Consider the following 56,795-nt stretch of genomic DNA (forward strand, 5'->3'; position numbering starts at 1 on the left):
GCAGGGCGTGTGGTGCCTGCGCAAGGACCTGAACACCGCGATCAGCGCCGGCACCGCCATCGACATCAGGGCCAACAACGTCACGATCGACTGCAACGACTTCAAGGTCGGTGGGCTCGCCGGAGGAGCGGGAACGTCGGCATATGGCGTGCGTGCCCTCTCCGCGCTCAACGCCACGGTTCGAAACTGCACGATGCGCGGCTTCTATGTCGGCGCAGGCCTGAGCGGAAGTGGCCATGTCATCGAGGACAACCGATTCGACGCCAACACCTACATCGGGATCGAGATCGCGGGGGATGCGAGCGTGGCCCGCCATAACCTCGTGGTGGACACAGGAGGCTCGACGACGGTTGGCGGCTACGCGGTCGGCATCAAGGCCGGTGGCGCGGTCGATCTCATCGACAACACCGTCAGCGGCGTGGTCGGCCACCCGAATTCCAGCGGCATTGCGCTGGCCTACGGGATCAGCACGCATCATCTCTCGGGAAGCATCGCCGGCAACCGCGTAGGTGGCCTGGTGCCGAGCGGAACCGGCACCGTCCATGGCATCAACAACCAGGAGAACGGGCGGATCTCCATCCGCGCAAATGACGTCACCGGAAATGGCGGCGCCGGCACGGGCATTTTCTGTACGTTTCCCAGGGGCAGCGCACTGGGCAACGTCATCAGCGGCTTCAGCACCGGACTGTCGGGCTGCACGACGCAGGACAACCTGATCGTTCCCTGAGCCATCCCATGGACGCGACAGCCGCGCTCTGAAGGCCCGCGGTCCAGCCGGAACTCGTCACCCGTCTCAGGGTGAGAAATGCCTCGGCACAGCTGGAGCGGCGGAAGTTTCGCAGTGCTCCCGAATCGTCGGCCCCACCTCGGACCAATGGGGCACGTCCGGACCGACCAGATCAACCCAGCTGGCTGACAGTGTCGGCTCGAGCTCTTCCCAGGACTCAACCGCAAGGTGCTGGCAGGCGAAGCGGACAAAGGCTTCGATGTAGTGATCCGGCCATGTCGAGCGTTCACTTCCCATGGGGAATCCTCCGCGTGACGCTTCCAAAGCGTGCAACTTTGCCCCACCGGGTTCTGTGCGCAAGCGCACTGAGGCGTCTGCTGGAGGCAGAGCGCCGATGCCAGCAGTCCGAGCGCCGGCCGCTCCACCTCAACGAATGACCGGCTTGGCCGGAACTAGACGCGCGCGCCTCGCGATCCCCGCAGATGACTCGGCAAGTACCGGTTCACTGATGTGGCGGAAGCGGTGAGATTCGAACTCACGGATGGGTCTCCCCATCGCCGGTTTTCAAGACCGGTGCCTTAAACCGCTCGGCCACGCTTCCGTTTTTCCTTGACGCCGGTGTGGTCCCGGCGCGGGCATCGAAGTGATCGCCGCCGCGGGATGCCGCGGCGGCGGGCATTCTCTCATGCCGGCTCGGCGGTGCGCTCGGGTTTGGCGCCCTTGGCGGCCGGCTTCTTGCCGACGGTGCCGTCGGGGCACGGCTTGCCTTCGATCTCGCCGCACTGCAGGCGGGCCGATTCGACCAGGCCGGGGACGCGCTCGGCGAGGAAGTCGATGAAGACCCGCACGGCCGGCAGCATGCCGCGGCGCGAGGCGAAGACCGCGTGGAAGATGCCCTGCGGCAGGCGCCACTGCGGCATCACCACTTCCAGTTCGCCGTTGCGCACCGCATCGGCACAGACGGTTTCGGGCAGCATCGTGATGCCGACGCCCTGCTTTGCCAGCGCCATGAGCATGGGGAAGTCGAAGCCCGCCACGCGCGGCTTGAGTTCGACGCGACGTACCTCGCCGTTGGGGCCGTGCAGCTCCCAGCGCTGGTGCGCGTCGTCCTCGTTCATGCTCAGGGTGACGTGCTGGTTGAGCTCGTCGGGATTGCTCGGCCGGCCCATGCGACGCAGGTAGTCCGGGCTGGCCACCAGCAGCTCCTGGATCTGGCCGAAGTTGCGCATCACCAGGCTGCCGTCGTCGTCCAGGCGCGAGCGCACGCGCAGGGCGACGTCCACGCCTTCGTTGATGATGTCCACCCGCCGGTTGCTGACGTGCAGCTGCACGCGCACCTGCGGATAGCGGGCGAGGAATTCCGGCAGGAGCCGTGGCATCTGCTGCTGGGCCATGCCCACCGGCACGCTGACGCGGATGACGCCGCGCGGTTCGGCGCTCAGGCGATCGACGACTTCGCGCGCGGCCTGCGCCTCGGCCAGCATCGACTGCGCGTGGCGATAGACGCTGTGCCCCACCTCGGTCACCGCGAAGCGGCGGGTCGAACGCTGCAGCAGGCGGACACCGAGGTCTTCTTCCAGCTGGCTGATGCGTCGGCTCAGGCGCGACTTGGGGATGCCCAGGGCGCGTTCGGCGGCGGCGAAGCCCTGGTGGTCGACGACGGCGGCGAAGTAATAGAGATCGTTCAGATCCTGCATGGCGATAGTCCTGTGTTCGAGATAAGTAACATATTCGGAACAGTCAGTGATATTAGACCAGCTTTATCCTATTTCCGCAACAGTCGATAGTGGCCCCCTTCGCGGCATCAGCCGCCGCCACGGGACCGACTGACATGAAACTCCTGCACCTGGATTCCGCTGCCACTGGCAGCCAATCCGTCACCCGCGAACTGAGCGCCTCGATCGTCGCACGCTGGCGCGAGGCAGTGCCCGGCCTGAACGTCACGTACCGGGACCTCGACGCGCAGCCCCTGCCCCACCTCAACAGTGTGGTGCTGGCCAAGGCCGACCCGGCCGTCGCGGCTGAAAGCGAAGCCACGCTCCAGCAGTTCCTCGACAGCGACGTGATCGTCGTCGGGGCGCCGATGTACAACTTCAGCGTGCCGTCGACGCTGAAGGCCTGGATCGACCGGGTGGCGGTCGCCGGGCGCACGTTCCGCTACACCGAGAAGGGTCCGGAAGGACTGGCCAAGGGCAAGACGCTGGTGATCGCCAGTGGTCGTGGCGGGCTCTACGGCGACAACAGTCCGGCCGATTTCCAGGAGGCCTACCTGAGGCAGGTGTTCGGCTTCCTGGGCGTGGACGACGTGCGCCTGGTGCGGGCCGAAGGCGTGGCGTACTCGCCGCAGCATCGCAGTGATGCGCTGGCGCAGGCGCATGCGGCGATCGCGGAGCCGCTGCGCGAGGCGGCGTGAGATGGGATGTGGGCTCCCGCGCATGGATCCGGATGCGGGGCGATCGTCGGCCCCCATCCCAACCTTCCCCCGCTGTGCGGGGGAAGGAGCTCAAGCGCTGAGCGGGAAACCACACGCCTGAAACAGAACAGGCCCGCGAGATGCGGGCCCGTTTTCCTGCCGCGATGGCGGCCGATCACTTCAGCGTCGGCGAATCCAGGTTCATGCCTTCGGCCTGGATCACCTCGACGTCCGGATGCGCCTTCTTCAGCGCGTCCAGGAACTCGCGGCTGTCGCCGGCGACGACCAGGTTGGCGGTGTCGGGCGAGAACAGCGTGCGGCCGGCTTCCTGCACCTGCGCCGCCGTCACCGCCTGCACGTTGTCCACATAGGACTTCAGTGCGATCAGCGGCATGCCCACGGTGGCCAGGTCGGCCAGTTCGCCCGCCAGGCCTTCGTTGGTTTCGATGTCGCGACCGAAGCCGCCGATCAGCACGGCCTTGCGCGCGGTGAGTTCGGCATCGCCCGGGGGCTGGTCGCCCAGGCGCTTGAGTTCGCCCTCGATCAGGCCGGCGACTTCCGGCGCGGAGACGTTCTTGGTCTGGGTCGAGGCCACGATCGGACCGGCGCCGACGCGCGCGCCGACCGAGCTGGACGCGCCGTATGACAGGCCCCGCTTGATCCGGATCTCCTGGTTCAGGCGTGAGGAATAGCCACCGCCGAGGATGCTGTTGGCCACGATCGCCGGGAAGTACTGGCCATCGATGCGGGAGATGCCACGCTGCGCGGCGGTGACCGCGGCCTGGCCGGAGTCCGGACGGTTGACGACCAGCACGCGCGGCTTGCCGCCGCCGACGGCGGTGTCAGCCTGCACCCTGGCCGGCAGCGGCTGCTTCGGCTTGGCCCAGTCGCCGAACTGCTGCTCGGCCAGCGCGAAACCCTGTTCGGGCGTGATGTCGCCGGCGAGCACCAGCACGGCGTTGTCCGGGCGCCACCAGGTGCGGTGGTAGGCCTGCAGCTGTTCGGCATTGAGCTTGGCCAGCGAGGCCGGCGTGCCGCCGGCCATGCGACCGTAGGGCGCGTCGCCGTAGATCGTCCGGTTGGCGGCGATGCTGGCCAGCGCGCCGGGATTGCGCAGCGTCACGGTCAGTTCGTCCAGGGCCTGCTGGCGCTGGCGGGCGACTTCCTCGGCGGCGAAGGTCGGTACGCGCACGACGTCGGCGAAGATCGGCAGCGCGTCCTTCAGGCGGTCGCTGCGCACGTTGAGGTGCACCGCGGAGCTGTCCCAACCCGCCTGCGCGGACAGGTCGGCGCCCAGGGCCTCCATGTCCTGCGCGATCCGCGTCGCCGAGCGCTTGCCCGCGCCCTGCGTGACGAGCGCGGCGGTCATGCGCGCGCTGCCGTCGGCCTGGGCGGGGTCGCTGGTCGAGCCGGACAGGATCTGGATGCCGCCCCCGACCAGGGGCAGGCCGTGGTCCGGCGCGATGATCACGCGCAGGCCGTTGGCCAGCGTCTTCTCGCTGAAGGACGGCAGCGTGGCGGCGACCGGCGCGGCCGGCGCCGGGGCCTGCACGCGCTCGCCTTCCGGCGCGAGCGTGACGATGTGGATCTGCGAGGCCGGGACGCTGAGGCCGCGCGTCTGCACGGTGTCGGCGATGCGGATCGGCGTCGCAGCCGCGCCGGACGCCTTGGCCGATTCGTCGAGGTAGCGGATCGCCACGCTCTGGTTCTCGGCCAGGTACTGGCGCGCCACGCGCTGCACGTCGGCGGCGGTGACGTTCTGGATGTCGCCCAGCAGCGTGTTGGCGCGGTCGGGCGTGCCGTACACGATGGCGGCGAAGGCCAGGGCGAAGCCCTTGCCGTCGGCGGTCTCGCGCTCGCGCAGGGCGTCGCTCACCAGTTCGTTCTTGGCTTCGTCGAGTTCGGCCGCGGTAACCGGCGCCTCGCGCAGGCGGGCGACCTGCGCGCGCAATGCGGCCAGGCCGGCGTCGGCGCTCTTGCCCTCGGCCATGATCGCGGCGAGCGAGAACGCGCCGGGATCCTTGCTCGGGGTGAAGTTGGTCATGACCTGCGAGGCCAGCTGCTGCTGGTAGACGAGCGACTGGTACAGGCGCGAGCTGTCGCCCTTGGCCATGATCGCGTCGAGCACCAGCATCGCCGGCTGGTCGGCGCTGCCCGCGGCGGGGCCCTGGAAAGTCAGTGCCACTGCCGGCAGCGGGGTGTTGGGTTCATAGACCAGGTAGTCACGCGGCGCGCTGCGCGCCGGTTCGACCGCGGTCACGCGCGGAATGGCGCCGGCGGGACGCTTGACCGGGGCGAAGTACTGGTCGACCCAAGTGTCGAGCTGGTCCGGGTCGAAATTGCCCGCGACGACCAGGATCGCGTTGTCGGGCCGGTAATAGGTGGCGTGGAAGGCGCGCACGTCGTCGACCGTGGCCGCGTCGAGTTCCTCGATCGAACCGATGCCCGGACGCGCGTAGGGATGCACGTCGAACGCCGTCTCCGACAGGTAGAGGCCGAACAGCTTGCCGTACGGGCGGGCGAGGATGCGCTGGCGCAGCTCTTCCTTGACCACGTCGCGTTCGGACTTGAACACCTTCTCGTCGACGACCAGCGAGCCCATGCGCTCGGATTCGGCCCACAGCAGGCGCTGCAGGTGGTTGGCCGGCACGACTTCGTAGTAATTGGTGAAGTCGTCCCAGGTCGAGGCATTGTTGAAGCCGCCCACGTCCTCGGTCATGCGGTCGAACTGCTCGGAGACCATGTTGCGGGTGGCCTTGAACAGCAGGTGCTCGAACAGGTGGGCGAAGCCGGAGCGATCCTTCGGGTCGTCCTTGGAACCGACGTCGTACCAGACCTGCACCGAAACGTTGGCGGTCGTGGTGTCGCGGATGGCGTAGACCTTCAGGCCATTGGCGAGCGTGCGGGTGGTGTAGGCCAGCGACGCGATCTGCGCGGAGGACGCGGTGCCGGTAGCGTCGCCGCCGGCGGCCGGCGCGGGGTGGGCCGACGCCAGGAGCGGAAGGCACAGCAGGATCGAAAGCGTCAGTGTCGCCACACGCGTCATGGTCGGTTTCCTTGTGGTCGTCGGCCGCCCGAAGCCGGGTCGGCTGGTATGTCCGGCCGGGTCTGTCCGGTCCGGTCCGGTCTGTCTGCCTGGGGCCCGGCCTGGATCTCCGGACGCTCTACGCTAAACCGGCCGGGCGTGGCCCGACCGTGGCAATGGTCATGCGATGCGGTCGACGCCGCCCATGTAGGGCCGCAGCACCTCGGGCACCGTGATCGAGCCGTCCGCGTTCTGGTAGTTCTCCATCACGGCGATCAGCGCCCGGCCCACGGCCACGCCGGACCCGTTGAGCGTATGCACCAGTTCGGGCTTGCCGGTGGCGGGATTGCGCCAGCGCGCCTGCATGCGGCGGGCCTGGAAGGCCTCGCAGTTGGAGCACGAGGAGATCTCGCGGTAGGTGTCCTGGGAGGGCAGCCACACTTCCAGGTCGAAGGTCTTGGTCGCGCCGAAGCCCATGTCGCCGGTGCACAGCAGCACGCGGCGGTAAGGCAGTCCCAGCCGCTCCAGCACGACCTCGGCGCAGCGCGTCATGCGCTCGTGCTCGGCGTAGCTCTCCTCGGGGCGCGCGATGGTCACCAGTTCCACCTTCTCGAACTGGTGCTGGCGGATCATGCCGCGCGTGTCGCGGCCGTGGCTGCCGGCTTCGGCGCGGAAGCACATCGAATGGGCGGTCATGCGCAGCGGCATCACCTCGCCTTCGACGATCGCGTCGCGGACGATGTTGGTGAGCGGCACTTCCGAGGTGGGGATCAGGTAACGGCGATGGGCGTCGTCGCCCTCGCCCACCGCGGTGGCGAACAGGTCGTCCTCGAACTTGGGCAGCTGGCCGGTGCCGCGCATCGAGTCGGCGTTGACCAGCAGCGGGACGTTGGTCTCTTCATACCCATGCTCGCCCGTGTGCAGGTCCAGCATGAACTGCGCCAGGGCGCGGTGCAGGCGGGCCAGCGAGCCGCGCAGCACGGTGAAACGCGCCCCACTGAGCTTGGCGGCGGTGTCGCCATCGAGCCAGCCATTTCGCGCGCCCAGCTCGACGTGATCCTTGACCGGGAAATCGAAGTCGCGCGGCGTGCCCCAGCGGTGCTGTTCCTGGTTGTGGCTTTCATCCTGGCCCAGCGGGACCGACTCGTGCGGCAGGTTGGGAATGAGCAGCGCGAGGCCTTCGATCTGCGCGCGGATGGCTTCGAGCCGCTGCTCGGAGGCCTTGAGCTCCTCGCCGAACCCGGCCACCTCGGCCATCAGCGCGGCGACGTCCTCACCCTTGGCCTTGGCCTGGCCGATCGCCTTGCTGCGCGTGTTGCGCAGGTTCTGCAGCTCCTGCGTGCGGATCTGGATCTGCTTGCGCTCGGCCTCCAGCGCCTCCAGCGCACTGGCGTCCAGATCGAATCCGCGCGTCTGGCGCAGGCGGACGGCCAGTTCGGCGGCATTGGAGCGCAGCAGGTTCGGATCAAGCATGTGGGGGCGCGACGCAGTGACGGAGTTGGCGATTATTGCAGCCTTGCCGCCCGGATTGCCTATTCGTTAACCCCGGGGGCGGCACCATCGGGTGGCCGTCGCGGCGCTCGGCACCGGGGCCGGGATCCATAGGGACCCGATCAACACCACCAGAACCGTCGACCACCGGCACAATCAAGGTCATCCGCTCCGCCCGGGCGCCATGGGCCGCGCCCGCCACCCTCACCGACAGCGAAACCCGATGACCTCATCCCCCGCAATGCCGCCGCCTCGCCGCTCTGCCCAGCTCAAGTCCTGGCTGCCGTCCCGACATGCGTTGTGGTGGATCCTGGGCGCCTTCGTGCTCGGCCTGCTCGTCTTCGCACTGGTGCTGCGCGACAGCAGCAAGGAGGCGTTCTATCGCGCCGGCCCCAATGCACCCACCGCAGCCACCCCCGATTACGCGCCGCTGCCGGCCCCCATGGCCGGCGATCGCGGCGAGGGCATCCCGGACGCGCCCGTGCCGCGGGAGACGGCGCCCGGCGAGGAGCGTCCACGCCTGGTCGAGACCCCGCGACCGCCGCCGGCCGCGCCGGCTCCCGCGCCCCGCACCGGGGCCCCTACGGTCAGCTCGCAGCCCCAGCCCATTTCCTCGCCCGCGCCCCGCTACCCCGCCGGCGCACTGCGACGGGGCGAACGCGGCACCGTGCTGGTCCGCGTCCAGGTGGGCGTGGACGGCGTGCCCACGGACGTGAGCGTGGGCCACTCCAGCGGCTCGCGGGAACTGGACCGCGCGGCCGTCAGCGCCGTCCGCCGCTGGCGCTTCCGCCCGGCCATGTCGGGCGAGTTGCCGGTCTCCTCCAGCGTCCAGGTGCCGATCAACTTCCAGCCCTGAGTTCCATACCGACCGCGCCCGACGGCGGCGGAGCCGCCCTCAGGCGTCCGCCAGCCCCATCCCAGCGCCTTGTGCCAGCGCCACGAAGCCCGGGAAGGACGTGGCCACGTTCGCCGTGTCGGCGATGCGCACCGGGCCCTGCGCGCACTGCCCGGCGATGGCGAAACTCATCGCGATGCGGTGGTCGCCGACACTGTCGATGACGCCGGCCTGCAGTGGCCCGCCGTGGACGGTGGCGCCATCGGGGGTCTCGTCGACGCGCACGCCCAGCGCGCGCAGTCCGGCCGCCATGGATTTGATCCGGTCCGATTCCTTCACCCGCAACTCCGCCGCGCCACGCACCACGGTGCGGCCGCTCGCGCAGGCGGCGGCGACGAACAGGGCCGGGAACTCGTCGATCATGTCGGGCACATGCGCCACCGGCACTTCAATGCCATGCAACGGGGCGTGGCGCACGTGGAGGTCGGCGACCGGTTCGCCGCCCTGCTCGCCCGCGGGCCGGACCTCGATGTCGGCGCCCATGGCCTGCAGCACGTGCAGCAGGCCGGTGCGGCGAGGATTCACGCCGACCCGTTCCAGGGTCAGCTCGGATCCCGGCACCAGGCTGGCGGCGACCAGGAAAAACGCCGCCGAGGAAAAGTCCGCCGGCACGTCCACGTCGATGGCGCGCAGCGCATGGCCGCCGCTCAGCCGCGCGCGGCCGGGTGAGAACTCAATCGGCCAGCCGAAGGCGGAAAGCATGCGTTCGGTGTAGTCGCGGGTCGGGTGCGGTTCGAGCACCGCGGTTTCGCCCTGCGCGTACAGCCCGGCGAGCAGGATGGCCGACTTCACCTGCGCGCTGGCGACATCCGGGGTGGCCTCCAGTCCGTGCAGCACCGCGCCCCCGTGCACCTGCAGCGGCGGCAGGCCGTCCTGGCTGTCGATGCGGGCGCCCATCGCGACCAGCGGGTCGATCACGCGGCGCATCGGCCGGCGCGTCAGCGACGCATCGCCCACCAGCACGCTGTCGAAGCGCTGGCCCGCGAGCACGCCCGCCAGCAGGCGCATGCCCGTGCCGGCGTTGCCGCAGTCCAGCGCCTGCACCGGCGCGCGCAGGCCGTGCAGGCCGACGCCATGGACCAGGCGCTCGCCGTCGCTGGGCGCCTCGATCCGCACGCCCATCTGCGCGAACACGCGCGCGGTCGCGCGGGTGTCCTCGCCTTCCAGGAACCCGCGGATGCGGGTCACGCCTTCAGCCAGCGCGCCGAGCATCACCGCGCGGTGGGAAATGGATTTGTCGCCCGGCACGCGCAGGGTGCCGCGCAGCGGCCCGCCGGGAGTCGCGGTCCAGTAGCGGATGTCGGCGCCGCTCATGCGTCGGACAGGTCCAGCAGCGCGTCCAGGGCTGCGAGCAGGCGCTGGTTCTCATCCGCGGTACCGACCGTGATGCGCAGGCAGTCCGGCAGGCCGTAGCCGCCCATCGGGCGCAGCACTACACCCTGCGCGACCAGCGCCGACTCGATCAGGGCGGTCTGGGGGCCGAATTCGACGAGCAGGAAATTGGTCTGAGACGGAAACACGCGCAGCCCCCGGCGCTGCAGCGCCTGCGCCAGCGCGTCGCGTTCGACGGCATTGCGCCGGACGCAGCTGTCCAGGTGCGCGGCGTCGTCGAGCGCCGCCTCGCAGGCGGCCAGCGCGGGACCGTTGACGTTGAAGCTCTCGCGCACCCGCTCCATCACCGCCACCAGTCCCGGCGCGGCCAGCAGGTAGCCCACGCGCAGTCCCGCCAGCCCATAGGCCTTGCTGAAGGTGCGGGTCACCACGAGGTTGCCGTGCCGGCCCAGCCGACCCAGCGCACTGGCGTAGTCGGGTGCCACCGCCATCTCGGCATAGGCCTCGTCGAAGACGACGATCACCTCCGGCGGCACCTTGGCCAGGAAGGCGTCGAGCGCATCGACGCCGAACCAGGTGCCGGTGGGATTGTTGGGGTTGGCCACGTACACCAGGCGCGTGGCCGGCGTGATCGCCGCGGCGATCGCATCCAGGTCGTGACCCAGGGGCATGTCGGCGCGATCGCGGGTCCGGGCGGGCACGACGCGCGCGCTGGCTCCGGCGCACTGGGTCGCCAGCGCGAAGACCGCGAAGCCGTACTGCGAATACACGACCTCATCGCCGGGGCCGGCGAACACCTGCGCCAGCTGCATCAGCAGCTCGTGGGACCCGTTGCCGAGCAGGATCGCGCCGGTGTCCACGCCGTGCAGCGTCGCCAGAGCGCGCTTGAGGTCGAGGCCGAGCGGATCGGGATAACGGTGCAGCGACTGCATCTGGTCGAGGATCGCCATCCGGGCGGCGGTCGACGGGCCGTACGGATTCTCGTTGGAGCCCAGCTCCAGCAAGCGCTCCTCGCCGAACTTCCGGCGCAGCGCGACCAGGTCGTGGCCGGGGTCGTAGGCCTTCAGCCCCTGCACGCCACGCGAGGCGCGCGCGGCGAACCAGGCTTCGTCGAATGCGGGACACCCCGCGGCGGCCGGCGCCGCACTCATGCGATCGCCACCGGGTAGGAGCCCAGCACCTTCACTTCCTGGGCGAACTCGGCCACCTCGTCGAGCGCCAGGCGCATCGCCGGCTCCTGCGCGTGCCCGGTGATGTCGATGAAAAAGGCGTACTGCCAGCGACCGGTGTGGCCGGGCCGGGACTCGATGCGGTTCATGCTGAGCCCGTGCTTGGCGAACGGCGCCAACACGTGGAACAGCGCGCCGGGCTGGTCCTTGATGAACACCAGCAGCGAGGTGCGGTCGTTGCCCGACGGCGGGAACAGTTCGCGCCCCAGCACGAGGAAGCGCGTGGTGTTGTCCGGCCGGTCCTCGATCGGTCCGGCGATGGACTTCAGGCCGTAGACCGTGGCCGCGCTGATGCCGGCGATCGCGGCCGCGTCATCGGCGTTGCGCGCGCGGCGCGCCGCATCGGCGTTGCTGATGACGGCGATCTTCTCGGCCGCGGGCAGGTACTGGCGCAGCCAGGCCTTGCACTGGGCGAAGGACTGCGGGTGCGAGTAGACACGCTCGATGTCCTCGACCCGGCCGCTGCGCGACAGCAGGTGCTGGTGCACGCGCAGCTCCACCTCGCCGCAGATGCGCAGGTTCGAGGTCAGGAACATGTCCAGGGTCGACTGGATCGTGCCCTGGGTGGAGTTCTCCACCGGCACCACGCCGAAATCCGCGTGGCCGGCCTCCACTTCCTGGAACACTTCCTCGATGCTCGACAGCGGCAGGCCATGGATCGAATGGCCGAAATGCTTGTAGACCGCCTGCTGGGAATGCGTGCCTTCCGGGCCAAGGAAGCCGATCTTCAGCGGCTCCTGCTGGGCCAGGCAGGCCGACATGATCTCGCGGAACAGGCGCACCAGGACGTCGTCGGCGAGCGGCCCATCGTTGCGGTCCACGACCTTGCGCAGCACCTGCGCCTCGCGCTCGGGCCGGTAGTAGTCGACGGCCGCGGCGAGCTTGCCCTTGGCCTTGCCGACCTGGTGCGCCCAGTGCGCGCGCTGCTTGATCAGCGACTGGATCTGCTGGTCGATGCCGTCGATCTGCGCGCGGACCTGGCCCAGGTCCGGCTTGGCGGCATCGTCGGCTGCCTTCGCCTTCGCCGCGGCACGACCGCGTGGGCTGGCGGCTTCGGCGACATCCTTGCGGGCCTTTCCGGACGCGGGGGCCTTGGCGGCCCCCGCCTTTTTGCGGGTCGTTCCGGCCATCACCCGTGCCTTGTCTGGAAATCGCGCATGAAGTCGGCCAGCGCCTGCACGCCGGCCTCGGACATCGCGTTGTAGATCGAGGCGCGCATCCCGCCCAGGGCGCGGTGGCCCTTGAGCGAGATCAGGCGCGCGGCGTCGGCTTCCTTCAGGAAGGGCTTGTCGAGCGCCTCGTCATGCAGGAAGAACGGCACGTTCATGCGCGAGCGCACCGCCGTGGCGACTTCGTTGCGGTAATAGCCGCCCGAGCTGTCGATCACGTCGTACAGCAGCGCGGCCTTGCGCGCGTTGCGGCGCGCGAACTCCTCGACGCCGCCTTCGTCCAGCATCCACTTGACGGTCAGGCCCAGCAGGTACCAGTTCCAGCTCGGCGGCGTGTTGAGCATGGATTCGCCCTTCACGTGCGAGCGGTAATCCAGGATGTCGGCGCGCGGCTGGCCCGCGCGCTCGAGCAGGTCGCGGCGGATGATCACCACGGTGATGCCCACCGGGCCCAGGTTTTTCTGCGCGCCGGCGTAGATCACGCCGAACTTCGACACGTCCAGCGGTTCGGACGCGATCGAGGAACTGAAGTCGGCGACCAGCGGGACGTTGCCGGTGTCGGGAATGTCGCGGAACTCGACCCCGTGGATGGTTTCGTTCGCCGTGATGTGCACGTAGGCCGCGTCGGCCGTGGGCTGCCAGGACGCGCGTGCCGGGATGTCGCGGAAGCCGCCGGCCTCGCTGGAGGCGATCACCTTCGCGTCGACGTAGGGCTTGGCCTGCTTGATCGCCGTCTTGCCCCAGTGACCGGTGAGCACGTAGTCCGCGGCCTGTCCGGGCGCGGCGAAATTCAGCGGCAACAGGGCCTGGACCGTGGTCGCGCCGCCGCCGAGGAACAGCACGGCATAGTCGTCCGGGATGGCCATGAGCGCGCGCAGGTCCGCTTCGGCCTGCGTGGCCACCTGGATGAATTCGGGTCCGCGGTGGCTGAGTTCGACGATCGACGCACCCACGCCGTGCCAGTCGAGCATTTCGGCCTGCGCCTGCTCCAGGACGGACTGCGGCAGCGTGGCGGGACCGGCACTGAAATTGAAGGCGCGCGACATCGGAACTCCAAGGCATGAAATGGACGGTAGGCCGAGCATGCTCCCGGACTGCTAGAGCATTCCCTCTGCGCCGGCTCGCCGGCGCTTCCCTGAACCGTGGAGTATGCCGCAGCGCAACACGCGATGGCGCAAGGGTTGCACGCGCAACTTTTCGCGGCCTTATCGCCTCTTCTCATATAGTCCTTCCATCCCTGCGGAGTCCGTCATGTCCCTTCGCGATGCCCTGCGAGTTCCCGCCTCCCGGATCACGGATGAAGCGGTCTACCTCGACCGGCGGCGCCTGCTCGCCGCCATGGCGGCCGTCCCGGGCCTGGGCCTGGCCGCATGCAGCAACGCCGCCGCCCCGGAACCCAAGGTCGCCGCGGCCACCCCCCGAGGCGCTGCGTTCGGGCCTGAGCACGGATGAAGAGCGCACGCGCTACGAGGACGTGACCACCTACAACAACTTCTACGAGTTCGGCACCGGCAAGGACGACCCTTCCAAGGCCGCCCGCACCCTGCGCCTGAGCCCGTGGAGCGTGGCGGTGGGCGGCCACTGCGCCCGGCCCGGCACGCTGTCGCTGGACGATCTGCTCAAGGGCATGACGCCGGGCGAGCGCGTGTACCGGCTGCGCTGCGTGGAGGGCTGGTCGATGGTGATCCCGTGGCTGGGCGTGCCGCTGGCCGACGTGCTCAAGCGCTTCGAGCCGACGTCGAAGGCGAAGTACGTGGCCTTTACTACCCTGAAGGACCGCCAGCAGATGCCGGGGCAGGCTTATTCGTCGCTCAACTGGCCCTACCGCGAGGGCCTGCGCATCGATGAGGCCATGCATCCGCTGTCGCTGCTGGTCACCGGCCTGTATGGCAAGCCGCTGCCGCAGCAGAACGGCGCGCCCCTGCGGCTGGTGGTGCCGTGGAAGTACGGCTTCAAGGGCATCAAGTCGATCGTGGCGATCACCTTCGTCGAACGCATGCCCCGGACCTCGTGGAATGAGTCCGCCCCCAGCGAATATGGCTTCTACAGCAACGTGAACCCGCAGGTGGACCATCCGCGTTGGTCGCAGAGGACCGAGCGCCGCATTGCCGGCACTTCGAGCAAGCTGTTCGCCGAGCGCATTCCCACGCGCATGTTCAACGGCTACGGCGACCAGGTCGCCAGCCTGTATGCCGGCATGAACCTGCGGCGGTGGTTCTGATGCGGCCCCGCGCCGCGGCAGACCGCGTCTTCCCGCGCCGGAGCCTGCCATGAGTGCGCATGCACGCGACCCGATGGCGGGCCCGCGCACCACCAGCCCCGGTCATGCCGCGCGCACGCCGGCGCGGCGGACTTCGACCGGGCTGATCGCGGCCAAGACCCTCGTGCACCTGCTGGCGCTGACGCCGGCGGCCATCCTCGCCTGGCAGATCCGGCTGGAGGCGCTCACCGGCAGCGGCGGCCTGGGCGCCGATCCGGTGGCCGAAATAGAACATCGCCTGGGCCTGTGGGCGCTGCGACTGCTGATGATCACCCTGGCGATCACGCCGCTTCGCCAGCTGACCGGGCAGGCGGTGCTGGTCACCTTCCGCCGGATGCTCGGCCTGTACGCATTCTTCTACGCGACGCTGCACCTGACGGCGTACCTGGTGCTCGACCTGCGTGGCTACTGGGCGCAGATCTTCGAGGAGATCGCCAAGCGGCCCTACATCACCGTGGGCTTCCTGGCCTGGTTGCTGCTGGTGCCGCTGGCGGCGACCTCCACCACGGCGGCGATCCGGCGCCTGGGCCGGAACTGGGCGCGACTGCACAAGCTGGTGTACGCCATCGGCGTACTCGCGGTGCTGCATTTCTGGTGGCTGGTGAAGTCCGACATCCGCGAACCCGCGCTGTACGCGGGGATCCTCGCTGTCCTGCTCGGCTGGCGGCTGGTCCGTCACTTTCGCGACAGGCTCGCCCGCACGCGGCGCTCCGCCACGTCGGCCCACGCGGCCTGAGCGCGGTTACAGCAGCGGGAAACAAGCCGTCCACGACACCCGGGCATGGACGACCGGGACGCGACCCCCCGGGGTCAGCGGGCGCCGTACAGCAGCAGCAGGCTGAGCGACGCCGCCAGCAGCAGCGCGGCCAGCAGGAGCCAGGGCACCCGGCGCACCGAGGTCATCCGGCCGTCGGCCATCGCCGGTGCGGCGGCCATCGCCGGCGCCGCGGCCTGCGCGCGTTCTTCGGCCCCCAGGGTCCGCCGCGGGGCCTCGACGACGAAACGATGATGCGAGTCGAACACGACCTGGTCGCCCGGGCGCAGCAGTGCATTGCGCACGGGCCACCCGTTCACGACGCTGCCGTCTTCCGAACCCAGGTCGCGCAGCACCACGCCCTGCGTGTGCGGTTCGAGCCGGGCATGCCGGTCGGCGAAGGCAGCCTCGTCGATGCGGATGTCGCACTCGGCCAGCCGGCCCACCAGCCGCGGCTGGTCCAGGGTGATGCTGCGTCCGTGGTGCGCGCCGCCCACGCCGCGCAGCACCAGCCGCGGGTCGGCCAGTTCAGCGGGCGGAGCGACCGACTGCGCGGGCGCGTTGGGGGGCGTGTCGCCCAGCAGCAGCCACTGCTGGCCGTCGATGAAGACCGCATCGCCGGCGCGCATCATGGCCACGCGCCGCGTGGGCCGGCCATTGATGTGCAATCCCCGCACGCCCTCGTTCACCTGCAGCCACACGCCCCGGCGATCGACGCGGAAACAGGCGATGGCCTGCTCCGGATCGTCGACGAGGACCGGGTGTCCGGCCGCGTCCCGGCCGATACCGTGCTGGCCCGGACCCAGCACGAGGTCGGCCTGCTGGCGTTGCGGGAATCGAAGTCTGAGGGTGCTCACGTCGCGGCAATCTAGCATGACCGGCGCGGCGCGCAGCCGCTTGGAGCGCGGTCGCCCTGCCCCCACAATAGCGGTGCACTCCCGGAACGAACCCATGCCCAGCATCGACATCCTGCACGAACACTCCCTTCCGCACGCCAAGGCCCGCAAGGCCGTGCAGGAAGTCGCCGACAAGCTCAGCGAGCGTTTCGGCATCCAGTACGACTGGGCCGGCGATACCTTGAATTTCAGCCGTGCCGGCGTGGACGGCAAGATCGCGCTGGCCGGCACCAACCTGCGGGTGACCGCCGACCTGGGCTTCCTGATGTCGGCCTTCAAGGGGCCCATCGAGTCCGAGATCCGCCGCGTCCTGGACGAACGCTTCAGCTGAGACGGTCCGCCCAGAGTCGGTCCGCCCAGAGACGGTCCGCTCAGACACGGTCCGCACACGAGCGTCCGCCCCACCCACGCGTGCGGCGGACCCGCGCCCGCTCGACCTAGGCCATCTGCCCCCGGAACGGATCCGGGTCGCCGGCGAACAGCCGGCCGCACACCGCGCGTTCCTCGGCCTCGATCTCGGTGATGAAGCCGCGCACGTCGCCCAGTTCGCCGAATGCGGTGAAGCCGCGTTCCAGGAAGCCCTGCAGTTCGCCCAGTCCCGCGCTGCGCGCCGGGCCGCGGGAGAGTTTCAGCAGCGTGCCCACGCCGGGTATTCGCAGCCCCCGGCCCAGGCCGAACCCCACCCGGCCGATGAGCTCGATCTGGTGCCCGCGCAGCCGCGGCAGGCCGCTGGCGCGGTAGACCTTCGCATACAGCGCCGCATCGAGCCGGCGCCGACGCGCGCCATGGACCTGCAGCAGTTGCGCCAGGCGCAGGTCGAAGGCGTGGGTGAGCAGCCCCAGCTCGATCGCATCGGCCAGCGTGCCCAGCAGCGCCCCGGGCAACATGCGCTGCATCATCGGCAGCACGCGGGCGATGTCGGCGTCGCGCCGGCTGAAATCGCGGTCGTTGTAGACGTCGGTGAGGAAGAAATGCGCGGCCGGCCGGCGCCGCGGATCCTCGAGGAAGCGATCGAAACTCGCTTCCAGCCGCTCCGCCTGCCAGCGGCGGAGTTCGGGCAGCCAGCGCAGGCCGTTGCGCGGCTCGCGGGCGGGATCGTGGAGCGCCTGGTGGCGTGCCAGCAGGCAGGCCAGCCGTCGCGGGAGGTCGCCGGTGCGGGACATTGCCGCGATGATCGCCAGCGCGGCAGGCGCAGGCAAGCCACGCCATCGCCCCGGCCCCGCCATCGCGCGGCGCACACATCCCCGCGGTTCTGCTGGCCGGGCCGGACCACACCGCAACCGGCATCCCGATTCGTGCCCGCACCCTCGGCTACACTCGGCCGATCCCTTCCGTACTCGACCGCATGCTGTCACTCCATACCGCTCGCCAACGCACCACCCGGCCCGGACCCGACGCCTCCGCCCCGCGGATCGGCCCTGGCCGTCGCCGGCGGCGGACCCATCGGCGGCATGTACGAACTGGGCGCGCTGCGCGCGCTCGACGAGGCGATCGAAGGCCTCGACCTCACCCGCCTGGACTGCTACGTCGGCGTAAGCAGCGGCGCCTTCCTGGCCGCCGCGCTGGCCAACCGCCTGGGCACGCAGGAGCTGTGCCGCATTTTCCTCACCGGCGACAGCGACGACGTCCAGTTCCGGCCCGAGACCTTCCTGCGCCCGGCCTTCCTCGAATACATGCGCCGCGCCGCGCGCCTGCCGCGGCTGGCGTCGGACTGGTGGCGCGAGCTGCTGTTCTCGCCGGGTGAACTGCGCTGGCCCGACTTCATCACCCGCTTCGGCGGCCTGGTGCCGACCGGGCTGTTCGACAACGCGCAGGTCGAGCAATTCCTGGGCGACGTCTTCTCGCGCCGCGGCCGGACCAACGACTTCCGCGAACTGGAGGCGCGCCTGTTCGTCATCTCGGTCGACCTCGACAGCGGCGAGACCGTGCGCTTCGGCGGCGACGGCTGGGACGACGTCCCGATCTCGCAGGCGGTGCAGGCCAGTGCCGCGCTGCCCGGCCTGTATCCGCCGGTCGAACTGCGTGGACGCCACTTCGTCGATGGCGCCCTGCGCCGCACGATGCATGCCTCGGTCGTGCTCGAGCGCGGCATCGACCTGATGCTGGGCGTCAACCCGCTGGTGCCGTTCAACACCCAGGGCGACACCCGCACCTTCGCCAGCGATGCCGGGCGCCTGGCGGCCGGCGGCCTGCCCGCGGTGCTGTCCCAGACCTTCCGCACCTTCCTGCAGTCGCGCATGCAGATCGGCCTGGCCAAGCACGCCCAGCAGTTCCCGGACGTGGACCAGATGATCTTCGAGCCCAACGCGCAGGACGGCGAACTGTTCTTCACCAATGCCTTCAGCTTCGCCAACCGCGAGCGCATCGCGCAGATCGCCTACCGCAACGTGCTGGTCGACCTGCACGAGCGCGCGCACACGCTGGGCCCGCTGCTGGAAGCGCACGGGCTGGCGCTGCGCGCCGACGTGATCGCCCAGGCCCACGAGCGCTCGATCCTGCAGGGGCTGCGGCCGCAGCCGCGTGCCACCGAAACCACGGCGCGCCTGCGCCGCGCGCTGGATGACGTGGACGCGCTGCTGGCGCAGCGGCAACGCACGTCCGGCTGATCCCGTCCCGCCGTCGCGGCCGATGGCGTCTCCCGGGCCGCCGTCACCGGACGGTGCGCGAACAACACGCGCCGGTGTCACCCGCGCGCCCGGGCGTGGTGTGAAAGCTCTAGACAGGCCCGCGATTGTCACGTCATTACCCACCTCCCTCGAGGGAACGCCATGGCCAAGTTCAAGAAGACCGCGAAGAAGACCACCTCCGCCAAAACCAAGGCGCAGCAGGCCGAACACTTGAACCGCACCCTGAGCGAGTCCGCCCAGCAGGTCTGGCTGGCCGGCGTGGGCGCCTTCAGCCGCGCGCAGACCGAGGGCACCAAGCTGTTCGAGGCGCTGATCAAGGAAGGCCTCAAGCTCGAGCAGAACGCGATGCGCTTCGCCGGTGGCCAGGCCGATGCGGTGCGCGGCAAAGTGGAAACCACCGTCGGCCAGGCCCGTGAACGCGCGACCGATACCTAGGATCGCCTGGAGAAGGTGTTCGAGGACCGCGTGCAGCGCGCCCTCACCAAGCTCGGCGTGCCCGGCCGCGACGACCTGACCGACCTGAGCCGCAAGGTCGACGGCCTGACCGCCGAGCTGCGCCGCCAGGGCGGCAAGCCGGCCGCGCGCACCACCACCACGCGTACCCCCGCCAAGCGCGCCGCTGCCGCGCCCAAGGCGCCCGCGAAGCCGGCCACCCGCGCCACCGCCGCCGCCCGCGCGCCGGCCGCCCGCAAGCCCCGCAAGACCACCCCCTGATTGCAGGCGTGGCGGGCCCGCAGCCCGCCGCGTTACCTGACCGTCTCCATGACGCTTTCAGCCCGCCAGTTCTCCTGCGCAGACTCCCTCCCCCTGCGATCGTGACTGGCGGGCTTTTTTCGGCGCCCGCCACGCCGCCGGCCCATGGCCGCTGGGCCCGCCACGGTTCCGTGGCATCACCACGCTGACGTATAGTTCTGGCCCCTCCCCCGGAAAGGACCGTCGTCGATGGTCGTGCCGTTGTTGATTGCCATCGGACTGGCCGTTCTGGCAGGCGGTGCTGCCACGTTCTGGCTGTGGGGCGTGCAACGCCAGCGCCTGGAGCGCGCCGAGGGCCTGACGCTGCTGTCGGCAATGCGCTGGCGTGAATTCTCCAAGATCGTCGTCGATGGCCTGCGTGCCCGCGGCTTCGAACCCGAAACGGCCGAAGACGCCGCCGAGCGCGGACAGGATTCGGTGATCCACCTGCGCCGGGACGGCCGCGAGTGGCTGCTGGCCTGCAAGCAGGGCGTCAACTATCGCGTCACCCCCGTCGTGATCGGCGATGTCACCGATGCCGTGCGCTTCCACGGCGCCGACGGCGGCGTCGTGGCCACCCCTGGCACGGCGGACAGCGACGCCCGTCGCCTGGCCACGGGCCGGGTCGAACTGGTGGACGGCGAGGAACTCTGGCCGCTCGTGCGCCTGCAACTGGCGGCCAGCGTCCGCGAGGAACTGTCGAACAAGTCGCGCAAGGTCGTGATGCGCCAGAGCGTCCTGGCGTGGGTCGCGGCCCTGGCCCTGGGCCTGTTCGTCGGCATGATGATGCCGCGTGCACCGGCCCAAGTGGATCCGCAGGTCGATGCCACCGGCCCCACTCCCACCGCGCCGCGCGTGGCCGGCCAGGACGCGCCCCTGGTGGCCGCTCCGGCGACCGAGGAAGAGCGCCGCACCGAGGTCACCCGCATGGTCGGCACGCTGCCTGGCGTGGAACGCGCCATGTGGAGCACGCGCTCCACGCTGATGGTCTTCCTGGTCGACGAGAATGCCGATCCGGTCAATGGCATCTGCTCGGTGCTGAAGAAGTACGAGGACCTGCGGACCTCGCGCCTGCACCTGCAGCCGCCGACCGGCTCGAGCCGGCCGGCGCGCTTCCTGCAGTGCGCGACGTTCTGAAGCCAGCCGCAGCCGCACGGGCCTGGAAAACAGAAGGGACGCGAGCCGCCGGGCCGCGTCCCTTCTTCGTTTGAGCACGACCGGGGCCGATGCCGCCACCCGGCCGATCCGGCACCCGACCGGCCGCGGCGCGCCCGCCGGGCGCGCCTGCAACGGCCAGGCGATTCGAAGGCGAACCTACCAGTGCACGCCGCGCATCAGCGCCGCGAACGCGATCTGCTCGTTGCTGGGCGCTGCCTCGCCCTTCAGGGCCTTCTTGTCGCCCTTGGCCGCGGCCGAATCCGGGAACAGCTCGAAGGCGGTGTTCATCACCACTTCGTAGGCCTTGGGCGCGACGGCATTGATCACCGAGGCGAAGATGCCCAGGCGCGTGGCGATGCGGCTGGGACGCTCGATGATGCCCTTGATCACCAGGTCCGCGGCCTCGTCCGGCGTCAGCGTGGGCACGCTTTCGTACATCTTGGTCGGGGCGATCATCGGCGTCTTCACCAGCGGCATGTTGATCGTGGTGAAGCTGATGCCCTTGCCCGACAGCTCGCCCTGCGCGCAGCGGCTGAACGCGTCCAGCGCCGCCTTGGAGGCGACGTAGGCCGAGAAGCGCGGCGAGTTGGCCAGCACGCCGATCGAGCTGATGTTGATGATGTGGCCGCGCCGGCGATGGGTCATCGTCGGCATGAAGCCCATGATCAGGCGCAGGCTGCCGAAATAGTTGAGCTGCATCGTCCGCTCGAAGTCATGGAAGCGGTCGTAGCTCAGTTCGATGGAGCGGCGGATCGAGCGGCCGGCGTTGTTGACCAGCACGTCGACATGGCCGTGTTCCTCCAGGATCCTGGCCACCAGCCGGTCGCAGTCGGCCATGTCGGCCAGGTCCGCGGTGTAGGCGAAGACCTTGCCGCCGGCCTTCTTCATTTCGTCGCGGGCCTTGAACAGCTCCTCCTCGCCGCGCGCGACGATCACCGTGATCGCACCGGCCTCGGCCACGCGCTGGGCGGTGGACAGACCGATGCCCGACGAGCCGCCGGTCACGACGACGACCTTGCCCTTGACCTTGCCCTTGAGCGTCCGGTCGATGAACAGGTCCGGATCGAGGTGGCGCTCCCAGTAGTCCCACAGGCGCCAGGCGTAGCTCTCCAGCGGCGGCACCGCGATGCCGCTGCCGCGCAGCGCGCGCTCGGCCTCGCGGTTGTCGAAGCGCGTGGGATAGGTGATGAACTTCAGCGTCTCCTTCGGGATCTTGAAGTCCCGCAGCAGCATGCCGATGAAGCGCTTGACCGGCGGCAGGTTGCCCACCGCGCTGCGGATCCCGCCCGGGACGAAGGCGAACATGCGCGCGTCGATGCGCATGGTCATCTCCGGCGCATGGCCGGCGCGCGCGAAGGTGTTGAGCACCTCGCCCACGCGCATCGGCTCCGGGTCGGTCAGGTGGAAGCAGTGGCCGTCCAGCTTGGGCTTGTGCGCGATGTGGTCCATCGCATCGACCACGTAGTCCACCGGCACGATGTTGATCCGGCCGCCCTCGATGCCCAGCGTGGGCATCCATTGCGGCAGCATCTCGCGCAGCTTCTTGATCAGGGTGAAGAAGTAGTACGGGCCGTCGATCTTGTCGATCTCGCCCGTCTTCGAGTGGCCCACCACCATGCCGGGGCGATAGATGCGCCACTTGATGCGCTGCTCGCTGCGCACCAGGCCTTCGGATTCGTGCTTGGTGGCCAGGTAGGGATCGTCCAGGCCCTCGGCCTCCTCGAACATGTCCTCGCGGAACACGCCCGGGTAGAGGCCCGCCGCGGCGATCGAGCTGGTGTGGTGGAAGCAGCCGGCGCCGATGGCCGCGGCCAGGTCCAGCGCGTTGCGGGTGCCCTCGACGTTCGCGGCCTTCTGCTCGGCGGCCTTGGCGGTCATGTCGTAGATCGCCGCCAGGTGGAAGAAATGCTTGACCTTGCCGCCCAGCGCCTTGACCTGGGCGGGGGCGAGGCCGCATCTGGCCGCGGTCATGTCGCCCTCGACGACGACCACCCGCTTGCGGTCCCAGCCCATCTTCGTGGCGACGGCATCGAACTTCTTCTGCGAGTCCTTGCGCACGAGCACGTGCACGGTCCCCTTGCGCTCCAGCAGCCTGCTGACCAGGTAGCGGCCGATGAAACCGGTCGCGCCGGTGACGAAGTAGCTCATGCCCTGCTCTCCCCGAGTGCGCCGGCGCGTGGGAATGCCGGTCGAGGAGCTACGTTGCCAGAGGCCGTCGCGGCCCACAATGCCCCGCCGTATTGACCGTCCCCGGGACGCATGTTGTGATGCCCGCTGTCCTGCAAGGAGCCACCACCATGGCGGATCTGAAGTCCCAGTTCGAACAGGCCGCAAAGGATGTCCACTCCCTGGACGAGCGCCCCGACAACGACACGCTGCTGCGCCTGTACGCGCTGTACAAGCAGGGTTCGGAAGGCGACGTCACTGGCCCCAAACCCGGCTTCTTCGATTTCGTCGGCACGGCCAAGTACGAGGCCTGGGCCAAGCTGGCCGGCACCAGCCAGGACGACGCGATGACCAAGTACGTCGCTCTGGTCGGCAAGCTGCGCGGCTGACGCCGCGCCTGCCGCGCCCGCCCCTTACGACCCTATCGTGGCCCGGCACACGCGCCAGCGCATCCTCGACGCCAGCCTGGTGATGTTCAACGCCCAGGGCGAGCCGAATGTCACCACGAACCACATCGCCGACGAGCTGGAGATCAGCCCCGGCAACCTGTACTACCACTTCCGCAACAAGGACGACATCATCGAGCAGCTGTTCGCGCGCTTCGAGGAGCGCATGGACAGCGCCCTGGCCGCGCCCGAGGGCCGCCTGCCGGGCCTGGAGGACATCTGGCTGCAGCTGCACCTGGTGTTCGAGGCGATCTGGGACTACCGCTTCCTCTACCGCGACCTGGTGGAGATCCTCAGCCGCAACCGCCGCCTGCGCCTGCGCTTCGCGCGCATCCTGCGGCGCGCCGACGAGCAGGCCCACGCGGTGATGCGCGGGCTCTCCCAGGCCGGCGTGATGCGCGCCTCCGGCCCCGAACTGGCCGCCACCGCGACCAACGTGCTGGTCATCGCCACGTTCTGGCTCAACTACGCGTCCGCGCGCGGCGACAAGGACGAGCACGAAGCGATCCGCGCCGGCATCGTCCAGGTGATGATGCTGCTGGCGCCGTTCCTGCGCGACGCCGAACGCGTGCACCTGAACACCCTGACCCGCGCCTACGTCGAGTGAGCCCGGGGGCCGGCGTCCTCAGGGCAGGATGAGGTTGCCGCCCCCGTCCATGCACCCGGTGCCGACATTGGCCGGATAGCCCAGGGCCACGTTGTCACGCGCCAGCTGCACCGTGCCGCTGGCGAAGCAGGCGAACTGGGACCCATCGAGCGCGGACTTCACCATCAGGTTGTCGCGGATGACGGCGCGGCGCGCGTTTGTGGACAGCGTGATGGCCCAGCCGAAGCCCGAGTCCGGCATCAGGTTGCGCACCTGGTTGCGGGCCACCAGCTGACCGTCGCCCCCGCTCAGGGTGATGCCCCAGACCGGCCGGCCCGAACCCGGCGCCGATGACACCGTATCGACCAGGTTGTCCAGGATGTCCACGGTGCCGTAGGTGCTGATGCCGCGGATGTTCAGCTCGCTGCCCAGCCCGATGTCCAGCACGCGGTTGCGGCGCACCAGGTTGTCCAGCCCGTCCACCACGATGCCCCATCCGGTGCTGCCCTGGACGGTGTTGTCCTCCACCACGTGCCCGCCGCCGTCCAGCGCCAGGTCGACGAACTGGCCGCGCAGGTAGATGCCCACCCGGAAGCCGCGCACGCTGCAGTTGCGCACCACGATGTTGCGCCGGTTGACCCCCAGGACGCCGAACGCCACCGTGTTCGGCCCCGCGGCCAGGTTGCCGAGGCGATGGCCATTGCAGTCGATGGTGATGTTGTTGCTCACCAGCTCGATCGCGCCGCCGCCGGTCTGGGCCGTGGTCAGGTCGGCCAGCAGGCACCAGGTGCCCTGCTTGCTGATCACCGTCGGCAACGAAGTGATGTAACCCGTGCACGCGCGGTGCGTCTCGGCCTGCGCCGGCGGGGCCAGCCATGCCGACACGAAGATCGGCAGGAGTAGGAAGAAGCGCGCCATGGAGAGGTCCTCCGCGCGGACGGCGGTCGCCGCCGGCGCCTAGTGCACCTGGTTGCCGCCGCCGTCGGCGCAGCCGACGAAGGGGAAGGCGAAGCCGATGATGTCGTTGCCACGCGCCACGCCCAGCGGCGCATTGCCGTAGCACTTCAGCCCCAGCGAGAAATTGGCCGTGCCGGTGTAGAACAGGCTGTTGTCCTGCACCAGCACGCGGCCCGAACTCTCATCGATCGCCATCGAGGCCGCACCGCCCGGCGCGCCGCCGCCGGTGCCTTCCATCACGCCGCGCACGATGTTGCCGGCCACCCGGCTGCCGGTGCTGCCCAGGACCTGGATCCCGAAGCCCGCCGCGGGCACCGTCTGGCTGGGATTCACGCCCGACACCACGTTGCCGATCACGTCCACGCGCCCGCGCACCAGGATGCCCCACGCGCTGCCCACTGCGCCGACGCCGCCGGTGTTGGCGACCCGGTTGTCCCGCACGACGCTGCCGTCGCCGCCGATCCACAGGCCCGCGTTGGTATTGCCGTCCAGGCGGTTGCCCTCGACCACGTGGCCGCCGCCTCCGGTGGCGTCGAACAGCAGCACGCCGAACTGGAAACCACGCACGTTGCAGTTGCGCAGCGTCACGTTGAGGCGGCTGTCGGCGAACACGCCCACGGCCTGGGTGGCCGGGCCGGCCGCGGTGCCGCCGATCTTGAAACCGTTGCAGTCCAGGGTGACGTTGTTGGTGAGGATGGTGACCGCGTTGCCGGTGGTGATCGCCGTCGACACGTCCTGGTCCATGCACCACACGCCGGGCGTGGAAATGGACGTGGGCACGCCGCCGATGAAGCCCACGCAGTTGGCGACGGTCTCTGCCTGCGCCGGGCGCCAGAACCCGAGCGAGGCGAGCAGCGCCCCCAGCACCCAGCCGAGTGCGCGCACCGGCGAGGACGTGGTGCGTGCGCCGATGGCATCCGTCATGCCCCGGGTGGAACGCGCTGGATACCGCATGGGACCTCCTCCACGCCGCCGCGTCGCGGGCCGGCCGGAGCGTGTGCCGATTACAACGCCCGCCGGAACACGCGGCGGCCAGTCCCATGCCGCCTACACCCGATCGGGCGAGTGCATTTCCGGCCCGGGCTTGCTTTTGACCGGCGCCCCACCGGATGCTCCACATTCCCCCCCGCATGGAAAAAGCGCATGGCAGGCAAGACCGGTTGGGCGGCATTCCCCTATGACGCCAAGGCGTTCGTTTTCACCGGCGACGCATTGAAGAAGGCCTGGCCGAAACTGCACGCCGGCGACTGCGAGCCCTTCCCGGATGCCAAGCGCGCGGCCGCGCTGCTCAAGGGCGCGGGCAAGTCGGCGCCCAAGCTCGATGCCGACGCCCTGGCCACCGCGCTGCAGGACGCCTGGCGCAGCTTCCACCACGGTGATTTCAAGGCCGCCTTCGATGCGGGCCAGGCGCTGGGCCCGATCGGCGCCTCGGTGGCGGTGAAGGCGCTGGGCATCCATGCCACTTACCTGGTCGACGACGACGCCGAGAAGCTCAAGCGCTTCGACCAGGCCGCCAAGCTGGCCGACGCCGCCGTCAAGAGCATCCCCGAGGACGCCAACAGCCACTATCGCCTCGCTTTCGCGCTGGGCCGCTACAGCCAGGGCCTGTCGATCGCCAAGGCGCTCAAGGAAGGCATCGCGGGCAAGGTCCGCGCCGCGCTGGACACCACGCTCGAACTGGCCCCCAAGCATGCCGAGGCGCACACCGCGATGGCCCTGTACCACGCCGAGATCGTGGGCAAGATCGGCGCGATGATCGGCGGCCTGACCTACGGCGCCAAGCCGGCCGAAGCCGACAAGCACATCAAGGCCGCGCTCAAGCTCACGCCCGACTCGCCCATCGCCCACATCGAGCACGGCAACGTGCTGATCCTGCTCCACGGCGAGAAGCAGGAAGACGCCGCGGCGGCGGCCTACGAGAAGGCCGCCAGGCTCATGCCGCAGGACGCGATGGAGGCGCTGGACGCGGCCTACGCACGATCGCAACTGGAGTGAGCGCCCGGGCGCGGCCGGCGCGGATGGCAGGATCGGCCTGGCCGTATCCTGCCGGGATGGATCACGCTCCACTTTCGATCCCGCCCCGCTTGCTCCGGCGCCGCAGTTATCGTTAGAATGCGCGCCCCATTCGGGCGGTTAGCTCAGCGGTAGAGCATTGCCTTCACACGGCAAGGGTCGCAGGTTCGAACCCTGCACCGCCCACCAGATCCAGCGTCTCCAGATCGGCGTCATCCGCGCCAGCGTCATCCGATCCAGAGTCGTGTTTTCGGCAAAGGCCTGCGCAAGCGGGCCTTTTGCATTCTGGGCCGGCCATCGCCCGGGCCATTCAGGAGGTGCCATGAGCCCCACCCGCCTCTACCACAACACCCGCTGCTCCAAGTCGCGCGGCGCGCTCGAACTGCTGCGCGAACGCGGGATCGAACCGGAAGTCGTCTTCTACCTGGAATCGCCGCCCACCGCGGACGAGCTGCGCGCGATCGCCGCCCAGCTGGGCCTTCCGGTCCGCGCGATGCTGCGCACCGGCGAGGAGGAGTACGCGACCCTCGGCCTCGCCGACCCCGCGCTGGACGACCAGGCGCTGCTCGCCGCCATGGCCGCGCACCCGCGCCTGATTGAACGCCCCATCTTCGTGCACGGTGGCCGCGCGGTGATCGGCCGTCCGCCCGAACAGGTGCTGTCGTTGCTGTAGGCCCATCACGACGGCGCGACCAATCAACGTAGGCTGGGTTGGCTCCATCAACCCAGCCCTCTGGGATCCCGGAATGCTGGGTTGATGAAGCCAACCCAGCCTACGAACTGTAGGGCGGGTCTCGACCCGCCATGCGCGCCCGGATCGCGACTGACCAAGACCCGTCCGCGGCCTACAGCCGCGCGTCGACCGCCTCGAGCGGGAACACGCTCTTGATGTCATACAGCAGCGCGTTGCCGCGCCCGAACCGGCGCACGCCCTGCGCGCCCATCGCCCGGAACGGCTCGTGCGCCACCGCCAGCACGATCGCGTCGTACTGGCCATGCGCGGGTTCGGCCTCGAGCAGTTCCACGCCGTATTCCTCGCGCGCCGCCTGGACGTCGACGCAGGGGTCGTAGATGTCCACCTGCGCGCGGTACTCGGTGAAGCGCTGCGCCAGCTCGATCACTCGCGTGTTGCGCAAGTCGGCGCAGTTCTCCTTGAAGGCGATGCCCAGGATCAGGATCCGTCCGCCGGCGACCGGCAGGCCGCGCTGGATCATCAGCTTGATGACCTCGGCGGCGACGTGCTCGCCCATCGAGTCGTTGATGCGGCGGCAGGCCAGCAGCACGTCCGGGTAGTAACCGGCGGCCTGCGCCTTCTGGATCAGGTAGTACGGGTCCACGCCGATGCAGTGGCCACCGACCAGGCCGGGGCGGAACGGCAGGAAGTTCCACTTGGTGCCGGCCGCTTCCAGCACCTGCGTGGTGTCGATGCCCAGGCGCTGGCAGATCAGCGCAAATTCGTTGACCAGCGCGATGTTGGCGTCGCGCTGGGTGTTCTCGATCACCTTGGCCGCCTCGGCCACCTTCAGGCTCTGGGCCTTGTGCGTGCCGGCGGTGATGATCCCGCGGTAGAGCGCGTCGACGAAGTCCGCCGCTTCCGGCGTCGAGCCCGAGGTCACCTTGGGAATGTCCGCCAGCCGCCGCTGGCGGTCGCCGGGGTTGATGCGCTCGGGGCTGTAGCCGACGAAGAAGTCGACGTTGTAGCGCAGCCTGGATGCGCGCTCCAGTTCTGGCACGCAGATCTCCTCGGTGGCGCCCGGGTAGACCGTGGACTCGTAGATCACGACGTCGCCGACGCTGAGCACGCTGCCGACCGCGCGGCTGGCCTCGATCAAGGGGCGGAAATCCGGGCGCTTGTGCGCATCGACCGGCGTGGGCACGGTGACGATGTAGACCGTGCTGTCGCCCAGGTCCCCGATGGCATCGGTGAAGCGCAGCTGCGAGGCCGCCGCGATCTCCGCCGCCGACGTCTCGCCGTTGCGGTCCTGGCCCGCGCGCAGTCCCGCGACGCGACCGGCGTCGATGTCATGGCCCACGGTGGGATGGCGCTTGCCGAATTCGACGGCCAGGGGCAGGCCCACGTAGCCCAGGCCGATCACTGCGATGCGTGCGTTGCGCGGATCCTGCATTGTGGTCCCATGCGCGCGGCCGGCGTGGCCACGAATGCCGGGCATTCTAGGGCCCGGCGCGTGTGCGCGGCCAATGCAGCGCGTGTGCGCACGCCCATCGAGGCGAAGTGTGCGGCGCGTGCGCGTTGGCATGCATGGGCCGATGCCGTCGGCAACGCTGTGTCCCAGGCATTGCAAGATCGCCCTGGCGGACACAGTTCGGGATGATTGTTCGAGCTATCGCTGTCTACCACCCGCGTCCGGACCGCCCTGAGATCAGCGTCCGAATCCGGCCAGAACACCGTCCGCGCCACTGCGAAGATGCCCCCCTTTCCAAGGAGCTCCCCCATGCCCGCCAGTTCCCACGTCGCCACCTTCCGCCAGCTGCACCAGCACGGCCTGCTCCGCCTGGCCAATGCCTGGGACGCCGGCACCGCGCGCCTGATCGAAAGCCTCGGCGCGCCGGCGATCGCCACGACCAGCGCCGGCGTCGCCTGGGCGCAGGGTTATCCCGACGGCGATCGCCTGCCGGTCGCGCGCGTGCTCGACGTGGTCCAGGCCATCGTCCGGGTGATCCGCGTGCCGCTGACCATCGACATCGAAGGCGGTTATTCCGACAAGCCGGCTGAAGTGGCCGCCCTCGCCGCGCGCCTGGCCGACCTGGGCGTGGCCGGCATCAACCTGGAGGACGGCGCGGGCGAGCCAGCCGCGCTGTGCGCGAAGATCGAAGCCATCCGCAGCGCCTGCGCCCACGCCGGCACCGACCTGTTCGTCAATGCGCGTACCGACGTCTACCTGCGCGGCATGGGCGCCGCCGCGCAGCGACCCGCGCTCACCCTCGAACGCGCGCACGCCTATGCCTCCGCCGGCGCCGACGGCCTGTTCGTACCGGGCCTGAGCGATCGCGCGGGCATCGAAACGATTGTCTCGGGCACGACCCTGCCGCTGAACCTGCTGGCGCGCAGCGCGTTGCCCGGCGCGGAAGAACTGCAGGCCTGGGGCGTGCGCCGGCTGAGCGCCGGCTCCAATCTCGCCGAGTCGGCCTACCACCGCATCGCGCAGCTGGCCGGCGACTTCATGCGCGACGGGCTGTCAGCCCCGCTGTCGACGCAGGCCATGCCCTACTCCGGGCTCAACGGCCTGTTCGACGGGATTGCCGACTGACGGAGCGCTGCGCACCCGCACCGCCAGTCACTGACGGGCGCGGAACGAGGGGCGCGCTGTTCGATGGCGCGCTGTTGGAGGGCGCGCTATTGAATGACGCGCCCTTGAATGGCGCGCCTTGAATGGCGCGCTACGGAAGCTTGAACTTCCGCGTGCTCCGCAACGGCCAGTGCGACGAGAACTGGGCCCCGCCCACCAGGCGGGAGCCCGCCGACACCGCATGCAGCACGCCCAGGGTCTCCAGCACCCCCTTCACCCGCCGGAACGTGTGGCGGGGATCGGGCGTGATCAGGAACAGGTTGATCTCCTTGGAACTGACGTCGTAGCCATCCGTCTGCGCCGAGTCCCCGAGCACCGCCTGCAGTTCGCTCTCGATCGTGGAGAGGAAGGCTTCGCTGTCCAGCGACTTGCGCCAGAACTTGATGATGAGCTGATAGTCCATGGGTTCCGCCAGGTATGACTTGGAGGCCGATCCGTCCTGCCGGACGAGTCGACGATGACACTCGCGAAAGTGCGGTTGGGAACAGGCGCGCGACACAGCGCCACCTGTGGCCGTCATGTCAGGCGCCCGCTTCCCGACGGGGGCGGTTCGCAGTGACGATGACGCGACTTCCGTCCGCCAGTCCAGACAATAGATGACTTCCGACGTCGGCGCTTCGACCACGCCAGCATACCGATGGCATCCGCGTCCTCGGTGAAATGCTGGCACGGGATTTCCACGAGGAAGTCGTCGGACCTGGAACGGCCGTCGAGGCCGGGAAGGTCGCCAGGAATTCACAGATCCCACCGCTCTCCTCTGGCCCGCCGGGAGCGGAAGGCAGGGATCCGGGAATAGCTTCAAAGCGATCCAACAATCGCTTTGAAGCTATTCCCCAATACCTCGGGAGGTATCCGGCAATAGCTCTGGAGGGTTCCGGAAACCCTCCGGAGGTATTGGACAATCGCTTCAAAGCTATTCCCCAATACCTCGGGAGGTATCCGGCAATAGCTCTGGAGGGTTCCGGAGACCCTCCGGAGGTATTGGGGAATAGCTTTGAAGGGATTCCCCCATCGCTTTGAAGGCATCCGACAAACGCTTCAAAGCGTTCCCGGGAACCCTCCCTGCCCGCCGGCGCGGCAGGCGACTGCCATCCTCGAAGAGCGTCGCGACCCGCTTCGACCGCGACCGCGGCCCGGGAAGGAAAGGCAGGTGGCAGCGGCATGTCGACCATGTTGCGCGGCCGCGCCGCGGTGCCCGCGAGTCAGCCCGCGTCGTTCGCTGCGCTCGATGCCTCGCTGCGGACCAGGGGAGCCACATCCTCCCACCCGGGCGATCCGGGCTCCCGCAACTGCTCCCATGTCTCGGCCAGGGCAGGCTCGATGTCATGCCAGGGCTGCAGGGCGAGCCGGTGCCTCGCCACATGGGCGAATGTGTCGATATAGCGGTCGAGAGGCACCATCGCCAATCGTTCTCTTTTACCCACTACCAACGCGCGGAATTTTATCGCCCGGCCGGTTAAATCGTCGTGGGGGGCGGCGGAAAAGGCGGCAGGTCCCGCGCCGCGCGGGCGGCGTCGCGCCCATCTGCCTGGGCCTGGTCAAGGAGTGGCCGGCAGCGAGATGGCTCGCACCGCAGCCGGACCCCACAGGCAATGCCAACCCGCGGACCACCGGACCGGTTGCCCAACGCCAATCGAGTGGGTTCTACCCGATGGATTACCCGGTCCCGGACGACCGCCGCAGGGCCGAATCAGCGGCCTGGAGCCAAGCCTCGTGAACGAGGATTTCGATCACCTCCCATGGGAGGCGCTGTGCGCGGCCCGATGAATCCCAGACCTGTTTCAGGCGCGGCCGCGCCTCGTCCCACGTCGACGCAGACAGCATTGAGTACCCGTTCCGGCCCAAAGCCTCCAGGTACATCAGATCCTTGTCCGACACCTTCACGCAGCCGCCTCAGGACAGACACACACGCACAAGCCTAGAGGCCTGCCACGTGAATGATCGGTGAGATGGCGACCACATGTGCGCCTTTGGTGCTGGAGCGGGCACCGCAAAACTCTCTCATCACATTGATTTTCAAAACTTTTCCAAACCCTTTCGACGCAATCTGCCCCCATAAGTGCCCCCATTGAGCCGGGGAACCAATTAATTGGCTCCCCGCCTTGCCCTCGGCATACTCAGCGCAGCCCCTCGAATGCGGGGGCAGAACCAAGCGTTAGGCGCCACACATGAAATTCACTGAGCACGTAGAGCTGAGCGATTGGAATGGCCAGTGCCTGCTGACGGTTCGAGACGTTGAACTGCATGACTTCCTCGATGATTTCTTTGCCGGCCACGGCATTGAGGCGCAGGTCGTCCGTCCTCCCAACAATCCTGAGCAGCACCAATTGCTATTTCCTCCGGCCATATCCACGGCAGCGGTGTATCGACTCCTCTCCCAGGTCGGCCTTGAGGAGATTGACCGTATAGTGCGCATCAACAGCGGCGCTTCCGGGGCAAAGGGTGGCGCCTAACAATTCATTCAAGCCGAAGCCGCTTCGCGGCTCGGCTTAATTCAGGCGTTAGGCGCGCTTCTACACAATAGGGGGAACGGATGGGGAAGCTTCTTTACGGCATAGCATTGTTCTGTCTTGTCATTGGCATGGCTGACTCTGCCAGGGGTGCCAGCCGCGAGGCAGGGATCCTTCTGATGCTCGCTCCCGTTTTTGCTATCGCAGGCTTTGGGTTTTCGCGAGCAGCAACAAAGAAGTGTCCGCACTGCAGCGAGCGGGTAAAGAAGGATGCGTCCAAATGCAAACATTGCGGCAGCGCATTTGAGACCGTGAAAGTGCCGAGACCGGCCAACGAGCATCGCTCCTAACAATTCTTTCAAGCCGACCACAACCACAACCTCGTGGTGGCGGCTTAACTCAGGCGTTAGCCCTCAGGTAGGGTCTTCGGAGGCCTTAGTGAAGTGCATGATTGCCGTAATCGCCGGACTGCTTCCCTGCGTCGCCCTCGCGGGGAACACTGGGGTAATTCCCGATGGCCCTGACTCCTATCTCATCATGCGCACCGGGAAGACTGGATTTGTCTCGTCCAGCTCCTTGCAAAAGAAGGCATACGAGGAGGCGTCATCCTTTTGCACTGAAAAGTCCCAGGTGATGGAAACCATCTCAATGGACTCGAAGGCCGCAAGGCCTTTCGGTGGCTTCCCGGAAGCCACCCTGCGTTTCCGCTGCGTGATCAAAGGGATTTCCGCCACGCAGGGCAAAGCCACCGAAATAGCAACAGACGACAAGCTTGCTCAGCTTGAGCGCTTAAAGCGCCTACTGGACTCCGGTGCCTTGACGCAAGACGAGTTCGATCGGGAAAAAGCAAAGATCCTTGCCCTATAGCTCGACGCTGAGGGCTAATAAATCATTCAAGCCGACCACCTCTTCCTGGTGGCGGCTTAACTCAGGCGTTAGGCCGCAATGGCGAAAAAATCGCAACTCGAATCACATTTTGCCGAAAGCTTCATAGTCCTTGTACTTCTCACTTTCGTAGCGTGGGACCCGTTGCTCGCTCTGGGGTCGGATCTGCTTCTGAGAGTGGGCGGGGTCTATGTGCCAGGCGAGATCATCTCTTCAGACGAGGATGTTGAGGACGGTCCTAAAGGCAATGCCGTTTGGTTTCATTGGGCTGTATACACATACCGGACTCTCGACGGTCGGGAACTGAGAGGGGCGATTAAGGGCAGGGGCCGGCTTCGTCCCGAGTTCCAAGACATCGACGATCCTGTGCCAGTTGTAGTGGAGTACTTGCCGCGATATCCAGCGGTAAGTCGCCCACGGGATAGCCGAGTTCCTCAACCGTGGAGTGGCCTCATCTTCAGAGCCATGATTGGATTGGCCTTCATCGCTTCTTGGCTGGTCGTGATCGTCATTGGCGTCCGCATGGCAGTTCAGAAGATCAGGCGCAGCGGGGTTGCGGCCTAACAATTCATTCAAGCCGGCCACCACTTCGTTGGCGGCTCAATTTAGGCGTTAGGCTCTAGGGGAGGTCCTCGCCATGCGGAACATTCGCGCTCAATTGCTCGTTGTGGCGATAGCGCTGCTGTCTGTTTCCTGCTCGGGACAAGATAACGACTACTTTCCATACCGCATGAAAGGAATGAACGCTTGGGTTTATGACTCAGTGACAGAAAAGGAGTTCTTTGCTGGTTACACCGAGGCAAGCTACATGTCCAGGCGAGAACGACTTGCGTCCTGCGCGGCGCTAGCTTCGTCGGCTGCCGCCGCGAGGAAGCTTGAGAACTGGAGCTACGTCTGCTGCACAGTTACAAGCGAATCTCAATGTTCCACGAAGGTCCGCTAGTTGGGCCTAGCAATCATTCATCCGACCACTACTTCGTGGCGGGCTTAACTCAGGCGTTCGGTCGCAAGGATGGCTCTATGACAGGCTTAGAAATCTTGTTCGCGGCCCGGGATGGCAGGGCCATCTCTGCAAAAGAGACCACACTTGTTGATTTGGAACTATCAACAGTGGACTCGTCAGAGATCCCTGACAACCAAGTGGAGAATGTGCGTGACTACATCAGTTCCGAGCTACTGTTCAACCAACAGACAATTCCGGCGGAGCACAGAGCTGCTCTAGAAAAGCTGTTTCAAGAGCTCGAAGGCCGTGGCTAGTGCGGCCTAGCTATTCATTCAAGCCGAAGCCGCTCCGCTTAACTCAGGCGTTAGGCATCACGGGGGAGACATGCGCAAGTTCATGAGCCTGCTTCTTGGGATTCTGTTGCCTTCTGGCGTGGTCGAAGCTGCTGAGCTCCCGATCGGACCCATGATGTTCAAGTTGGGAGAGTCTCGGGCCACTGTCCTAGCAGAGGCTCAAACCCGATTCGCGCTGGTGCCAGTTGGTGGCAACCCGGACATGATCTTTCTATCAAGTGGTGAGCCGCCAAACGCCAAGATTGTTGGCGGCATCGCATTCAAGGATGGCCGCTTGAGCTGGGTCCAGAGGAACTGGGGCAACTTCACTGGCTCAACCGCCGCCATCGATGTGGCTAAAGCGGTTCAGTCCGCCTTATCGAGTGCGGCCTCTGCATCCGGCTCTCGGGCAACAATCACAACCGAGGAAAAGCAGGTTCCCGGCACCGACTTCCGCTCCACATACTTCCAGTTCCCTGGGCACAAAGTCAGTATCACCGTCGCCGACAGCAACGACACAAGTTACGGCCAGCAAGTCACGGTAGACGAGAGTATCTCGCTTTGACGCCTAACAAATTCATGCAAGCCGAAGTCGCTCCGCGGCTCGGATAATTCAGGCGTTGGGCAACTTAGGCGGAGTCCGGGCTGGAGAATGAGATGCGGACAGAGATTTCGGCAGAAGAGGCAGTGGCAATCCTTAGGGAGGCATTTGCTCCCCTCCACTGCGGGGCGGAGGTTTTTGACTACCGCTACGTTCGATTTCGCGTCTTTGACGAGAGCGACGAGGGATTGTTGCGCATGGAGCGCATGACGCCCGATGACTATGGGTTTCGAAAGAACCTTCAAATGCTCATCGAAAGGGCCCGCGCGCGCGTCATTCAAAAGGGCGCCAAGCTAGAACCCTGGCAAATGCCCCCCACTGCTGGGACTTAGATCGACGAGTTTGACTGCCCGGGCGCACCGTGTCTGAGGCTTGCTGCATCTAATTTCCGTCTCGCCTGCCTCCGTGGATAGCCCGCAGGCGCCTCTCCCGTTTTTCGGCTACCGCGGCCAAAGCCCGAGGCCAGCGCTCTTGTTGGAAGGCGGGGCAATATGAGTCGACCGGAATAGCTTCCAAGAGGTCAATCCCTTGCCCGTGCCAAATATTCAGCCCATGGGGACTTGAGGCAAGGCTAATGACCCGCTCGGCCAAGGGAAGCGCAACATTCCTCTCGTTCCCCTCTTCGCACTCGCTCTTCAAGTGCGCCGAAAGCACGCGAATCGCCAGGCGCAGTTGCGCATAGCCCATTTCATTTTGTTTCGAGGGGAGTGTGGCGACGTTGTGCAGGCGCGACTTGAGGCAATCGAAGGGATGCATGATCAGGACATCTCGCCCCCAAATGGTCGCCCTTACTGCAATTGCGCGAAGCTTTTCCTCATCCTGCGCGGTGTAACCCTGAAGCGCGCGCAAGTAGTCAATGATGATGGGTTCAGTGCGCCCATTGAGGTCCTTTAGCAGAATCACCGCGCTATTGGGCGTCGGATCATCAATCGAGGCCTCGATGAACTCAACTTGGTCTCTGAATTGCACCGCCAAGCCGCTAGCGTGATCGCTAGCTTGAGTAGCGGTGCCCAAAAAGTCGATGTCGTATGTGACGCCCATTTCGAGCGCACTCGGCGGCACGATCTCATAGAGGTCAGCCCAAGTAGCGAGTGCTTGGCCGGCCACAAGAACAACCCCCTCGGACACTCCGAGAAGGTCGTAGAGTTCCTGGCTAGTTAGGGGCCTTAAACTTTCCTTGGCCAAGAGAAGCGGACGCCTTCCTGGCGCGCTCGAATCATTACGGGCGCGGGCACGCCTGGATTCTCTCGATAGAGCGCTAGTTCGCGAGCACGCGCAGCCGCAAGCTCCGAAGAAGCATCGCGCTTCGGAGGAACTGGCTGTATCGACTGGCGGACGTAGTTCCGCACGGGTGCTCGCACCGTTGTTCGCATCGGACGAGCGAAAATTAGCACACTTTGTCAAAGCAAAGCTTGAGCCGATTATCGGATAACAATCTGCTAAACCATTGATTTGTATAAGTCTTAACATCTCAGCTATTCGAGAGACGACCTCTTAGCGAGCCTCCGGGCCATCTCTCGGGCCCGAAATGTCTCCGTAGAAGCCTCCCGGCCACTTCGCGCCCGGCCTCTTAAGCCTGCATGTCCCTCGTCTTATACGCATGCTGACTGCAAGGCTTGCGCTTAGCGCGTCTTCACGCGCCTCTAGCTTCGCCACGGACGTCAGACGGCCGGCTAGGGACGGGGTCATCGGCCCCAGCGAAGCTCAGCATCCTTCAACAGGTAGGACGCGCTCGCCCGGGTCCGGGCATATGGCCCCATATGCCCCCGGCTTCAACGGGCCTCCCCGGGACGCCACAGGATGCAAAGCGCCACATTCCGTGGGAAATCTCGCGGTTCCTGGGATGACCTTGGACCTACCGAAACCGCCATGTGGTGCCTGGAGCGGGACTCGAACCCGCATGGCCTTGCGGCCGGCGGATTTTAAGTCCGCTGCGTCTACCGGTTTCGCCATCCAGGCCGGAGGCGTGGCGTGCGGAGTTTAGTGCATGGGCGGCGGAGCCGACGGCGCGGGGCCATGGCCGGACGCGCGACGGACGGCATCGTTGGCGGCGTGCCAAGGCGAACCGTGTCGGCGGACTCCGCAGGCGGTTTCCGTTAGGCTTCACCTGGATCGTCAGGCTGGGGCCGGGAATGTCGTCGCGGACGTGCTGGGGAATGGCAGGAGTGCTGCTGCTCGCGGCCTGGACCGGCGTCGGCCTTGCGCAGGTGCCCGCCGACGCGCCCGCCATGCAGGCACCGGGGCAGCATCCGCCTCCGCCCGGTCATCGGCCGCGTCCGCCGCCCGGCGATCACCCGCCGCCGCCGGGGCACTTTCCGCCGCCGCCCCCGCCTCCACCGCCGCCCCGCTTCCCGCCGCCGGAGGCGACCGCGCACGAGGCCACGCCGATTACCGTCATCCGTGCGTTGCCCGAGCCGGCCACGCCGGCCGCCATGGCCACGCCCGTCGACCCCGCCGCGTCCCACGCCGATCCCTTCGAGATCCCGCACGCGCCGGGCGTGAGCAGTCCCGCTTTGCCCGCCGTGGGTAGTGCGCCGCTTGCCGCGGACGCGGCCGTCTCGATGAGCGCCGGCGGCGGCAACACGGCCACGGACGCCCCGCTCCCGGGCGAAGACGCTCCGCACGGCCTGCTGTCCGCGTGGCCCTGGCTGGCCGCGCTCTCGCTCGCCCTGCTGGCTTGGTGGGTGGCCTCGCGCCGCAGCCACCGCCTGGCCCGCGAGACCGAACAGCTCTCACGGCAGCAGCGGCAGCTGCGTTCGGCGCACGAACAGCTGCGCCAGCAATCGGCGCACCTGCGCAACCTGTCCATCCACGACCCGCTCACCGGCACGCTCAACCGGCAGGCCTTCGCCAGCGAACTGCGCGAGCTGATGGACCACCTGTCGCGCTTCGGCCGGCCGCTCAACCTGATCGTGTTCGACCTCGACCACTTCAAGTCGATCAACGACCAGTGCGGGCACCTGGCCGGCGACGCCGCGCTGAAACTGGTCGTGGGCATCGTGCGCGAGCACCTGGTCAGCGCCGACCTGTTCGGGCGTTTCGGCGGCGACGAATTCCTCATCGCCTGCGCCGACCAGTCACTGGAGTCGTGCGCGCAGCTGGCCGACACCGTCCGCGCTGCGGTGGAACGCAAGGCGCCGCTGCATACGCCCGCGCTGCCGGGCCTGACGCTGAGCCTGGGCGTGGCGCAGGCCAATCCCGAAGCCGGCTACCTGCCCGACGAACTGTTCTCGCGCGCCGATGCCGCGCTGTACGAAGCCAAGCGCCAGGGCCGCAACCGCGTGGTCACGCGCGACGCCACGGCGGTCGTGGAACCCGCCCCGGGGCACCGCCACCTCTAGCAGGCGTCAGTGCAACTGGTCGCCGGCCGGTTCGTCGTCGGGCGAGCCGTAGCGCAGCCAGCGTTCGGCCTGCTGGGCATCGGTGAAGATGCGCACGTTGATGCCCGCGGCCTGGCCGAAGATCTCGGCGTGTTCCACCGCGGGCAGGAATTCCGGCGACGGCTCCACCACTGCGACGCGGTCGAAGTTGACGGCTTCGCCCCGGAACAGCTGGGCCAGCTCCGCCAGTTCCGCCGGGCTGGCCGGCGCGCCCTTCCTGCGGTCATGCACCAGCACCTTGCGCAGGCCCCGCGCCTTGGCTTCCTCGGCGATCTGGCGCCAATAGGCGATGCGGACCGGCTGCGCGTCGATGTCGCCGCTCACCTCCACCCGCAGGTGGTCGGTGGCGGGCGTCAGGCGCAGGGCATAACGCGGGTCGCGGAAAGGTTCGAAATGGGCCATGGCGTGCTCTTCGCCCGGCGTGACGGGCCCGGACGCGGGTCCGGCCCGTCCCTGGGTCGTCGTGGCCAGACTACGCCAGGGGCGGCGCCAACCCAAGGCCCGCGCGTGGCCGTCGCGCCGTGGTCCGGTTCACGCAGATCAATTCGCGGCCATCAGTTCAGGGTGCGACCGTCGCGACGCGCGCGGCGCCCGGCGCGGTGGGCGCGAGCATGCGCTCGAGGAATCCGGCGACGCCGGTCCACAGGCGGTCGACGTTCTCCGGTCGCACCAGGCCGTGGCCCTCGCCCTCGAACGCCAGCCCCACGGCCGGGCGCCCGGCCAGCGCGAGCATGCGGCCCAGGCGGCGCGACTGCTCGAAGTCCACGCGCCGGTCCTCGACGCCGTGCGCCAGCATCACCGGCGTGCGCAGCTCGCGGTAGCGATACAGCGGCGAGGCGGCGCGGATGCGCTCGGCCTGCGTGCGCGGGTCGCCCATCACCTGTTCCATCTGTGCCCGGCCCCGTGGCGTGAGCGCGCTGTCGCTGGCCGAGAACGCCAGCAGGCGATCGCTCACGCCCGCGATGGACACCACGCAGCGGAACCGGTCGGGCCAGCGCACCGCGGCGACCAGTCCCGAGTAGCCGCCATAGCTGGCGCCGACCATGCACATGCGCCCGGCGTCCAGGCGATGCGCGGCCGCATCGTCGCGGGCGAGCGCGTGGGCGATCGCGGCGTTGACGTCGTCCTCGATGGAGGTGCCCTGCCCGCGCAGGCCGGCTTCGCGGAATGCGCGCCCGTAGCCGGCCGAGCCGCGGAAGTTGACCTGCAGCACAGCGTGGCCGAGCGCGACGAGGAACTGCACCTTCGCATCGAACCGACGCGAATCGGCGATGCCGATCGGGCCGCCGTGCGGCAGCACTACCAGCGGGACGCGCTGGGTTCCGGCGGGCAGCGTGAGGAAGGCATCGAGCACCAGGCCGTCGCGCGTGGGCACGCGCAGCAGCTGCGCGGATCGCAGGGGCAGCCCGTCGAGCCAGGGCGTGTTGCCCGGCACCAGGCGCGCGGACCGGGCGTCGAGGTCGACCACATGCAGCGCCGGCGGCCGGTCACTGGCCTCCACCCACACCGCCCAGCGGCGGCCGTTGGCGCTGCGCGCGGCGGCGGTGACGGCGTGGCCGGGGAACAGCCGCGCCAGCACGGGGCCGACCAGCGCACCGCGCGGGCCGAAGTATTCGCTCACGCGCTGGCCGTCGCGCAGGTAGGTGACCGACAGCGGTTCCTGCGCCCGGTCCAGCACCAGGCTCTCCACGTCCACGCCGGGACGCGAGAACACCGTGCGGGCCACGGCGCCGGTGGCCAAGTCGATGGCCACCGCGTCGCGCTGTTCGCGGCCGCGCTCGGTCAGGGCGTACAGGTACGCGCCATCACCGGAGAGCCCCACGGGTTCCAGGTCGAGCACATCGCCCGGCGCATCCCCCAGTCGCCGTACCTGGGCGTAACGACCGTCGCGTCCGTACAGCCAGGATTCCCCGTCGCCGCGGTGCACCCGCGCCAGGCGCAGCGCGCCGTGGCGGTCGGTTTCCCAGTGCAGCACACCGTCGATGCCGGGCTCGAGCCGGTCGCGATCGTCGAAGGCCAACGCGTCCGCCGCGGCCTGGTCGGGAACGGCGATCCGGTGGACCTGCACGTCGCCGCGCCCGGACAGGCTGGCGAACACGAGCACGTCCCCGCGGGCATGCAGCACTTCACCGGCGCGCGGCACCTGCGCGCGCCGCGCCTGCCAGCCGGCGTGGGTGCGTTGCAGGCGCAGGACCTGCACCGCGCGCCGATAGGCCTGTTCGCCGGCCCCCAGCACCAGGTGGCGATCATCGGCCCACAACAGCTGGCCGAAGGGCACGGCGCTGGTCGCGACGACCGTGGTCGCGCCGTTGGCCATCGCCACCAGGTCGATGCGCCAGCGGTCTTCGCCCTCGCGCACCTGCAGGGCCAGCAGGTCGCCGGCGCCATTGAGGCGCACCTGGCTGAAACGCGGCTCGCGCGCCAGGCGGCTCATGGTCAATGGCAGGGGTGTGGCCAGTTGCGGTGGCGGGTCGAACGTCGTTGCCGGCTCCACCGACGCGGGGTGGCTGTCGCGCTCGTGGGCATAGAAGGCGGGGAACGGATCGGGGTAATGGCCGGCGTACTGCAGGCGATGCCGCGCATGCAGCCGCGCGTGGTGCTGGTCGAGCCAGTCGATGGCCGCGAGGCTGCGGTTGGCCAGCGTCGCGCTCGCCTCGGCGATCAGGCCGCCGTCTTCGCGCAGCGGGCGCAGGACCAAGTCGCCGACGTAGTTCAGTTGCCCGGCGGCGACGTCGAAGCGCAGCTCCGTATCGTCGGCCAGCCGCAGCGTCGTGGTGGTGGTGTCGGTGTTTTCCCAGCGGTAGCGCCCCGCCGGCGCCACGAAGAGCGCGTGGCTGCGGCCCACTGGCAGCTCGCCCAGGTCGGTCGTGTCGGCCAGTGTCGAGGCGTCGCGGCCATCGACGCGCGCGAAGCGGGCCACGCTGAGCGCCACGGTGCTGTCGACCGCGACCAGCAGCAGGCCTTCGTCGGCCGCGAGCGTGGGCGACTCGCCCGGTGCCACCTGGCGCAGCTGCGCGCTGGCCGGCGCCGTCGCCAGCGCGACCAGCAACATCGCCACCGCCGTGCAGCGCGAAAGCCACGGCCTGGTGCATCCCACTGGACAGCGACCACCGCGCCCCCGCGCCCGGCCGCCCGACAACCCGAACATGTTCATTGCCCCCCGAATCGGAGCCTTCGCGACGCACCGCGCCGCGACTCCCGGGCAGAGGCTACCGCATGAAGGCCGCGTGAAGACCACCCTCCCCCGTGGGAGTTGGCGGTTCATCCCGCGCAGGGCCCGGGAGGCCGGCTGGGCCCCGGTCAGCTTCGGAAAGCGTCGACCAAAGGACAAGCCGTGCGCTTCCCGCGTCGATCCGGCCGGCGTCCACTCGTCGTGGTTCCAAAGGCCGCCATCCCGGTGTGCCTCGCCAAGGAGATCGCCCCGATGACAGCAGGCCCGATGACAGCACCCCCGATGGCCGCACGCGTCCAGCAACGCATCACGCCCTTCCTCTGGTTCGACCACCAGGCCGAAGACGCCGCCACGCATTACACGTCCGTCTTTGCCGATTCGCGCATGGGCGCGATCACGCGCTACGACGCGAGCGCGGCGAAGGCTTCCGGCCAGCGCGAAGGCACGGCCATGACGGTGGCCTTCGAACTCGATGGCCAGCCGTTCACGGCGCTCAATGGCGGGCCGCATTTCAAGTTCAACGAGGCGGTGTCCTTCGTCGTCCACTGCGCGACGCAGGACGAGATCGACCACTTCTGGAACCGCCTGGGCGAAGGCGGCGATCCGAACGCACAGCAGTGCGGCTGGCTCAAGGACCGGTTCGGCCTGTCCTGGCAGGTGGTGCCGGCCGAACTGCCGGAACTGGTCAACCATCCCGGCGCGATGGCGGCGCTGATGCAGATGAAGAAGATCGACCTGGCCGCGCTGCGCGCGGCGGCGGGCCAGTAGAGGATCAGGCGTGGTCGCCGGGGCGGAGGCGGCCACGCCGTAATCCTGCGAGGGCGGCGCATGGCCAAACCTCGCCAGTTCAACGCCGGCGTGGGCGCGTCCGGGCTGGCGCGAGCCTGCCTGCGAAAACCCCGGCGCTCATCGCCCCGGATCGCGGAATTCCAAGCCGTTCGTGAAGGACGGATGACAGCGCCCTGAACCGGGCCGGGCGTACCCCGCGAATCTCAGAATCCGTTAAGTGCCGCCGGTGCTAATTGGCGCCATGAATCCACGCACCGGACATGTCGCCATGAAATTCCAGCAGACCCTCCTCCACGCCGCCGTCGCCGCCGCGATGGTGCTCGGCCTGGCCGCCCCGGCCGCTGCCCGCGAACAGGGCCGCGGGGCGGAGCAGCACGAGCAGAAGGACGAGCAAGGCAAGAAGGCGGACAAGCAGCGCGCCGAGCAGCAGCAGCAGCGCGCCCACCAGCAGGCCGACGCCCAGCGCGAGGCCGCGCGCCAGCGTGGCGAGCAGGCCCGTGCCCAGGCCGAGCAGCGCCAGGCGCAGCAGCGCCAGGCCCAGGAGCGCCAGCAGCATGGGCAGCAGGCCCGCGAGGACGCCATCCGCCGCGCCCGCGAGCAGCAGCACGCGCAGCAGGCCCGCCGCGAGGCGCAGATGGAAGCGCGCCAGGCCGGCGAGCGCCAGCAGGCCCAACGCGCCCACGAGGACCGCGCCCAGCGAGACCGCGCGCAGGCGCAGGGCCGCGCCCGCCAGGAAGCCGCCCGCCTGCAGCAGGAGCAACGCGAGCAGGCCCGTGACCTGGAGCGCCGCACGGCGCAGCGCCGTGACGCCGCCCGCCGTGAAGATGTCGACCGGCGCGAGGCACTGCAGCGCGATAACCGCATCGGCGCCCGCGCTGTCGACACCGACCGCGAAGGTCGCGACGCCCAGGCCCGTGCGCGCCGGGACGAAGCCGTCCGCGCCGCGCAGGCCCGCGCCCGTGAGGCCCAGGCCCGCGCCGCCCGCCAGCGCGACAACCGCGACTACGGCGACTACGGCGACCGCGACGATGACCGCCGCGACTACGGCAACCGCGACGACGACCGTCGCGACTACGCCGACCGCGACGACAGCGCCCGCGACCGGCTGGACGAGCAGCGCCGCGCGCGCCAGCGCCTGTCCGACCACGAGCGCGACCGCCTGATCGCGGAGACCCGCCAGCGCGATCGCGAGTACCGCCAGTACCGCCTGCGCCAGCAAGCCGTGGAGCGCCAGCGCGCCGCCTACCTGCAGCAGCAGCGCCGCATGGCCCAGTACCGCTACCAGCAGGACTACCTGCGTCGCCTGCGCGCCGAACAGATGCGCTGGGACGCGCAGCGCTACGACTACTACAACGACCCGTACTACTACACGCCCGCCAGCTATCGCTACTACCGCGGCGGCCAGTACTACTCGGTCAACCGCTACGCCGCCGACCAGCTGCGCGAGGCCGTGCGTCGCGGCTACGAGGAGGGCTACTACGCCGGCCGCGCCGACAGCCGTGACGGCTGGCGCATGGACTACAACAACAGCTGGGCGTACGAGGACGCGCTGTACGGATACCGCGGCCGCTACGTGAGCCGCAGCGAGTACACCCACTACTTCCGCCAGGGCTTCACCCGTGGCTACAAGGACGGCTACTACAGCCGCCAGCAGTACGGGCGCTACAACGACGGCAACTACTCGATCCTGGGTTCGGTGCTGGCCGCGATCCTGGGCCTGCAGTCGATCTGAAGCCCGCCGGGCCGGGGGTCGTCGGTTCGAGACCACCCGGGCCGGGAAGCGAATTCGCAGAAGGCGAACTGGGGCATCAAGGACGACGCACTGGGAGCGGGGACTGAGGCCCCGCTCCCTTTTTTTGCCTGCCGCCCGACGGCGCGGGCCGGGACGTCCCGGCCCACGGGCCGGGTCCGGAACGCGCCTTCAGCCGGGTCCGCGCCGGCATCCAGGCCGGGGATCCGGTGCCCGGCGCAGGCGCCACATATCCTCGCCACGTATCATGTGGCATGACCGAATTCACCGACCTGCCCCTCAACCCGGCACTTTTCCAGGGGCTGGACGCGCTGGGCCACGTGCAGATGACCCCGATCCAGGCCCAGGGCCTGCCCGCCCTGCTCGAGGGCCGGGACCTGATCGCCCAGGCGCCCACCGGCAGCGGCAAGACGGCCGCCTTCGGCCTGGCCCTGCTCCATCGCATCGACGTCGCCCAGACCCGCCTGCAGGCCCTGGTGCTGTGCCCCACTCGCGAACTGGCCGACCAGGTCGCCAAGCACATCCGCAAGCTCGCCACCGGCCTGCCCAACGTCAAGGTGACCACGCTCACCGGCGGCACCGCGCTGGCGCCGCAACTGGCGTCGCTGGGCCAGCACGCCCCGCATGTCGTGGTCGGCACGCCCGGACGCATCCAGGAACTGCTGCGCAAGCGCGTGCTGGACCTGCGCGACATCCACGTGGTCGTGCTCGACGAGGCCGACCGCATGCTGGACATGGGCTTCGAGGAGCCCATCCGCGAGATCCTGGGCCGCACGCCGGGCAAGCGGCAGACCCTGCTCTTCTCGGCCACCTACCCCGACGCCATCCGCGCCATCGCCAGCCAGTACCAGCGCGATCCGCTGGTGGTGACCGTGGAAGGCAGCGAGCAGCCGACCACGATCGTGCAGCGCTTCTTCGACGTCGACCCGGCCCAGAAGCCCTCGGCACTGGCCGGCCTGCTGCTGGAATACGCACCCGAGTCGGCGGTGGTGTTCTGCAACATGAAGCGCGACATCGAGGATGTCGTCGCCTCGCTCACCCACCTGGGCTTCTCCGCGCTGGCGCTGCACGGCGACATGGAGCAGCGCGACCGCGACGAGGTGCTGGTGCGCTTCGCCAACCGCAGCTGCAACGTGCTGGTGGCCAGCGACGTGGCCGCGCGCGGGCTGGACATCGACGACCTGGGCGCGGTGGTCAACTACGACGTGCCGACCGACGTCGACACCTACACCCACCGCATCGGGCGCACCGGCCGCGCCGGCCGCGAGGGCCTGGCGCTCACGCTGTGCACGCCGCGCGAAATGCCGCGGGCCAACGCGTTGTCCTCGCAGCTGGGCTCGCCGATCCGCTGGGAACGCCCGGTGCTGGCCACGCTGCAGGCCCGCATCGCGCCACGCGCCACGGCGGTGACGCTGTGCATCGACGCGGGCAAGACCGACAAGCTGCGTCCGGGCGACATCGTCGGCGCGATCACCGGCGATGCCGGCCTGCCCGGCGACGCGATCGGCAAGATCGACGTGTACGCCACCCGCAGCTATGTCGCCATCGCCCGTCCACACGCGGACAAGGCGCTGGCGCGCCTGCAGGCCGGCAAGATCAAGGGCCGCAAGTTCCGCATCCGCAAGCTGTGACCGCGACGGACGCCGCGCCTTCGGATGCGCCGCAGATCTGGGTGGACGCCGACGCCTGCCCCGGGCCGGTGAAGGAGATCCTGTTCCGCGCCGCGGAGCGCGCCCGGGTCTGCGTGACCCTGGTGGCCAACCAGTGGCTGCGCACGCCCGGCTCGCGTTTCGTCCGCGCGGTGCAGGTGGTGGGGGGCTACGACGAGGCCGACGATGCGATCGTCGAGCGCGTCCAGGCCGGCGACCTGGTGGTCACCCAGGACATCCCGCTGGCCGCCCGCGTGCTCGAAAAGGGCGCGGTGGCGGTCAATCCGCGCGGCGAGCCGTTCACGCCGGACAACATCGCCCAGCGCCTGTCGATGCGTAATTTCATGGAGGAGCTGCGCGGCGCCGGCGTGCAGACCGGCGGCCCGGCGGCGTTCCATGCGCGCGACCGCCAGGCCTTCGCCAACCAGCTGGACCGTTGGCTGGCCCAGCGGGCCAGTCCGCCTGCTACGTCGAGCACACCGGGCGGAGGCTGAGGAGATGCAGTCGTGCGATGTGCTGGTCATCGGCGGCGGCGCGGCCGGACTGATGTGCGCCATCACCGCCGGCCAGCGCGGCCTGCGCGCGGTGGTGATCGAACACGCCAACCGCGTCGGCAAGAAGATCCTGATGTCCGGCGGCGGCCGCTGCAACTTCACCAACACCGGCGCCTCGCCCGCGCAGTACCTGTCGGCCAACCGCCACTTCTGCAAGTCGGCGCTGGCCCGCTACACGCCGGCGCATTTCATCGAGCTGGTCGACCGGCACGGCATCGCCTGGCACGAAAAGGAGCTGGGCCAGTTGTTCTGCGACGAGTCGTCCAAGCAGATCGTGAAGATGCTGCTCGACGAATGCGAAGCCGCCGGCGTGCGCATCCACACCCAGTGCAGCATCGAGCGCGTCGCGCACGGCGACAGCGGGCAGTTCCACCTGCACACCACGCGCGGCGCCTTCAGCGCGCCGGCGCTGGTGGTGGCCAGCGGCGGGCTGTCGATCCCGAGCATGGGTGCGAGCGGCTTCGGCTTCGAGCTGGCGCGCCAGTTCGGACACAGCGTGCTGCCCACGCGCGCCGGCCTGGTGCCGCTCACGCTCAGCGGCAAGCACCAGGAGCGGCTGGAGGATCTCAGCGGCGTGGCGTTTCCGGTCGAGGCGCGCTGCGGCAAGGCGGCCTTCCACAACCATCTGCTGATCACCCACCGTGGCATCAGCGGGCCGGCGATCCTGCAGATCTCCTCCTACTGGCAGCCGGGCGACGACCTGCGCCTGGACCTGCTGCCCGGCCAGGACGCGCTGGAGTCGCTGCACCGCTGGCAGGCGCAGCGGCCCGCCGCGGAACTGAAGACCGTGCTGGGCGACGTGCTGCCCAAGCGCTTCGCCCAGCGTCTGTGCGAGGTGTGGCTGCCCAATCGCCCGATGAAGCAGTACAACGAGCCGCAGCTGCGCGAACTGGCCGCGCAGCTGGAAGCCTGGCCCCTGGTGGCCAGCGGCACCGAGGGCTACCGCACGGCGGAAGTGACCCTGGGCGGCGTCGACACCGACGAACTGTCCTCCAGCACGATGCAGTCCCGGCGCGTGCCCGGCCTGTACTTCATCGGCGAGGTGGTCGACGTCACCGGCTGGCTGGGTGGTTACAACTTCCAGTGGGCGTGGGCATCGGCGCACGCGGCGGGCAGCGCGGTGCTGCAGGAGTAGGACCAGACCAGCCGGGCAACCCTTGCGGGCGCCTGTCCGGCCCCGTCACTGCTTGTGCGTGACCGCGCGGCGCAGGTTGATGCGCGCCTGCGCGTCGAAGCGCGCGTGGCCCCAGTCGCTCAGGAAGATGCGTTCGCGGCCCAGCAATCCTTTCAGGAAGCGGCGGCGGTTGAGTTTGTAGAGCCACGCCGGAACCTCGCCGCGGTATTCGGCGGCGATCGCGCGGTCGTACGCGCTGAAGGTGTCCGGATCGCTGCCCAGGATCGCCATGTCGCAGTCGAGGAACTGTGCGGCATCGCGATCGACCTCGCCCGGCTGCAGGCGCCCGTGGCGTGCCGTCAGCAGGATGAGCTCTTCGACGCGTCCACTGTCCACGCCGGGTTGCGGCCAGCGCTGCAGGTGCTCGCGCGCCAGCCCGGCGGAGCGGGCTTCGTTGTCGGCGCGGCCGGGCTCGTAGATCGCGTCGTGGTAGAGCACCGCCAGCCTGGCTTCAGCCTCGCGCTCGAAGCCGGCTTCCTGCGTGGCGGCATCGAAATGGCGCAGGACCTCGCCGACGTGGCGGACGTTGTGGTACGCCCGCGCCGGCGTCGCATAGGCGGCTTCCAGCGCGAGCTGTTGTTCGGCGGGCAGCGATGCCAGGAATTCGTGGGGCATGGGGGGACGCGCGGAGGGCGGATTGCAGGATAGCAATGCGTGGGGAGACGCCGTGCGTGGTGCGTCGACGTCTTCCCTGAGTGCGGCTGCTGTGCGCGGCGCAGCGGTGCGGCAGGGTGGCAGGAAACGCCGCGATCTGCGGCCCCCATCCCAACCTTCCCCCGCCGAGCGGGGGAAGGGGCAGAGGCGCGGCGATCGGGTGGTGGGTCAGGCTGATTTATCCTTTGTCTTCGTGTCCTTCCCGCCCTGCCCGCGCAGCGTGCGGTTGAACAGCGTGAGCGTGCGCCGCCACGCTTCGCGCGCCGCGTCTTCGTCGTAGCGCGGCGTGGTGTCGTTGTGGAAGCCGTGCTGCGTGCCTTCGGGCTGGTAGACGGTGTACTTCACTCCGGCCGCCTTGAGCGCCGCCTCGTAGGCCGGCCATTCCTTGTTGATGCGTTCGTCGTTGGCCGCCAGCACGACCAGCAGTTCGGCATTGATGTCGCCCACGTCCTCCAGCGGCGCCGCATTGCCATAGAACGGCGCCGCCGCGTCCAAGTCGGGGCACTGCGAGGCCAGGAAGTTGGACATGCCGCCGCCCCAGCAGAAGCCCACCGCGCCCATGCGGCCGTTGCTGCCTTCCACCGAGCGCAGGTACCGCGCGGCCGCGAGGAAGTCCTGCCGCGTCTTGTCCTGGTCGAGCGTGGCGAACTTCGCCCGCGCGGCGTCCTCGTCGCCGGGATAGCCGCCCAGCGGGAACAGCGCGTCGGGCGCGAAGGCGATGAAGTTCTCCAGCGCCATGCGACGGGCCACGTCCTCGATGTGCGGATTCAGGCCGCGGTTCTCGTGGCTCACCAGCACCAGCGGCAAGGGTCCGGCTGCCTTGGCCGGACGCACCAGATAGCCGCGCCCCTTGCCGTATCCCTTCGGGGAATCGAACTCCACGAAGCCGGCCTGCAGGCGCTGGTCGTCCGGCTTGATCTGCTGCGCGGCGGCGAACTGCGGCGTCAGCGCGGCCAGCAGGGCGGCCGCGCCGGTGGCGCCCACCGCGAAACGCGCGGCGCCGGTCAGGAAGCCGCGCCGGTCGATCAGGCCGTGCACGTACTTGTCGAACAGATCCAGGACTTCCGGATCGAAGTCGCTCGCCTTGGGGCGCCGGGGCGTGGTCATGGGGTCTCCGCGGAAGTCGGCTCGCGCGCGAAGATAGCCCGGCGGCCTGTTAGCGCGCCGACAAGACGGCGGGCATGGACGGGGCCTGACGACCCGCGACGCGTCGCCGCGCGGACCCACAAGAGCGGACCCACAAAAGCGGACCCCACAAAAAACGATCCCCGGCCAGGCCGGGGATCGCTCCGATGGCACGCAGGGGAACGCGCCTAGCGGAACTTGAACACCGCAGTGCGCACAGTCCCGTCCTTGAGGGTGACGCGCAGCTGGCGGCAACCCAGCCAGCCCTTGTCGGTCTTCCAAACGTAGATGTACTGATCCGCGCCCGCGTCGTACTGCAGGCTGCTGCCACCCGCGGTCACGGTCAGTTCGACCTCGTCGCTGGGCGCGCTGGCGCTGCAGGTCATCGCACCGGACGCGGGCGAACCCGCGGCGAAGATCTGCAGCCCCTGGTTGCCGCCCAGGCTGAACTTCACCGGGATGGCGCTGCCCGCCTTGACCGTGTTGACCGCGACGTTGTCCACCGGCTGGAAGAAGCCGTTGAAGGCGTAGCTCACGGTCACCCGGAAGCTGCCGGTGGCGGTGTTGCCCGCGTCATCGGTGGCCGAGCACTGCACCACGGTGGTGCCCATCGGGAACGTGCCCGGCGGCGGCGTGCATTGCACCGGCACGTCGGCGTCGACCAGGTCGGTGGCCGTGGGCATGGTGTAGTTCACGGTCGCCTGCGAGTTGCCCGCGGCATTGACGGCGATGTCCACCAGGCCCGAGAGCACTGGCCGGGTGGTGTCCACCACGGTGACGGTGAAGCTCTTGGCGGCCGCCGCATTGCCATGGCTGTCGGCGACGTTGCAGGTCACGGTGGTGCCGCCCAGCCCGAACTGCGCGCCGGACGCGGGCGAGCAGACCGGGGTCAGGTCACCATCCACCAGGTCGTGGGCCGTGGCGACGAACGAGGCGTGCGCGCCATTGGGCCCGGTGGCTTCGCGGGTGAACGAGGCCGGCACGGTCAGCGTGGGCGGAGTGGAGTCGACCACGGTGACGGTGAACTGCTGGCTGGCCGATGCATTGCCGTGCCCGTCGATGGCATAGCAGCTCACATTCGTGGTGCCCAGCGGGAAGACCTGGCCCGAGTCGGCCGTGCAGGTCGGCGTGACGCTGCCGTCGACCAGATCCACCGCCGAGACGGTGAACGGGACGGCCGCGCCCAGCGGACCGGTGGCCTCGGCCTGCAGCGGACCAGGCACGGTGAGCGCCGGCGGCGTCGTATCCACCACGGTGACCACGAAGCTCACCGGCTCGGCGGCGTTGCCGTGGGCATCGATGGCGTTGCAGACCACGGTGGTGGCATCGAGCGGGAACACGGTGCCCGAAGCCGGGGCGCAGCTCGCGTCCGCCGTGCCGTCGACGATGTCGTGCTTGAGCGCGGTGAAGGTCACCAGCGCGCCGGACGGGCCCGTGGCTTCCACGGAGAACGGGCCGGGCGCTTCCAGCGTCGGCGCCGTGGTGTCCTCAACGGTGACGGTGAAGTTCGCCGAGCCGGTGTTGCCGTTGGCGTCGGTCTTCGTGCAGGTGACCTGCGTGGCGGCGATCGGGAACATGCTGCCGGACGCCGGCACGCAGCTCGCGTCGCCGCTGCCGTCGACCGCATCGGTCCAGGTCGCGGAGAAGGTGGCCGTGGCACCGTCGGCGCCGGTGGCTTCCAGCGTGAACGAGTCGGGCACCTGCACTTCCGGTGCGACCGTGTCGTCCACGGTCACCGAGAACGACTGGCTGGCCGAGGTGTTCTGGCGCTGGTCGGTGGCCGAGCAGCTGACCACATGCGTGCCGATGGCAAGCGTGCTGCCGCTCGCCGGGATGCAGGCGGCCTCGCCGGCGCCATCGACGGCGTCCTGCGTGGGCACGGCGAAGCTCACGCTGGCGCCGTCGCCCGCGGTGGCTTCCACCGTGAAATCCGCGGGCACTTCGAACGCCGGCGCGGTGGTGTCGGTGACCGTGACGTCGAAGGAGTCCGAAGACGTGTTGCCGGCCGAGTCCTTCGCCGTGCATTCCACGGCCGTCGTGGCGGCCTTGGCCGGCGCGACGCCGAGGGCGAAGGTGCTGCCGGACGCCGGAGCGCAGGAGAAATTCGCCGCGTCCACCAGGCTGCCGTCCACCGCGTCGAAGGCCGACGCCGCATACGCGATCACGTTGCCCGACGGGCCCTGCGCCTCCTCGGTGATGTCGCCCGGAAGCGTCAGCACAGGCGCGGTGATGTCACGCACCAGCACTTCGCATTCGTCGAAGGTGAAGGCGCCGGTGAAGTCGCGCGTGGTCAGGCGGAAGGTGAAGTTGCCCGGCTGCTGGTAGCCCAGGGTCGGCGCGGTAAGCGCGAGCGTGGCGCCGGAGAAGCCGCTCAGGTCCAGCGCGGGCCAGCCGCCGGTCCAGTCGTAGTGCGCGATGCCGTCGTCGCTGTCGGTGCTGCCGTTGCCGAGGAGGGAGAACTGCTCTCTTTCATCGACGGCCAGCGGGCACTGGATCCTGGCGACCGGTGGATCGTTGATCCAGGACACGTTGACGGTGACATCCTCGTTGTCGACGTACACGCCGTCGCTCACCGTCAGGCGGAACACCAGCGTGTCACCGCTGGGATAGGCCGTGTTGGGGGCGATGAAGGAAGCCACCTGCGCGTTCGGCGTAGCCAGGGTGACCGGCGTGCCGGACAGCTGCTGCCACGAGTAGGTGAGCGCGTGGTTCTCCGGATCGCTGGAGCCCAGGCCGCTGAGCAGGACCTGCACGTTTTCGTCCGCGATCGGCGGCGAGGCCGCGGCAACGGCGGTGGGCGGCAGGTTGGCGGCCGGCACCAGGATGTCGAGCACGTTGAGGGTGACAGCCGTCGACCAGGTGCCGGGGCATGCGGGAACCGTGCTGGTGATGGTCAGCACGACGGTGACGACTTCGCCGGTCCAAGTCGGCGGCGCGCCCACGGGCTTGACCACATTGGGCAGCGTGAAGTGCGTGGACATGCCGCTGGTGGGCGCGATCACGCCGGCGGTGCCCGCGCCCTGCGACCAGGTGTAGGTCACGCCCGTGCCGAGCGTTGGCCGCGAGGAGGGGTTGGCACTGAAGTCCATCGCGTTGCGCACGAACGTGCCCGGCGGGGATTCGACGTAGTCCGGGACGTTGTCGTAGACCTGCTGGCCCTGGATCTTTGCGCCGCGGTTGCCGGCATTGCCGCAGGTCACGCTCTGCGCGTAGGCCGGCATGCTGGCGATGATCGCCGCCAGGAAAGCGAATGCACCCAAAACGCGCATCGATGCGCGACTAGTCGACGTGTTCATGGTGTCCCCTGTTCCTGCCCCTGGCCCCCTGTGGCCGGAGCGATCACGCTAGGCGCGCCTGTCGAGGCGCGCATCACCCACATGGGTGAGGCTCACCGTTCCAGCTGACGCGCCACCAGGGCCACCAGGCCCGCCTGGGTGTGTGGGTGGACGTCTTCTGCATCGCCGCCTTGAGCTGCGTGCGCACGGTATGGATCGAGCGGCCGGTGCAACGCGCCACCGCTTCCAGCGAGCCGATGGTGTAGAGGCCCAGGGCGCACTCGGCTTCGCGCGGCGTCAGGCCGAAGCCATCCCGCAGGCGCTGTACGGTGCGCTTCGGGCAGGCCTGCGGTTGCACGTCCACCAGCAGCACGTCGGCGACGGGAAGGTCGGCGCTCGCGCCGAAGTCCAGGCGCTGCAGCCGCACCGCCACCGTCGTCATCCCCGCCCGCAGTTGCACGGGCAGGACGGTGCGCGACGTCGCAGACTGCGCCATGACCGCCTGCAGGGCGCGGTTTAGCGCGGCCGCGTTGAGTTCGCCGCTGGCATGCAACAGGCCATCACGCATGTGCAGGGCCTCGCCATCGGCCAGTTGCTCGCGCGCCGCGGCATTGGCATGCCACACGCGCAGCACGGGGCCAGGCTCGACGAGCAGCAGCGGGCGCTCCAGGCAATCCAGCGTCGCCGCCAGCGAGCGCGCAAGGGCGATCCACCGCAGCAGTTCGGGACGCTCTTCGCGCCGAACACGACGATCCACGGCTGAATCAGGCATCGCAATAGTCCCCTGGTGTTCCTGCCGGCGCGCAACACTCGAAGTCGCCCTGCCCCGATCAAGGCCTGGCCGGTGTTGCGTGCTCCCCCGCCGCGACGATAACGCCGGCTCGCGGCGCGCCGGGGAATTCCGGACGAGTGGGCACTGGCGACGACTGAATGGAAACCACGGGCGGACGCCCAAGGACACAGCCGAGCCGCGCCGACGAACGGTGGCCGCATCAGGCCGGTGGGCTGCGTTGAACCGAATGTCCCGTCCCCGTCGGGGAGTCCCCCATGACACCGTCCCATTCCCGCGCCGCGCTCTCCGTGGCGATCCTCGGCCTGCTGCTCACCTCGGGCTGCAATCGCAGCGATTACGACGCGCCCAAGGACGCGAGCACACCGCAGGCCGCAACGCCCGCGGCTGATGCTGCGCCTGCGGCCGCGACGCCCGCCGCCAAGCCGGCCACCGACCTGGAACAGCTCGCGCAGCGGCTGGTCACCCAGAGCGCCGCCGTCAAGGAGGGCGAGGTCGTCCTCATTTCCGGGCAGGCGCGCGACGCCGAACTGATGGAGAACATCGCCGTCGAAGTGCGGCGCGCCGGCGGCTTCCCGTTCGTCGAGTACAGCAGCGACCGCCTCGACAAGCGCCTGTTCTTCGATGTCCCCGACAAGTACGACACGCAGGCCAACGCGCTGGGCCTGAAGCTGGCGGAGATGATCGACGCCAACATCATCCTGCAGAACGGCACCAGCGAAAACCTGTTCGAAGGCGCCGACCCCAAGCGCATGGCTGCGCGTGGCAAGGCCAACGAGCCGGTGGGCCAGGCCTTCCTCAAGAACAACGTGCGCACCATCGAGGTGGGCAACAACCTCTACCCCGCCGCGTGGCGCGCCCAGCGCTACGGCCTGGCCGAGGACGCGCTCACGCAGATGTTCTGGAACGGCGTGAACCTGGACTACAGCCAGCTGCAGGCGCGCGGCGAGCAGGTCAAGACCGCGCTCGCCGGTGGCAAGGAAGTCCACGTGACCCATCCCAACGGCACCGACCTGACCGTCGGCGTGGCGGGACGTCCGGTCCTGGTCAGTGACGGCATCATTTCGGCGCAGGACATGGCCGCCGGCGGCGCCGCCGCATCGGTGTACCTGCCCGCCGGCGAGGTCTACACGACGCCGGTACCGGGCACGGCCAAGGGCAAGCTGGTCAGCAGCCGCATGTTCTTCCGCGGCAAGCAGATCGACAACCTCACCCTGACCCTGGCCGACGGCAAGGTCACCGCCATGACCGGTTCCGGTCCCGGGTTCGCGGACTTCAAGGCGCAGTACGACGCGGTCGACGACGCGCGCAAGGACCAGCTGGCCTTCCTGGACCTGGGCATCAATCCGAACATCGTGCTGCCGGCGGACAACGCCGTCGGCACCTGGGTCCCGGCGGGCACGATCACGCTGGGCACGGGCAACAACATGTGGGCAGGCGGCGACAACGCGGTGGCTTACAGCCTCGTTCTCCACCTGCCCGGCAGCACGGTCACCCTGGACGGCAAGCCCGTCATCGAAGGCGGCTCGCTGAAGCTTTGAGGCAGTCGTCACCCGGTCTCTCCCCGACCGGCACGCTGCCTCCGCGCGGGGCGGGTAACCCCCGCCTCGCGCACCCTCTTTTTTCCCCGGGGATATCTTCTCTCCCCGGACGCCTCACAGCCAGTGGCGCCAGCGCGCCACGCCCACGGCGACGACGACCAGCAACAGCATCCCGGCGATCGCCGCGAAGAAGCCCTGCTGGCCGGATTCGAACATCGGGACCTGGAAGTTCATGCCCAGCACGCCGGCCATGACCGACAGCGTGCCCAGCAGCACGGTGACGAATGTCAGCACGCGCATGGTCTCGTTGGTGCGCTGCGCGGTGCGCGTGGCGAACAGCTCGAAGGTGCCGATGACCAGTTCGCGCGCGTTCTCCACCGCGTCCAGGCTGCGTTCGAAGCGATCGTTGAGTCCACGGAACTGCTTGTCGTTGGCGCCCTTCGGATCCGGCCGGAAATCCGGCCGCGCCATCGCGCCGAACACCGCCCTGTGAGGGGCGAGCATGCGCCGCAGCCGCGAGGCGCCACGTCGCAGCTGGGCCAGCTGGGGCAGGTGCTGCTCGCCGCGCAGCCGGCGCGTGAGCATCTGCACTTCCAGCTGGTCCACCGCGCCTTCCAGGTCGGCGACGGCATCGAAGTAGGTCGTCAACTGCCAGTCCAGCAGCGACACGGTGAAGCTTTCGGCGCTGAGCACGCCCAGCTGGGTGTCGCCCCGCTCGCGCTCGTGCAACTGGGTGAGGAAGGGCAGCGGCTCGGGATGGATCGTGACGACGAAGTTCTGGCCGATCACGACCGTCAGCTGCTGGCTGTCGAACCGAAGTTCGCCGGAATGGGAAACCGCCACGACCTGCACCAGGAACCAGTCGCCGAAGTTCTGCAGCCGCGGCCGGCTTTCCCTTTCGTGCTCGCACAGGATCCGCGCCGCTTCCTCCAGCCCCAGCGTACGCAGGCGCCCGGCGGCGTCGCCGTTGCCACTGCTCTCCAGGTCGACCCAGACCAGCTGGCGCTCCCCCAATTCCCCCAGGTCCAGGCCGCGCAGCGGCACCTGCTCGTCGCGGCCGTCGGCGTCGAACAGCACCGCGTACGAGCGGGCGTCCTCGGCTTGTCCATGAGCGCCGTTGCCTCCGGACACGTTTCCGATGTCGGTGTGCGGGGTCATCGTGGCAAATGGGGACGCATGGGTGACACGGGGGGCTGAAGGCATGGGGCATCGTGCCCCTGCGCTGCGAAGACCGGGTGAACCCGCGCGTCATCCCGTGGTGTTGACGCGCCGCTGAGGATGCTGCGCCGATGCCTGCCCGCCAATCACCCCCACCGCCCACCGCACCCGACGCCACCGCCGTGGCGTCGGCGCGAGAGGGCGGCCTGGTCTACGTCAGCGACGCCGAACCCGGGCTGCGCCGGTTGCGTTCGGGCCGTGGCTTCCGCTATGTCGACGCCCGTGGCCGCGCAGTGCGCGATGCCGCGGTGCTGGCGCGCATCCGCGGCCTCGCCATTCCACCGGCCTACCGCGAGGTATGGATCTGCCCGCGCGCCAACGGCCACCTG

Annotated in this window: 46 protein-coding genes, 3 tRNA genes and 3 pseudogenes (2 of these 52 running past the window's edge); 27 read left to right on the forward strand and 25 right to left on the reverse strand. The window is 68.9% G+C overall.

What is annotated here, in order from left to right; translation table 11 throughout:
- Positions 1-727, forward strand: partial view of a right-handed parallel beta-helix repeat-containing protein gene (locus I8J32_RS13730; protein ID WP_200615630.1) — the 3' portion only. It extends 110 nt beyond the left edge of the window; only the last 727 of its 837 coding nucleotides appear in the window; the start codon falls outside the window, past its left edge; it ends in the stop codon at positions 725-727.
- Between the two features lie 511 nt (positions 728-1,238).
- Here the strand turns inward: I8J32_RS13730 and I8J32_RS13735 are convergent.
- Both I8J32_RS13735 and I8J32_RS13740 read right to left on the reverse strand, forming a co-directional pair.
- Positions 1,239-1,328, reverse strand: a tRNA-Ser gene (locus I8J32_RS13735).
- Between the two features lie 175 nt (positions 1,329-1,503).
- Positions 1,504-2,424, reverse strand: a pseudogene (locus I8J32_RS13740) (LysR substrate-binding domain-containing protein); the annotation flags it as partial.
- Between the two features lie 134 nt (positions 2,425-2,558).
- Between I8J32_RS13740 and I8J32_RS13745 the strand changes: the two are divergent.
- The gene (locus I8J32_RS13745) at positions 2,559-3,140 is read left to right on the forward strand and encodes an FMN-dependent NADH-azoreductase (RefSeq protein WP_200615632.1); all 582 of its coding nucleotides are present in this window, start codon (positions 2,559-2,561) and stop codon (positions 3,138-3,140) included.
- Positions 3,141-3,315: 175 nt separating this feature from the next.
- On the opposite strand, the gene I8J32_RS13750 is transcribed toward I8J32_RS13745, so the two are convergent.
- Positions 3,316-6,186, reverse strand: coding sequence for a M16 family metallopeptidase (locus tag I8J32_RS13750; protein ID WP_200615633.1), 2,871 nt, complete (start codon positions 6,184-6,186; stop codon positions 3,316-3,318).
- A gap of 159 nt (positions 6,187-6,345) precedes the next feature.
- Positions 6,346-7,638 carry a serine--tRNA ligase gene (serS, locus tag I8J32_RS13755; RefSeq protein ID WP_200615634.1) on the reverse strand — a complete coding sequence of 431 codons (1,293 nt, stop codon included), beginning with the start codon at positions 7,636-7,638 and terminating at the stop codon, positions 6,346-6,348.
- Between the two features lie 241 nt (positions 7,639-7,879).
- Here serS and I8J32_RS13760 point away from each other — a divergent pair, with 241 nt between their 5' ends.
- Positions 7,880-8,512 carry an energy transducer TonB gene (locus tag I8J32_RS13760; RefSeq protein WP_245156338.1) on the forward strand — a complete coding sequence of 211 codons (633 nt, stop codon included), beginning with the start codon at positions 7,880-7,882 and terminating at the stop codon, positions 8,510-8,512.
- 39 nt (positions 8,513-8,551) lie between these two features.
- On the opposite strand, the gene aroA is transcribed toward I8J32_RS13760, so the two are convergent.
- The 4 genes from aroA to serC are packed head-to-tail and all read right to left on the reverse strand — an operon-like array spanning position 8,552 to position 13,327.
- The gene (gene aroA, locus I8J32_RS13765; protein WP_200615635.1) at positions 8,552-9,865 is read right to left on the reverse strand and encodes a 3-phosphoshikimate 1-carboxyvinyltransferase; all 1,314 of its coding nucleotides are present in this window, start codon (positions 9,863-9,865) and stop codon (positions 8,552-8,554) included.
- Positions 9,862-11,034, reverse strand: coding sequence for a histidinol-phosphate transaminase (gene hisC, locus I8J32_RS13770; protein WP_200615636.1), 1,173 nt, complete (start codon positions 11,032-11,034; stop codon positions 9,862-9,864). The genes aroA and hisC overlap by 4 nt, the downstream gene beginning before the upstream one ends.
- Positions 11,031-12,242 (reverse strand): prephenate dehydratase, encoded by a 1,212-nt coding sequence (pheA, locus tag I8J32_RS13775; RefSeq protein WP_200615637.1) that lies wholly within the window; start codon positions 12,240-12,242, stop codon positions 11,031-11,033. The genes hisC and pheA overlap by 4 nt, the downstream gene beginning before the upstream one ends.
- Complete coding sequence (gene serC, locus I8J32_RS13780) at positions 12,242-13,327, reverse strand: 3-phosphoserine/phosphohydroxythreonine transaminase (RefSeq protein ID WP_200615638.1); 1,086 nt, start codon at positions 13,325-13,327, stop codon at positions 12,242-12,244. The genes pheA and serC overlap by 1 nt, the downstream gene beginning before the upstream one ends.
- A gap of 205 nt (positions 13,328-13,532) precedes the next feature.
- On the opposite strand from serC, the pseudogene msrP reads away from it, so the two are divergent.
- Positions 13,533-14,502 (forward strand): annotated as a pseudogene (gene msrP, locus I8J32_RS13785) (protein-methionine-sulfoxide reductase catalytic subunit MsrP).
- A 73-nt stretch (positions 14,503-14,575) separates the two neighbouring features.
- The gene (gene msrQ / locus I8J32_RS13790; RefSeq protein ID WP_200615803.1) at positions 14,576-15,277 is read left to right on the forward strand and encodes a protein-methionine-sulfoxide reductase heme-binding subunit MsrQ; all 702 of its coding nucleotides are present in this window, start codon (positions 14,576-14,578) and stop codon (positions 15,275-15,277) included.
- A gap of 74 nt (positions 15,278-15,351) precedes the next feature.
- Here the strand turns inward: msrQ and I8J32_RS13795 are convergent, their stop codons facing one another.
- Positions 15,352-16,170 carry an FHA domain-containing protein gene (locus I8J32_RS13795; RefSeq protein WP_407060969.1) on the reverse strand — a complete coding sequence of 273 codons (819 nt, stop codon included), beginning with the start codon at positions 16,168-16,170 and terminating at the stop codon, positions 15,352-15,354.
- A gap of 76 nt (positions 16,171-16,246) precedes the next feature.
- Between I8J32_RS13795 and I8J32_RS13800 the strand changes: the two genes are divergently transcribed.
- Positions 16,247-16,522, forward strand: a complete 276-nt coding sequence (locus tag I8J32_RS13800; protein ID WP_200615641.1) for a polyhydroxyalkanoic acid system family protein — start codon at positions 16,247-16,249, stop codon at positions 16,520-16,522.
- Positions 16,523-16,628: 106 nt separating this feature from the next.
- Here the strand turns inward: I8J32_RS13800 and I8J32_RS13805 are convergent, their stop codons facing one another.
- A complete protein-coding gene (locus I8J32_RS13805) occupies positions 16,629-17,354 on the reverse strand; it encodes an FFLEELY motif protein (RefSeq protein WP_200615642.1) in 726 nt (241 codons plus the stop codon).
- Positions 17,355-17,642: 288 nt separating this feature from the next.
- On the opposite strand from I8J32_RS13805, the gene I8J32_RS13810 reads away from it, so the two are divergent.
- From I8J32_RS13810 to I8J32_RS13820, 3 genes and pseudogenes are all read left to right on the forward strand, one after another.
- Positions 17,643-18,797, forward strand: coding sequence for a patatin-like phospholipase family protein (locus I8J32_RS13810; RefSeq protein WP_245156339.1), 1,155 nt, complete (start codon positions 17,643-17,645; stop codon positions 18,795-18,797).
- Positions 18,798-18,959: 162 nt separating this feature from the next.
- Positions 18,960-19,532: pseudogene (locus tag I8J32_RS13815) on the forward strand (phasin family protein).
- Positions 19,533-19,760: 228 nt separating this feature from the next.
- Complete coding sequence (locus I8J32_RS13820) at positions 19,761-20,687, forward strand: restriction endonuclease (protein ID WP_200615645.1); 927 nt, start codon at positions 19,761-19,763, stop codon at positions 20,685-20,687.
- A gap of 177 nt (positions 20,688-20,864) precedes the next feature.
- Here I8J32_RS13820 and I8J32_RS13825 read toward each other — a convergent pair whose 3' ends face one another.
- Positions 20,865-22,856: an SDR family oxidoreductase gene (locus I8J32_RS13825; protein ID WP_207526625.1), complete on the reverse strand. Its 1,992-nt coding sequence runs from the start codon at positions 22,854-22,856 to the stop codon at positions 20,865-20,867.
- A gap of 149 nt (positions 22,857-23,005) precedes the next feature.
- Between I8J32_RS13825 and I8J32_RS13830 the strand changes: the two genes are divergently transcribed.
- Positions 23,006-23,263, forward strand: coding sequence for an acyl-CoA-binding protein (locus tag I8J32_RS13830; RefSeq protein ID WP_200615647.1), 258 nt, complete (start codon positions 23,006-23,008; stop codon positions 23,261-23,263).
- A 37-nt stretch (positions 23,264-23,300) separates the two neighbouring features.
- On the forward strand, positions 23,301-23,927 hold the full coding sequence (locus I8J32_RS13835) for a TetR/AcrR family transcriptional regulator (protein WP_200615648.1): 627 nt from the start codon (positions 23,301-23,303) through the stop codon (positions 23,925-23,927).
- Between the two features lie 18 nt (positions 23,928-23,945).
- Here I8J32_RS13835 and I8J32_RS13840 read toward each other — a convergent pair whose 3' ends face one another.
- Together I8J32_RS13840 and I8J32_RS13845 are read right to left on the reverse strand one after the other, a co-directional pair.
- A complete protein-coding gene (locus I8J32_RS13840; protein ID WP_200615649.1) occupies positions 23,946-24,824 on the reverse strand; it encodes a right-handed parallel beta-helix repeat-containing protein in 879 nt (292 codons plus the stop codon).
- 39 nt (positions 24,825-24,863) lie between these two features.
- Positions 24,864-25,817 (reverse strand): right-handed parallel beta-helix repeat-containing protein, encoded by a 954-nt coding sequence (locus I8J32_RS13845; RefSeq protein WP_207526626.1) that lies wholly within the window; start codon positions 25,815-25,817, stop codon positions 24,864-24,866.
- Positions 25,818-26,006: 189 nt separating this feature from the next.
- On the opposite strand from I8J32_RS13845, the gene I8J32_RS13850 reads away from it, so the two are divergent.
- The 3 genes from I8J32_RS13850 (at position 26,007) to arsC (ending at position 27,549) form a co-directional block, all read left to right on the forward strand.
- Positions 26,007-26,858, forward strand: coding sequence for a tetratricopeptide repeat protein (locus tag I8J32_RS13850; protein ID WP_207526627.1), 852 nt, complete (start codon positions 26,007-26,009; stop codon positions 26,856-26,858).
- A 132-nt stretch (positions 26,859-26,990) separates the two neighbouring features.
- Positions 26,991-27,065, forward strand: a tRNA-Val gene (locus I8J32_RS13855).
- A 133-nt stretch (positions 27,066-27,198) separates the two neighbouring features.
- Complete coding sequence (gene arsC / locus I8J32_RS13860; protein ID WP_200615652.1) at positions 27,199-27,549, forward strand: arsenate reductase (glutaredoxin); 351 nt, start codon at positions 27,199-27,201, stop codon at positions 27,547-27,549.
- A gap of 172 nt (positions 27,550-27,721) precedes the next feature.
- Here arsC and I8J32_RS13865 read toward each other — a convergent pair whose 3' ends face one another.
- Positions 27,722-29,002 (reverse strand): nucleotide sugar dehydrogenase, encoded by a 1,281-nt coding sequence (locus I8J32_RS13865; protein ID WP_200615653.1) that lies wholly within the window; start codon positions 29,000-29,002, stop codon positions 27,722-27,724.
- Positions 29,003-29,329: 327 nt separating this feature from the next.
- Here I8J32_RS13865 and I8J32_RS13870 point away from each other — a divergent pair, with 327 nt between their 5' ends.
- A complete protein-coding gene (locus I8J32_RS13870; protein WP_200615654.1) occupies positions 29,330-30,145 on the forward strand; it encodes an isocitrate lyase/PEP mutase family protein in 816 nt (271 codons plus the stop codon).
- Between the two features lie 130 nt (positions 30,146-30,275).
- Here I8J32_RS13870 and I8J32_RS13875 read toward each other — a convergent pair whose 3' ends face one another.
- Positions 30,276-30,587, reverse strand: coding sequence for a hypothetical protein (locus I8J32_RS13875; protein ID WP_200615655.1), 312 nt, complete (start codon positions 30,585-30,587; stop codon positions 30,276-30,278).
- Between the two features lie 799 nt (positions 30,588-31,386).
- The gene (locus I8J32_RS13880) at positions 31,387-31,584 is read right to left on the reverse strand and encodes a hypothetical protein (RefSeq protein WP_200615656.1); all 198 of its coding nucleotides are present in this window, start codon (positions 31,582-31,584) and stop codon (positions 31,387-31,389) included.
- Between the two features lie 768 nt (positions 31,585-32,352).
- Here I8J32_RS13880 and I8J32_RS13885 point away from each other — a divergent pair.
- The 4 genes from I8J32_RS13885 to I8J32_RS13900 all read left to right on the forward strand — a co-directional run bounded on the left by I8J32_RS13885 (position 32,353) and on the right by I8J32_RS13900 (position 35,359).
- Positions 32,353-32,637 carry a hypothetical protein gene (locus tag I8J32_RS13885; protein ID WP_200615657.1) on the forward strand — a complete coding sequence of 95 codons (285 nt, stop codon included), beginning with the start codon at positions 32,353-32,355 and terminating at the stop codon, positions 32,635-32,637.
- Positions 32,638-33,081: 444 nt separating this feature from the next.
- Positions 33,082-33,501 (forward strand): SHOCT domain-containing protein, encoded by a 420-nt coding sequence (locus tag I8J32_RS13890; protein WP_200615658.1) that lies wholly within the window; start codon positions 33,082-33,084, stop codon positions 33,499-33,501.
- A gap of 939 nt (positions 33,502-34,440) precedes the next feature.
- Positions 34,441-34,776 (forward strand): hypothetical protein, encoded by a 336-nt coding sequence (locus tag I8J32_RS13895; RefSeq protein WP_200615659.1) that lies wholly within the window; start codon positions 34,441-34,443, stop codon positions 34,774-34,776.
- Between the two features lie 70 nt (positions 34,777-34,846).
- Entirely contained in the window at positions 34,847-35,359 is a 513-nt protein-coding gene (locus I8J32_RS13900; protein WP_200615660.1) for a hypothetical protein, read from the forward strand.
- Between the two features lie 417 nt (positions 35,360-35,776).
- Here the strand turns inward: I8J32_RS13900 and I8J32_RS13905 are convergent, their stop codons facing one another.
- Positions 35,777-36,580 carry a hypothetical protein gene (locus tag I8J32_RS13905; protein WP_200615661.1) on the reverse strand — a complete coding sequence of 268 codons (804 nt, stop codon included), beginning with the start codon at positions 36,578-36,580 and terminating at the stop codon, positions 35,777-35,779.
- Between the two features lie 687 nt (positions 36,581-37,267).
- Positions 37,268-37,354 (reverse strand) — tRNA-Leu (locus I8J32_RS13910).
- Between the two features lie 197 nt (positions 37,355-37,551).
- Here I8J32_RS13910 and I8J32_RS13915 point away from each other — a divergent pair.
- Positions 37,552-38,736 (forward strand): GGDEF domain-containing protein, encoded by a 1,185-nt coding sequence (locus I8J32_RS13915; protein ID WP_200615662.1) that lies wholly within the window; start codon positions 37,552-37,554, stop codon positions 38,734-38,736.
- 6 nt (positions 38,737-38,742) lie between these two features.
- Here the strand turns inward: I8J32_RS13915 and I8J32_RS13920 are convergent, their stop codons facing one another.
- Both I8J32_RS13920 and I8J32_RS13925 read right to left on the reverse strand, forming a co-directional pair.
- Positions 38,743-39,177 carry an STAS/SEC14 domain-containing protein gene (locus I8J32_RS13920; protein WP_200615663.1) on the reverse strand — a complete coding sequence of 145 codons (435 nt, stop codon included), beginning with the start codon at positions 39,175-39,177 and terminating at the stop codon, positions 38,743-38,745.
- Between the two features lie 157 nt (positions 39,178-39,334).
- Positions 39,335-41,827, reverse strand: a complete 2,493-nt coding sequence (locus I8J32_RS13925) for a S9 family peptidase (RefSeq protein WP_200615664.1) — start codon at positions 41,825-41,827, stop codon at positions 39,335-39,337.
- Between the two features lie 402 nt (positions 41,828-42,229).
- Here I8J32_RS13925 and I8J32_RS13930 point away from each other — a divergent pair, with 402 nt between their 5' ends.
- From I8J32_RS13930 to I8J32_RS13950, 5 genes are all read left to right on the forward strand, one after another.
- Positions 42,230-42,715, forward strand: coding sequence for a VOC family protein (locus I8J32_RS13930; RefSeq protein WP_200615665.1), 486 nt, complete (start codon positions 42,230-42,232; stop codon positions 42,713-42,715).
- Between the two features lie 262 nt (positions 42,716-42,977).
- The gene (locus tag I8J32_RS13935; RefSeq protein ID WP_200615666.1) at positions 42,978-44,468 is read left to right on the forward strand and encodes a hypothetical protein; all 1,491 of its coding nucleotides are present in this window, start codon (positions 42,978-42,980) and stop codon (positions 44,466-44,468) included.
- Positions 44,469-44,740: 272 nt separating this feature from the next.
- On the forward strand, positions 44,741-46,117 hold the full coding sequence (gene dbpA, locus I8J32_RS13940) for an ATP-dependent RNA helicase DbpA (RefSeq protein ID WP_200615667.1): 1,377 nt from the start codon (positions 44,741-44,743) through the stop codon (positions 46,115-46,117).
- Positions 46,114-46,629: a YaiI/YqxD family protein gene (locus I8J32_RS13945; RefSeq protein ID WP_200615668.1), complete on the forward strand. Its 516-nt coding sequence runs from the start codon at positions 46,114-46,116 to the stop codon at positions 46,627-46,629. Before dbpA ends, I8J32_RS13945 begins: the two co-directional genes overlap by 4 nt.
- Before the next feature lie 4 nt (positions 46,630-46,633).
- The gene (locus I8J32_RS13950; protein WP_200615669.1) at positions 46,634-47,824 is read left to right on the forward strand and encodes a BaiN/RdsA family NAD(P)/FAD-dependent oxidoreductase; all 1,191 of its coding nucleotides are present in this window, start codon (positions 46,634-46,636) and stop codon (positions 47,822-47,824) included.
- 45 nt (positions 47,825-47,869) lie between these two features.
- Here I8J32_RS13950 and I8J32_RS13955 read toward each other — a convergent pair whose 3' ends face one another.
- The 4 genes from I8J32_RS13955 to I8J32_RS13970 form a co-directional block, all read right to left on the reverse strand.
- A complete protein-coding gene (locus I8J32_RS13955) occupies positions 47,870-48,478 on the reverse strand; it encodes an HD domain-containing protein (protein WP_207526628.1) in 609 nt (202 codons plus the stop codon).
- Between the two features lie 207 nt (positions 48,479-48,685).
- On the reverse strand, positions 48,686-49,624 hold the full coding sequence (locus I8J32_RS13960; RefSeq protein WP_200615671.1) for a dienelactone hydrolase family protein: 939 nt from the start codon (positions 49,622-49,624) through the stop codon (positions 48,686-48,688).
- A 206-nt stretch (positions 49,625-49,830) separates the two neighbouring features.
- On the reverse strand, positions 49,831-52,938 hold the full coding sequence (locus I8J32_RS13965) for an HYR domain-containing protein (protein ID WP_200615672.1): 3,108 nt from the start codon (positions 52,936-52,938) through the stop codon (positions 49,831-49,833).
- A 73-nt stretch (positions 52,939-53,011) separates the two neighbouring features.
- Entirely contained in the window at positions 53,012-53,674 is a 663-nt protein-coding gene (locus tag I8J32_RS13970; protein WP_207526629.1) for a helix-turn-helix transcriptional regulator, read from the reverse strand.
- 290 nt (positions 53,675-53,964) lie between these two features.
- Here I8J32_RS13970 and I8J32_RS13975 point away from each other — a divergent pair, with 290 nt between their 5' ends.
- Complete coding sequence (locus I8J32_RS13975; RefSeq protein WP_200615674.1) at positions 53,965-55,248, forward strand: aminopeptidase; 1,284 nt, start codon at positions 53,965-53,967, stop codon at positions 55,246-55,248.
- A 114-nt stretch (positions 55,249-55,362) separates the two neighbouring features.
- Here the strand turns inward: I8J32_RS13975 and I8J32_RS13980 are convergent, their stop codons facing one another.
- On the reverse strand, positions 55,363-56,406 hold the full coding sequence (locus I8J32_RS13980; RefSeq protein ID WP_200615675.1) for a magnesium transporter CorA family protein: 1,044 nt from the start codon (positions 56,404-56,406) through the stop codon (positions 55,363-55,365).
- A gap of 131 nt (positions 56,407-56,537) precedes the next feature.
- Here I8J32_RS13980 and I8J32_RS13985 point away from each other — a divergent pair, with 131 nt between their 5' ends.
- Positions 56,538-56,795 carry the start of a DNA topoisomerase IB gene (locus I8J32_RS13985; protein WP_200615676.1) on the forward strand. 867 nt of this gene lie beyond the right edge of the window, so the window shows 258 of its 1,125 coding nt (coding positions 1-258); the start codon lies at positions 56,538-56,540; its stop codon lies beyond the right edge, outside the window.

The sequence above is a fragment of the Lysobacter solisilvae genome (genome assembly GCF_016613535.2).
GTDB classification, from domain to species: Bacteria; Pseudomonadota; Gammaproteobacteria; order Xanthomonadales; family Xanthomonadaceae; genus Agrilutibacter; species Agrilutibacter solisilvae.

Coding starts and splice junctions, on each gene's coding strand:
- hisC (WP_200615636.1), bottom strand. CDS start 11,034: ATGAGTGCGGCGCCGGCCGCCGCGGGGTGTCCCGCATTCGACGAAGCC.
- I8J32_RS13890 (WP_200615658.1), top strand. CDS start 33,082: ATGATTGCCGTAATCGCCGGACTGCTTCCCTGCGTCGCCCTCGCGGGG.
- I8J32_RS13980 (WP_200615675.1), bottom strand. CDS start 56,406: ATGACCCCGCACACCGACATCGGAAACGTGTCCGGAGGCAACGGCGCT.
- I8J32_RS13795 (WP_407060969.1), bottom strand. CDS start 16,170: ATGCTAGATTGCCGCGACGTGAGCACCCTCAGACTTCGATTCCCGCAA.
- serC (WP_200615638.1), bottom strand. CDS start 13,327: ATGTCGCGCGCCTTCAATTTCAGTGCCGGTCCCGCCACGCTGCCGCAG.
- pheA (WP_200615637.1), bottom strand. CDS start 12,242: ATGGCCGGAACGACCCGCAAAAAGGCGGGGGCCGCCAAGGCCCCCGCG.
- I8J32_RS13825 (WP_207526625.1), bottom strand. CDS start 22,856: ATGAGCTACTTCGTCACCGGCGCGACCGGTTTCATCGGCCGCTACCTG.
- serS (WP_200615634.1), bottom strand. CDS start 7,638: ATGCTTGATCCGAACCTGCTGCGCTCCAATGCCGCCGAACTGGCCGTC.
- aroA (WP_200615635.1), bottom strand. CDS start 9,865: ATGAGCGGCGCCGACATCCGCTACTGGACCGCGACTCCCGGCGGGCCG.
- I8J32_RS13960 (WP_200615671.1), bottom strand. CDS start 49,624: ATGACCACGCCCCGGCGCCCCAAGGCGAGCGACTTCGATCCGGAAGTC.
- I8J32_RS13850 (WP_207526627.1), top strand. CDS start 26,007: ATGGCAGGCAAGACCGGTTGGGCGGCATTCCCCTATGACGCCAAGGCG.
- msrQ (WP_200615803.1), top strand. CDS start 14,576: ATGGCGGGCCCGCGCACCACCAGCCCCGGTCATGCCGCGCGCACGCCG.
- I8J32_RS13935 (WP_200615666.1), top strand. CDS start 42,978: ATGAATCCACGCACCGGACATGTCGCCATGAAATTCCAGCAGACCCTC.
- I8J32_RS13840 (WP_200615649.1), bottom strand. CDS start 24,824: ATGGCGCGCTTCTTCCTACTCCTGCCGATCTTCGTGTCGGCATGGCTG.
- I8J32_RS13810 (WP_245156339.1), top strand. CDS start 17,643: ATGTACGAACTGGGCGCGCTGCGCGCGCTCGACGAGGCGATCGAAGGC.
- I8J32_RS13900 (WP_200615660.1), top strand. CDS start 34,847: ATGCGCAAGTTCATGAGCCTGCTTCTTGGGATTCTGTTGCCTTCTGGC.
- I8J32_RS13745 (WP_200615632.1), top strand. CDS start 2,559: ATGAAACTCCTGCACCTGGATTCCGCTGCCACTGGCAGCCAATCCGTC.
- I8J32_RS13750 (WP_200615633.1), bottom strand. CDS start 6,186: ATGACGCGTGTGGCGACACTGACGCTTTCGATCCTGCTGTGCCTTCCG.
- I8J32_RS13880 (WP_200615656.1), bottom strand. CDS start 31,584: ATGGTGCCTCTCGACCGCTATATCGACACATTCGCCCATGTGGCGAGG.
- I8J32_RS13760 (WP_245156338.1), top strand. CDS start 7,880: ATGACCTCATCCCCCGCAATGCCGCCGCCTCGCCGCTCTGCCCAGCTC.
- I8J32_RS13955 (WP_207526628.1), bottom strand. CDS start 48,478: ATGCCCCACGAATTCCTGGCATCGCTGCCCGCCGAACAACAGCTCGCG.
- I8J32_RS13965 (WP_200615672.1), bottom strand. CDS start 52,938: ATGAACACGTCGACTAGTCGCGCATCGATGCGCGTTTTGGGTGCATTC.
- I8J32_RS13865 (WP_200615653.1), bottom strand. CDS start 29,002: ATGCAGGATCCGCGCAACGCACGCATCGCAGTGATCGGCCTGGGCTAC.
- I8J32_RS13845 (WP_207526626.1), bottom strand. CDS start 25,817: ATGCGGTATCCAGCGCGTTCCACCCGGGGCATGACGGATGCCATCGGC.
- arsC (WP_200615652.1), top strand. CDS start 27,199: ATGAGCCCCACCCGCCTCTACCACAACACCCGCTGCTCCAAGTCGCGC.
- dbpA (WP_200615667.1), top strand. CDS start 44,741: ATGACCGAATTCACCGACCTGCCCCTCAACCCGGCACTTTTCCAGGGG.
- I8J32_RS13930 (WP_200615665.1), top strand. CDS start 42,230: ATGGCCGCACGCGTCCAGCAACGCATCACGCCCTTCCTCTGGTTCGAC.
- I8J32_RS13895 (WP_200615659.1), top strand. CDS start 34,441: ATGTTCCACGAAGGTCCGCTAGTTGGGCCTAGCAATCATTCATCCGAC.
- I8J32_RS13820 (WP_200615645.1), top strand. CDS start 19,761: ATGGTCGTGCCGTTGTTGATTGCCATCGGACTGGCCGTTCTGGCAGGC.
- I8J32_RS13875 (WP_200615655.1), bottom strand. CDS start 30,587: ATGGACTATCAGCTCATCATCAAGTTCTGGCGCAAGTCGCTGGACAGC.
- I8J32_RS13925 (WP_200615664.1), bottom strand. CDS start 41,827: ATGTTGCTGGTCGCGCTGGCGACGGCGCCGGCCAGCGCGCAGCTGCGC.
- I8J32_RS13920 (WP_200615663.1), bottom strand. CDS start 39,177: ATGGCCCATTTCGAACCTTTCCGCGACCCGCGTTATGCCCTGCGCCTG.
- I8J32_RS13805 (WP_200615642.1), bottom strand. CDS start 17,354: ATGTCCCGCACCGGCGACCTCCCGCGACGGCTGGCCTGCCTGCTGGCA.
- I8J32_RS13950 (WP_200615669.1), top strand. CDS start 46,634: ATGCAGTCGTGCGATGTGCTGGTCATCGGCGGCGGCGCGGCCGGACTG.
- I8J32_RS13975 (WP_200615674.1), top strand. CDS start 53,965: ATGACACCGTCCCATTCCCGCGCCGCGCTCTCCGTGGCGATCCTCGGC.
- I8J32_RS13830 (WP_200615647.1), top strand. CDS start 23,006: ATGGCGGATCTGAAGTCCCAGTTCGAACAGGCCGCAAAGGATGTCCAC.
- I8J32_RS13800 (WP_200615641.1), top strand. CDS start 16,247: ATGCCCAGCATCGACATCCTGCACGAACACTCCCTTCCGCACGCCAAG.
- I8J32_RS13885 (WP_200615657.1), top strand. CDS start 32,353: ATGAAATTCACTGAGCACGTAGAGCTGAGCGATTGGAATGGCCAGTGC.
- I8J32_RS13870 (WP_200615654.1), top strand. CDS start 29,330: ATGCCCGCCAGTTCCCACGTCGCCACCTTCCGCCAGCTGCACCAGCAC.
- I8J32_RS13915 (WP_200615662.1), top strand. CDS start 37,552: ATGGCAGGAGTGCTGCTGCTCGCGGCCTGGACCGGCGTCGGCCTTGCG.